Origin of the sequence: Streptomyces barringtoniae (assembly GCF_020819595.1) — a bacterium.
Taxonomy (GTDB): domain Bacteria; phylum Actinomycetota; class Actinomycetes; order Streptomycetales; family Streptomycetaceae; genus Streptomyces; species Streptomyces barringtoniae.
This window is the reverse complement of sequence record NZ_JAJHNP010000008.1, coordinates 1-57671: the sequence shown is the minus strand read 5'-3', so window position 1 is coordinate 57671 and position 57671 is coordinate 1. Positions and strand designations below refer to the sequence as shown.

Genomic DNA, 57671 nt, shown 5'->3' with positions numbered 1-57671 from the left:
TAGCCGCGCTCGGCCGCGATGTAGGGGTTGAGGAGGGTGTCCTCGTACTCCTGGATCAGCCGCGCCCGCGTGGCCTCGCCGTTTCCGGAGGACTCCGCCTCGGCGATGGTGCGGCGGTGCAGGATGTTGACCGCGCCCTGGGCGCCCATGACGGCGATCTGGGCGGTCGGCCAGGCCAGGTTGAGGTCGGCGCCCAGGTGCTTGGAGCCCATGACGTCGTAGGCGCCGCCGAAGGCCTTGCGGGTGATGACCGTGATGAGCGGGACGGTGGCCTCGGCGTAGGCGTAGATCAGCTTGGCGCCGCGCCGGATGATGCCGGTGTGCTCCTGGTCGACGCCCGGCAGGAAGCCGGGGACATCCACGAAGGTCAGCACCGGGACGTTGAACGCGTCGCAGGTGCGCACGAACCGGGCGGCCTTCTCGGAGGCGTCGATGTCCAGGCAGCCGGCGAACTGCATGGGCTGGTTGGCGACGATGCCGACGGGGTAGCCCTCGACACGCCCGAAGCCGGTGACCATGTTCGGCGCGAACAGCGCCTGGGTCTCGAAGAACTCGCCGTCGTCCAGGACGTGTTCGACCACCGTGCGGATGTCGTACGGCTGGTTCGCGCTGTCCGGGACGACGGTGTCCAGCTCGCGGTCCTCGTCGGTGACGGTGAGGTCCGCCTCCTCCGGGAAGACCGGGGCCTCGCTGAGGTTGTTGGACGGCAGGTACGACAGCAGCTGCTTGATGTACTCGATGGCGTCCTTCTCGTCGCCCGCCATGTGGTGGGCCACACCGGAGACGGCGTTGTGGGTGCGGGCGCCGCCGAGCTCCTCGAAACCGACGTCCTCGCCGGTGACGGTCTTGATGACGTCGGGGCCGGTGATGAACATGTGCGAGGTCTGGTCGACCATGACCGTGAAGTCGGTGATGGCCGGGGAGTACACCGCGCCGCCCGCGCAGGGCCCGACGACCAGCGAGATCTGCGGGATGACGCCGCTGGCGTGGGTGTTGCGGCGGAAGATCTCGCCGTAGGCGCCCAGGGAGGCGACGCCCTCCTGGATCCGTGCCCCGCCGGAGTCGTTGATGCCGATGACCGGGCAGCCGGTCTTCAGCGCGAAGTCCATCACCTTGACGATCTTCTGGCCGTAGACCTCGCCGAGGGCGCCGCCGAAGACGGTGAAGTCCTGGGAGAAGACGGCGACGGGACGGCCGTCGACGGTGCCGTACCCGGTGACGACACCGTCCCCGTACGGCCGGTTCTTCTCCAGGCCGAAGTTCGTGGACCGGTGCCGGGCGAACTCGTCGAGCTCGACGAAGGAGTCCTCGTCGAGCAGCAGCTCGATCCGCTCACGGGCCGTCAGCTTGCCCTTGGCGTGCTGCTTTTCGACGGCGCGTTCCGAGCCGGCGTGCGTCGCCTCGTCGATGCGGCGCTGGAGATCCGCGAGCTTGCCCGCGGTGGTGTGGATATCGATCCCTTGAGTCTCGTGGATCTCTTGACGCTCTTCCGGCTCGGACATCGGGATGCGGCTCCCTGCCTGCTCAAAAGGGGGGACGGTTACTCATCCGTAGAGTAGTGCTGGGCATGTGGGTCGGCAGTGCGGCGTTTCCCACACCTAGGGTGACTTGCATGACGCCGCACAATGCATCAGATGACAGCCGCTGGTCCGACCTGGACCGTCCGCCGCTGAACGCCGCGGCACTGCGGCGCGCGCTGGTCCGGGAGGGGAGCCTGTACAGCGGGGTGGACGTGGTGCAGCGCACCGGCTCCACCAACTCCGACCTGGTCGCCCGGGCCGCCGCGGGGAAGGCGGACGAGGGGGCGGTGCTGGTGGCGGAGGAGCAGACGGCGGGCAAGGGGCGCCTGGACCGCCGGTGGACGGCGCCGGCGCGCTCGGGCCTGTTCTTCTCCGTGTTCCTGCGGCCCGCCGAGGTGCCGGTGGCCCGGTGGGGCTGGCTGCCGCTGCTCACGGGCGTCGCCGTGGCGACCGGGCTGTCCCGGGCGGCGGGCGTGGACACGGCCCTGAAGTGGCCGAACGACCTGCTGGTGACCGTGGGGGGTGAGGAACGCAAGGCGGGGGGCATCCTCGCCGAGCGGGCCGGTGAGGACGGTGTGGTCATCGGCGTCGGCATCAACGTCACCCTGCGGGCGGAGGAACTGCCGGTCCCGCAGGCGGGGTCGCTTGCGCTGGCGGACGCGGTGAGCACGGACCGCGATCCGCTGCTGCGGGCGGTGCTGCGGGCGCTGGAGGACTGGTACGGGCGGTGGCGGGGCGCCGGGGGTGATCCCGCGGTGAGCGGTCTTCAGGAGGCCTACGCGGCGGGCTGCGCGACGCTGGGACGCACCGTGCGGGCCGAGCTGCCGGGGGAGCGGTCGGTCGTCGGCGAGGCGGTGGCGATCGACGGGGACGGCCGCCTTGTCATCGCGACGCAGGCGGGGGTGCAGGAGCCGGTGGGGGCGGGGGACATCGTGCACTTGCGTCCCGCCTAGGGGAAGGCGGCGCCTGGCGGCGCGGCCGCCCGCAGCGCCCCGCAAGGGGCGCGGGCGGTCTCGACATGCGGCTCCGGGCATGGGCGCGACCAGCCACGACGGACCCGCACCCGGCGACGGCGGTGGCCCCCGGACCTCCCCGGCGCAGCCACCGAAGCATGCAGCACGTACCCGGCACCGAGCACATACCCCCGGCCGAACCCGACGGAGTGAGCTGGCGCACACCTGCCGTAGAGTTGAGGCCGGTCGATACCTGACCGCGGCAGATCGGAAGGGCAGCAGGCGTGACCGTCGACGACACGGGCTCCGGCGCGGACGCGGACGGCCGGGTGGACCCTCCCCAGGAACGGGGGGACGCCCACGCCGCCGACCCGGGCGAGGACCCGCTGGCCCTGCGCCTCGAACAGCTCATCCTGGGCGCCGAGCGCCGCTACACGCCGTTCCAGGCGGCCCGTAGCGCCGGTGTCTCCATGGAGCTGGCGTCCCGGTTCTGGCGGGCCATGGGCTTCGCCGACATCGGGCAGGCCAAGGCGCTCACCGAGGCCGACGTGCTCGCTCTGCGCCGCCTCGCCGGTCTCGTCGAGGCGGGGCTGCTCAGCGAGGCCATGGCGGTGCAGGTGGCCCGGTCCACCGGGCAGACCACCGCCCGTTTGGCCGAGTGGCAGATGGATTCCTTCCTGGAGGGCCTGACCGAGCCGCCCGAGCCCGGGATGACCCGCACCGAGGTGACGTACCCGATCGTCGAGCTGCTCCTGCCCGAGCTGGAGGAGTTCCTGGTCTACGTCTGGCGGCGCCAGCTCGCCGCCTCCGCCGGGCGGGTCGTGCAGTCGGCGGACGACGAGGAGATGGTCGACCGGCGGCTCGCCGTCGGCTTCGCCGATCTGGTCGGGTTCACCCGGCTGACCCGCCGGATGGAGGAGGAGGAGCTCGGCGAGCTGGTCGAGGCGTTCGAGACCACCGCCGCCGACCTGGTGGCCGCGCGCGGCGGACGGCTCATCAAGACCCTCGGCGACGAGGTGCTGTACGCGGCGGACGACTCCGGTACGGCCGCGGACATCGCGCTGCGCCTGGTGGAGACGCTGGCGAACGACGAGACGATGCCCGAGCTGCGGGTCGGCATGGCGTTCGGCACGGTCACCACGCGCATGGGTGACGTGTTCGGCACGACGGTGAACCTGGCCTCCCGGCTGACGTCGATAGCCCCCCGGGACGCCGTGCTGGTGGACAGCGCCTTCGCCGAGGAGCTGATCCGCACCGGCGAGGCCCCCGCCTCCGAGGCGGAGGCGGCCGAGGCCGCGGCGGCCGCCGAGAAGGAGGGCGAGGAGCCGCCGAAGTACCGTTTCGCGCTCCAGCCGATGTGGCAACGTCCGGTGCGTGGGCTCGGCGTGGTCGAGCCCTGGCTGCTGGCACGCCGCGACAGCCAGCCGTAGACACCCTGTGGTGCGCCGGGCAGGGCCTAGCGCCCGGTGCCGTCGGCTGCGTCCACGCACAGGCCCAGCACCGGTACGCACAGCCCGCCGGGGCCCTCCGGGTCCGTCGTGCTCCCCGTGGGCGCGGGGGTGGTCGGCGCGGGCCGGGTCGTCGTCGGGGCCGGGCGCGGGGCGGACGTCGTCGCCGGGGGCCGCGGTGTGGTGCCCGGGGTGGAGGCCGGAGCGGTCGGGAGGCCGGTCGCGGCCGGGACGGCCGTGCCTCCCGCCGATGTCGTGGGCGCGGCCGGACCGGTGGGTGTGGCCGAGGGTGTCGGCGCGAGGCTTCTGCCGCCCATGGCGGACGTCGCCGAGGGCAGGGCGGTGGGACCGGCGAGGACCGTGGCGTCGGTGTTCGCCGCATGGCCCGTGGCGCTCCCGCCCGCGCCGCCGCGCGGCTCGGCCTCCGCCGTGCCCGGGGCGCCGACTCCCGGCTCCGACGCGACCCGGACCAGGCTGAGCACACCCGCCGCCAGGGCGAGACCGCCGGCGGCGAGCAGCACCTTGCGGGGGCGTGGTTTGCGGTGCCGTCCGCGCCGTACGGGCTCTTCTGCCCCGTCTTCGGTGCGGGCCTGTGCACGTATCGGTGCCATGGTTCCCCTCCCCGGTTCCCCTCCCGGCCGCGCCGCGGGCGTGCCGTGGCGGACGCACGCTATGCGCTCCTGTGGGCGATGTGGGGTGAGACGGCCGGGATGTCACTCGAACGGGCGTAGCCCCCTGGACTTTCCCGGAATCGGGTACGGCTGCGATGATCGGGCCGTCAGTGCGTTAACCCGCGTTAACAGATCGGCGGAGGGTGTCATGGGCGAGGAGCGGTTCGGGGAGTTCGTGCTGGTGCGGCGGCACGGTCACGTCGCGGAGCTGGTCATGGACCGGCCCAAGGCCATGAATGCCGTCTCCACGGAGATGGCCCGCTCCCTCTCCACCGCGTGCTCGGCGCTGGCCGGGGACCGGGACGCGCGGGTGGTGGTCCTGACCTCGTCCCACGAGCGGGCGTTCTGCGTCGGCGCGGACCTGAAGGAGCGCAACTCCTTCAGCGACGCGGACCTGCGCCGCCAGCGGCCGGTGACACGCGGTGCGTACACCGGGGTGCTGGAGCTGCCGATGCCGACGATCGCGGCCGTACACGGCTTCGCGCTCGGCGGCGGTTTCGAACTGGCCCTGTCCTGCGACCTGATCGTGGCCGACCGTACGGCGGTGGTGGGGCTGCCGGAGGTGTCCGTGGGCGTGATTCCCGGCGGTGGCGGTACGCAGCTGCTGCCGCGCCGGGTCGGGGCGGCGCGCGCGGCCGAGCTGATCTTCTCCGCGCGGCGGGTGGAGGCGGCGGAGGCGGCCGAGCTGGGGCTGGTCGACCGGGTGGTGGACGAGGGCCGGGACCGCGAGGAGGCTTTGTCCATGGCCACCGGTATCGCCGGCAACTCGCCGGTCGGGCTGCGCGCCGCCAAGCGGGCGCTGCGGCTGGGGCAGGGACTCGATCTGCGGGCGGGTCTGGAGGTCGAGGACGCCGCGTGGCGGACCGTGGCGTTCTCTGCAGACCGCGCGGAGGGCGTGGCGGCCTTCAACGAGAAGCGCAAGCCGGAGTGGCCGGGCGAGTAGCACGCCGTGTGCGGCAGCGCCCCGAGAGGCGCTGCCGCACAGGCATCCACCTGATCGCCCCGCCAATGTCCCGAATCCCTCAAACTCTCCCTAACCTGGAGTAATGGGTGAGGACAAGCGGCTGGCCGCAGTCGTGGCGCTGGCGCAGGGCATGGCGGCGGCGCACACCCCGGCAGGGGCCTGGCAGGCCGCCGCGCTCGGCGCCTGCCGAGCACTGGACGGCAGCTTCGCCGCGCTGTCGGTGTGGGAGCGGGAGCTCGGCCGGCTGCGCGTCCTGGTGAACGTGGGGGACCGGCGCCCGGACGAGGAGGAGTTCCCCGAGTCCGAGGCCTACCCGGTGCACCAGTTCCCGGAGATCACCGAGTTCCTGCACGAGCGGTGGGCCGGAGGGGGCGGAGCGAACGCGTGGGTGGAGACCGCCGAGGGGACCGCCGCCGGCACACCCGGCTACTTCCATCACCGGGTCGCCGCCCTGCGCCGCCGCGGCCGGGGCTGTTGTGTGGTCGCGCCGGTCGTGCTGCACGGCAGGGCCTGGGGCGAGTTGTACGTCGCCCGGGCGGTCCGGGCCCCCGTGTTCGACCGGGCCGACGCCGACTTCGCGACCGTGCTGGCCGCCGTCGTCGCCGCGGGGCTCGCGCAGACCGAGCGGCTGGAGGAGGCCCGCCGGCTCGCGTACACCGACCCGCTCACGGGGCTCGCCAACCGCCGGGCCGTGGACGTGCGTCTGGAGGAGGCGGTCGAGCGGCACCGCGCGGAGGGCGTGGTCGTCAGCCTCGTGGTCTGCGACCTGAACGGGCTGAAGCGCGTGAACGACACGCTCGGGCACGCCGTCGGCGACCGGCTGCTGGAACGCTTCGGCTCGGTGCTGTCGCTGTGCGGCGCCATGGTGCCGGGCGCGCTGGTCGCGCGGCTCGGCGGGGACGAGTTCTGTCTGCTGGCCGTCGGGCCGGCCGCCGACGACGTGGTCAAGGCCGCCGATGAACTGTGCCGCAGGGCGGGGGAGTTGGAGCTCGGCGAGGGAGTGGCGTGCGGGGTCGCCTCGACCCAGGATCCGATCGGGGAGGTGCGGGACGCGCGGCGGCTGTTCCGGCTCGCCGACGCCGCCCAGTACCGGGCCAAGGCCCTGGGTGCCGACCGGCCGGTGGTGGCCGGGCGGGAGGGGCCGGAGGATCCGGTCGTACGGCTGGCCGACGAGCCGCCGCACATGGCGCCTTCCGAGCGGCGCCGGTTCCGTGGGCGCCGGCCATAGGCCGAGGTGCCCGCGGTTGAGGCGAAGCCCACACGGATGGGTAAGGGTCGCTGCCGTACTCCACTAGTGACATCTCTGCATTCAATGCGTACGCTCCTGAATATGGATATGCACACTGTGGTGGTGGGGACGTCGGGTGTCACGGCGTCCGACGTGCTCGCCGTGGCGCGAGGCGGTGCCCGCGTCGAGCTGTCGGCCGAGGCGGTGGCCGCCCTCGCGGCGGCCCGCGAGATCGTGGACGCGCTGGCGGCCAAGCCGGACCCGGTCTACGGCGTGTCGACCGGCTTCGGCGCCCTGGCGACCCGGCACATCAGCCAGGAACTGCGCGCCCAGCTGCAGCGCAACATCGTGCGCTCGCACGCCGCCGGCATGGGCCCGCGGGTGGAGCGCGAGGTCGTACGGGCCCTGATGTTCCTGCGGCTGAAGACCGTCTGCTCCGGACACACCGGCGTACGGCCCGAGGTCGCGCAGACCATGGCGGACGTGCTCAACGCCGGGATCACCCCGGTCGTGCACGAGTACGGCTCCCTCGGCTGCTCCGGCGACCTGGCCCCGCTGTCCCACTGCGCCCTGACCCTCATGGGCGAGGGAGACGCCGAAGGGCCCGACGGGGTCGTACGGCCCGCCGGTGAGCTGCTCGCCGAGCACGGGATCAAGCCGGTCGAGCTGCGCGAGAAGGAGGGCCTGGCCCTCCTCAACGGCACCGACGGCATGCTCGGCATGCTGGTCATGGCCCTCGCCGACCTCGACACCCTCTACAAGTCCGCCGACGTCACCGCCGCCCTCAGCCTGGAGGCGCTGCTCGGCACCGACAAGGTGCTGGCGCCCGAGCTGCACGCGATCCGCCCGCACCCGGGGCAGGGCGCCTCCGCCGCCAACATGCTGGCGGTGCTGCAGGGTTCGCAGCTCACCGGGCACCACCAGGACGACGCCCCGCGCGTCCAGGACGCCTACTCCGTGCGCTGTGCCCCGCAGGTCGCCGGTGCCGGGCGCGACACCATGGCGCACGCGCGGCTGGTCGCCGAGCGGGAGCTGGCCTCCGCCGTCGACAACCCGGTCGTGCTGCCCGACGGCCGCGTGGAGTCCAACGGCAACTTCCACGGCGCGCCCGTGGCCTACGTCCTGGACTTCCTCGCCATCGCGGCGGCCGACCTCGGCTCCATCGCCGAGCGCCGCACCGACCGGCTGCTGGACAAGAACCGCAGCCACGGCCTGCCGCCGTTCCTCGCCGACGACGCCGGTGTCGACTCCGGGCTGATGATCGCCCAGTACACGCAGGCCGCGCTGGTCAGCGAGATGAAGCGGCTCGCCGTACCGGCCTCCGCGGACTCCATCCCGTCCTCCGCCATGCAGGAGGACCACGTGTCCATGGGCTGGTCGGCCGCGCGCAAGCTGCGCACCGCCGTCGGCAACCTCACCCGGATCATCGCCGTCGAGCTGTACGCGGCCACCCGCGCCATCGAGCTGCGCGAGGGCCTCACCCCGGCGCCCGCCTCCCAGGCCGTGATCGAGGCCGTGCGCGCCGCCGGTGTGCAAGGGCCGGGCCCGGACCGGTTCCTGGCGCCCGACCTGGCCGCCGCCGACGCGTTCGTGCGCGGCGGCCACCTCGTCGCGGCGGCGGAGTCGGTCACCGGCCCGCTGCGGTGACGCCTCCGCAGTAACGTCTCAGCACGAGAACAGGGGCCCTGCCGGTGCAGGGCCCCTGTTGTCGTGTCACTTCAGCTTGGCCTGCTGGGCCTTGACGACGGCGGGCGACACCGCGTACGCCTTCTTGGCCATCATCGCGCCGAGGTTCGAGGTGAAGTACACCGACAGGTTGTTCCCCAGCCGGAGCACCTCGGCGTGGACGGGGGCCGCGTCCCCGTCGTCCGAGTCCATGGTCGCGGTGAACGCCACCGCCCCGTCCCCGGTGCCCGTCGCCCTCTCCTCGGCGACCTTGGTGAACCGCACCTTCGTGCCCGCCTGCTGGGCGGGGAAGCCGCTCGCGCAGTCCTTCACCGCGGCGGAGACCGACGCGAGGGCCTTCTCGGCGCCGTCCCCGTCGTACGAGGCCAGGGTCACCGTGGTGAGGTCCCGGTCCAGGGACCTGTGCATCGCCTCCTCGAACTTCCCCTCGTCGAGGTCGTCCAGGGAGGTCGGCTTGGCGCTGGGGTCCTTCTTCTGCTTCTCCGTGGCCAGGCGGTCGGTCCTGGCCGGCGCCTCGACCGGCGGGAGCCCGCTCAGCACGCGGACCAGGGGCCGGCACGGCGCGCTGTCGGTGGTGATCGCCTTGGCGCGGGCGGCGGGCACGGCTCCCACCGTGAACCCGGGCACCTCGCCCTCGGTGATGATCAGCTTCTTCAACTCCGTGGCGCTCAGCGCTTTTGCGGCCGTAGCGGAGTGCTTCGCGTCCCCGCCGGACGAATCCCCGCCGGAACAGCCCGTGACAAGGGCGAACGACAGCGCACCGACGACTGCTGCGGCGCACGGCCGTACGCCCGATGATCTCTTCATGGCCGAACTATGTGGGAACCGTCAAAGGACCGTCAAGGGCAATTAAAAGCCCATGCGTTCGCGGCGCACCGAATAGACCACGAAGCCGGCGCCCACGCCGAGGAAGAGGGTGCCGCCGACGACGTACGGCGTGGTGTCGATGCTTCCGGTGTCGGCGAGTTCGGTGTCGTCCGCCGCCTCCCGCGCGGTCTCGGCGGTCGCCTGCGACACCGCCCTGGCCTGCTGGGTCAGGTGCGCGGCGGAGGTTTCCGTGCCCGCTCTCGCCGTCGAGTCCGCCGAGGAGCCCTGCGACGCGTGCGCGGACGGGACGAACCACAGCGCGCACAGCAGAGTGCCCGCGGCGGTGGCGGTCAGCAGCGGACGGCGAGCGGATGACACGGAATATCGATCCCCTTGTGACGCTGGCGAATTGGCCGTGGGCAGCGATGTTAGTGAAAGTGGCGGGTCACAGGAAAGTCACAGGAGGTTTCGGTCGTACGCTCGCGCCATGAACGCTGAAGACACATCACGTTTTGTACGGCTTCGGGTGGAGCTGGTCCTCGAGGTGCACGACGAGGGCGAGGTCACCAAGGCCGCGCTGCGCCGGCTCGCCGCCGACCCGGAGCTGCCGGCGGCGGAGCGGACCCAGGCCGAGGGCGCTGTGACGGAAGACACCGCGGAGGCCCTGGCGTATCTCGTGGACCCCTTCGACCTGGTCAGCGAGGTGCCCGGGGTGGAGCTCCAGCAGGCGTCCTGGTCGAGTGAGCGGATCGACTACGACCCGGACTCGCCCGACTGGGACCTGGACGAGGAAGATGGGGCCGGCGACGAAGAAGAGGACGGCATCGGCTGAGCGTTACGGGGCACTCCTGACCCCGGACGGCAACCGCCGTCCGGGGTTTCGTCGTCCCAGGGGACGCACGGACCGACTCCCGCACCATCCGCGCACCGCGGACGTGGTGTGCCCCACAGATCCACTGGATGTGGAACGGGACGGCACGGCCGTAGCGTTGAAGGTTCCTGCGGGGGACTCTCGGGATTTCTGGCGACTCGGCAACGATGGAGAAGCGTGTGATGACGGACAGTAAGCGGCGCAAGGGCCTGATGGCCGCGTCCGCACTGCTCGGCGGTGTCCTGGCCCTCACCGGCTGTTCCGGCGGCGGCAAGGCCAAGTCGTCCGACAAGGGCGAGTCCTCCCAGGCCCAGGCCGACGCGGCGGCGGCGAAGAAGTCCTCTCAGGCGCAGATCACGATCACGCCGAAGGACGGCTCGAACAACGCCTCGATCAACAACTCCGCCACCGTCACCGTCAGCAAGGGCACCCTCACCGGCGTCACCATGACCACCGAGGACGGCAAGACCGTCGCCGGTCAGCTCTCCGCCGACAGGACGAGCTGGAAGCCCACCGTCCAGCTGCAGCGCTCCACCACCTACAAGGTCGCCGCGCAGGCCAAGGACGCCCAGGGCCGCATAGCCAACGAGAACGCGTCCTTCACCACCGTCTCCCCGGCCAACAGCTTCATCGGCACCTTCACCCCGGACGACGGCGCCACGGTCGGCGTCGGCATGCCGGTCTCGATCAACTTCGACAAGGCGATCACCAACAAGGCTGCCGTGCAGAAGGGCGTCACGGTCACCTCCAGCAGCGGCCAGGAGGTCGCCTGCCACTGGTTCAACGCCAACCGCATGGACTGCCGCCCGGAGCAGTACTGGAAGGAGGGCTCCACCGTCACCCTGAAGCTCGCCCTCGACGGCGTCCAGGGCGCGCCCGGCATCACCGGCGTCCAGCAGAAGACGGTCACCTTCCACATCGGCCGCAACCAGGTCTCCTACGTCGACGCGAAGACCAAGCAGATGAGGGTCACGCAGGACGGCAAGGTCGTCAAGACCATCCCGATCTCCGCCGGGGCCCCCGGCCACACCACCTACCAGGGTCAGATGGTGATCTCGGAGAAGTTCAAGCAGACCCGCATGAACGGCGCGACGGTCGGCTTCAAGGACTCCGACGGCAAGGGCGAGTACGACATCAAGGACGTGCCGCACGCCATGCGCCTGACCACCTCCGGCACCTTCATCCACGGCAACTACTGGGGCGCGCCGTCCGTCTTCGGCAACGTCAACACCAGCCACGGCTGCGTCGGTCTGCAGGACGTCAAGGGCGCCGGTGACGCGAACACCCCGGCCGCCTGGTTCTACGGCCACTCCCTGATCGGTGACGTGGTCGTCGTCCAGAACACCGGCGACAGGACGGTCTCCCCGGACAACGGCCTCAACGGCTGGAACATGGACTGGGCCCAGTGGAAGGCCGGTTCCGCCGTCTGACGGTTCTGCCCTGCGACGGTTCGTCGGCCCGACGACCCGTCGCACAGCTCCCGGTGCCGCCCTTCGAGGGCGGCACCGGCGTTTTTAGGACCCGCTATATGCCGGGACGCAGCCTTCTCATGCATCTCTTATGCCGGCCTTAGGGTGCGGTCACGGTCCGCCCCTAGCTTGCGGGCCATGTTCTTCACCTACCTGAGGCGCGAACTGCGCCGCCGCAGAAAGGCGGCCCTCGTCGTCGCCTCCGGCCTCGCGCTGGGCATCGCGCTGGTCATCGTGGTCAACTCCGTGTCCAGCGGCATGGGGAAGGCCCAGGACAAGGTCCTGCAGTCGCTGTACGGCCTGGGTACGGACATGACCGTCACCAAGGCGGCCACCCCGACCGCGGACGGCTCCGGGCAGCCCCGCTTCCGCTTCGACGCCCGGAACAACGACGACAAGTCCTCCCAGAGCAGTGACCGGGTCCGGGTGCAGGGCTTCACCACCCTGGCCTCCACCACCGTCGACAAGGTGGCGGGCCAGAAGGGCGTCTCGCAGGCCGTCGGCGGGCTGAGCCTCAACGTCTTCCGGGTCGACGGCTCCTTCACCCGCGGCCAGTTCCAGCAGAGCGGCGGCGGTGGTGGCTTCCAGCGCGGCGGCGAGGGCGGGCAGCCGCAGGGCGAGGTCAAGGGCGGCGGCGCCGACTTCAATATCAACCAGTACACGGTCTACGGCACCGACGTCACCCACATCGGGCTCGGCCCGCTGACCTCCTCGAAGATCACCGGCGGCCGTACCTTCAAGTCCACCGAGACCGACGCCAAGGTGGCCGTGGCGGACTCGGCGTACGCGAAGACGAAGAAGTACAAGGTCGGCTCCACCGTCACCATCAGCGGCACCGAGTTCACGGTCATCGGCATCGCCACCGCGAACAGCGGCGACTCGGCGGCCAACCTGTACATCCCGCTGAAGCAGGCGCAGACCCTCGCCGGCGAGAAGGACAAGGTCACCACGATCTACGTCAAGGCGACCGACTCCCAGAAGATCGACTCGGTCAAGAGCGCCATCCAGAAGAACGTCTCCGGTACGACGGTCACCACCTCCTCCGACCTCGCCAAGACGGTCTCGGGCTCTCTCTCCACCGCCTCCTCCCTCGCCACCAAGGTCGGCAAGTGGCTGTCCATCGCGGTGCTGGTGGCCGCGTTCCTGGTCGCGGGCCTGCTGACGTCCTCCGCGGTCTCCCGCCGCGTCCGCGAGTTCGGCACGCTGAAGGCGCTCGGCTGGAAGTCGGGCCGGGTGACCCGGCAGGTGGTCGGCGAGGCCGTCGTCAACGGCCTGGTCGGCGGCGCCCTCGGCATCGCCCTGGGCCTCGCGGGCGCGTACGCGGTCACGGCCGTCAGCCCGACGTTGCAGGCCCAGTTGGGTGGTGGCGGCGGTGGGGGCGGCTTCGGCGGCGGTCCCGGTGGCGGCGGTTTCGGGGGCCCCGGCCGCCAGGCGGCGAAGTCCCTGGAGGTCGCCCTGACGGCCCCGGTCAGCGTCACGACGATCGCGCTGGCGGTGGCCCTGGCGGTGGCCGGTGGTCTCATCGCCGGTGCCTTCGGCGGCTGGCGCGCGTCCAGGCTCCGCCCGGCGGACGCGCTGCGCCGAGTCGAGTAGCCGAGGCCGGCTGCGCAGCGCCCCCGAAGGCCCACCACCCTCCCCAGGAGCCACCGTGTACGAACTGACCAACGTGACCAAGCGCTATGCAAGGGGCAAGGACACCGTCCACGCCCTCGACGGAGTCGACCTCACCATCGCCGACGGCGACCGGCTCGTCATCCAAGGCCCCACCGGTGGCGGAAAATCCACCCTCCTGCAGATGCTCGGCGCCCTCGACCGCCCCACCTCCGGCGAAGTCGTCCTGGACGGCACCGACCTGGCCAAGCTCAGTGAAGCGCGGCTGACAAGGGTCCGCAGCGAGAACATCGGCTTCGTCTTCCAGTCCTTCAACCTCATCCCCACGCTCACCGCCCAGGAGAACGTCGAGACGGCCCTCGTCCCGCTCGGCATCAAGGTCAAGGAACGCCGCGAACTCGCCGCCGACGCACTGAAGTCCGTCGGCCTCGGCGAGCGCCTCTCCCACCTCCCCGGCGAGATGTCCGGAGGACAGCAGCAGCGCGTCGCCATCGCCCGGGCCGTGGTGAAGAAGCCCAAGGTGCTGCTCGCCGACGAACCGACCGGCAACCTCGACGAGGGCATGCGCGACGAGATCATGGACGTGCTCGAACGCCTGTGGGAGGAGCACGGGTTGACCTTCGTCATGGTCACCCACGACTCCGCGATCGCGAAGAAGGCCCCGCGGCTGGCCACCATCCGCAAGGGAAAGATCACGGTAAGGGAGAACGCCGGCGCCTGACGCTTTGTAACAGCGGTCCGCCCGCGGCGTAACAGTTTTCCGTCGCTCTTTCTTACCGTCCTCTCATCCATTGAGACGTCTGATCACCCCCCGGCATACTGCGTGATCCGGGGGGTTCGACGTGCCTGCGACGTGTGCACGTACGAGGCCGGCCCGGCCGGTGCGAACGGGGAATTCGCCCGGCACTCCATCTCCAGGGGGAGAACTTGCGCAGACAAGTGAAAAGAGCTGCTGCGGCCGGTGTCGCCACGGCTGCAGCCGTCGCCCTCGCAGCGGGTATGACCAGCCCGGCGTCGGCGAAGCCCGCGGAGCGCGCGCCGACCGCCGCCTCCGCGCTCACCGCGAAGACCCATGTCACGCTCATCACCGGAGACCGCGTCGCGCTCGACGCCAAGGGCCGCATCGTCGGCCTGCAGCGCGCCAGGGGCCGCGAGCACATACCCTTCCAGGTCCGCAGGACCGAGGGCCACACCCTGGTCGTCCCGGTCGACGCGGCCCACCTGGTGGCCTCCGGCAAGCTGGACCAGCGCCTGTTCGACATCACCGAGTTGAACAAGACGGCCACCCGCCGGGCCCAGAAGGACGGCCTGAAGGTCATCGTCGCCTACACCGGCTCCGCCCGGGCCGCCCAGGCCGCCAGGGCGGACGTCCGGGACGCGGGCCGTCTGCGCCGCAGCCTGAGCGCCCTCGACGCCGACGCCGTACAGGCGCCGGTCAAGGACACCGCCGGGCTGTGGCACGCCGTCACCCACGGGAACGACACCGCCTCCGGCATCGCGCACGTCTGGCTCGACGGTGTCCGCAAGGCCTCCCTCGACAAGTCCGTGCCGCAGATCGGCGCCCCGGTCGCCTGGAGGGCCGGCTACACCGGCAAGGGCGTGAAGGTCGCCGTCCTGGACACCGGTGTGGACACCCGCCACCCGGACCTCAAGAACCAGGTGATCGCGGCCAAGAACTTCTCCGGCGCCGCCGATGCCACCGACCACTACGGGCACGGCACCCACGTCGCCTCCATCGTGGCGGGCACCGGCGCCAAGTCGGGCGGCAAGTACAAGGGGGTCGCCCCGGACGCCAAGATCCTCAACGGCAAGGTCCTCGACGACACCGGCTCCGGTGACGACTCCGGCATCCTCGCCGGCATGGAGTGGGCGGCCCAGCAGGGCGCCTCCGTCGTCAACCTCAGCCTCGGCGGCTACGACAGCCCCGGCACCGACCCGCTCGAGGCCGAGGTCGACAAGCTGTCCGCCACCAAGGGCGTCCTGTTCGCGATCGCCGCCGGCAACGACGGCCCGCACTCGATCAGTTCGCCGGGCAGCGCGGACGCCGCGCTCACCGTCGGCGCCGTCGACAAGAAGGACAGGCTCGCCGACTTCTCCTCCACCGGCCCGCGCCTCGGCGACTACGCCATCAAGCCCGACGTCACCGCGCCCGGCGTGGACATCACCGCCGCCGCGGCCAAGGGCAGCGTCGTCGACCAGGAGGTCGGCGAGAAGCCCGAGGGCTACCTGACCCTCTCCGGCACCTCCATGGCCACCCCGCACGTCGCGGGCGCCGCCGCGATCCTGAAGCAGGAGCACCCCGACTGGGGCTACGCCGAGCTGAAGGGCGCGCTCACCGGCTCCGCCAAGGGCGGCGACTACACGCCGTACCAGCAGGGTTCGGGCCGTATCGCGGTGGACAGGGCCATCGGCCAGTCGGTGATCGCCGACCCGGTCTCGGTGAACTTCGGGCTGCAGCAGTGGCCGCACACCGACGACAAGCCCGTCACCAGGAAGGTGACCTACCGCAACCTCGGCGGCAAGGACGTCACGCTCACCCTGAGCAGCACCGCCCTCGACCCCAAGGGCCACGCGGCCCCCTCGGGCTTCTTCCGGCTCGGCGCGACCAGGCTGACGGTCCCCGCGCACGGCAGGGCCTCCGTCGACCTCACCGCCGACACCAGGCTGGGCGGCACCCTCGACGGCGCCTACTCCGCCTACGTGACCGCGACCGGCGCCGGCCAGACGGTCCGCACGGCCGCCGCGGTGCAGCGCGAGGTGGAGTCGTACGACATCACGCTGAAGGTCATCGGCCGTGACGGCAAGCCGGCCAGGTTCTACAACGCCGGCCTCAGCGGTGTGACCGGACTGGCGAGCGGCACGGAGCTGAGCCCGTACGACCCCTCCGGCACGGTGAAGGTGCGCGCGCCCAAGGGCACGTACATCCTGAACGCCGCCGTCTTCGTGGACAAGGACGGCACCAAGGGCACCGACTGGATCGCCCAGCCGAAGCTGACCGTCTCCAAGAAGCAGACCGTCACGATCGACGCGCGCAGGGCCAGGCCGGTGGACATCACCGTCCCGGCCACGGGGGTGAAGTCGCAGTTCGCCGCGCCGGGGTACTCCCTGACGATCGGCGACGGCGAGTTCAGCTACAACTGGTTCCTTGACTCGTACAAGAACTTCCGCACCGCCCACCTGGGCCCGCGGCTGCCCGCCGGCCGACTGTTCCAGCAGTGGGACGGCCACTGGACCAAGGGCGCGGGCGAGGAGTACGACGTCACCACCGGCGGCCCGGTCAAGCAGCTCGCCACCGGCTACACCAAGCACTACAAGGCGAGTGAGCTGGCCACCGTCAAGGCCCGGCTCGGCGCCGCCGCGCGCGGCAGGACCGGCTCGATCAGCCCCATCGGCTGGCTGCCCGGCAGCTCCGGTGCCTCCTCCATCGACATCCCGCAGAAGCTGCCCGGCACCCGCACCCTGCACGTGTCCGCGGGCGGCGGGGTCCTGTGGGACCTGGACTTCAGCCAGTACGGCGGGCGCGACCAGGACGGCTTCCCGATCCAGGAGGCGAGTTACACGCTCGGCCAGTCCACCTTCAAGGCCGGCCACAGCTACACCAGGACGGTCAACACCGCGGTCTTCGGCCCGCACGTCGACAAGGACCTCGGGCTGTTCCGCAGCGGCAACGAGATCTACGGCTCGCTGCCCCTGTTCGCCGACTCCGGCAGGCACGCCGGGTACTCGGAGTTCACCTCGGTGAACACGACCCTGTACCGCGACGGCACCAAGGTCGGCTCGAACGCGGACCCGCTGTTCGGCAACGAGGCCTTCAAGGTCCCGGCCGGTGACGCCGCGTACAGGCTGACCACCTCGGTCAGGCGCTCGGCGAGCGTCGCCCCGGCCTCCTCGCGGATCGACGCGGCCTGGACCTTCCGCTCCAAGAACGTGTCCGGCACCGCGGTGAAGCTCCCGGCCTCCGTCCTGCACTACGGCGTCACGACCGGCCTGGACAGCCGGGTCCCGGCCGGCCGGACGGTCGGCTTCCCGGTCACCGTCGAGGGCTCGGCCGCGGGCGGGAACCTGAAGTCCCTGGCGGTGTACGTCTCCTACGACGGCAAGACCTTCACGAAGGTCGACGTCCGAGGCGGCAGGATCACCGTGAGGAGCCCGGCGAAGGGCAAGTCCGTCTCCTTCCGCTCCGTGATCACCGACAAGCAGGGCAACACGTCGCAGATCACGGTCTACGACGCGTACTTCGGCAAGTGAGCCGTAGCGCCAGCTGAACGGGCGAGGGGCATCCGGAGCACAGGCTCCGGGTGCCCCTCCGTCGTACGAGGAGCGTCTGACGAAGGCGTCGTACGAAGGCGTCGTACGAATGCGTTGCAAGAAGGGCTACGCCGACGGCACCGCGCGGGTCGCGTCCGTGCCCCAGCTGGCCAGCAGGCGCAGGCAGTCGGCGGACGGGGAGCCCGGTTCGGCGTGGTAGGTGACCAGGGACTGGTCCGCGTCGCCCGTCAGACGGAAGGACTCGAAGTTCAGGGCGAGGTCGCCGACCAGCGGGTGGTGCAGGTGCTTGACGCCATGGCTCTTCTCCTTGACGTCGTGCGTCGCCCACAGACGGCGGAACTCCTCGCTCTTGACGGAGAGTTCACCCACGAGTGCCGACAGCCTCGGGTCGTCCGGGTGGCAGCCCGCGTCCATGCGCAGGGCGCAGACGATGTCGATCGCCTTCTGCTCCCAGTCGACGAACAGCTCGCGGTAGTCCGGGCGCAGGAACACCAGACGGGCCCAGTTGCGCTCGGCCGCCGGCAGTTCCGCCCAGTCACCGAAGACCGCCGCCGCCATCCGGTTCCAGGCGAGGATCTCCGAGCGGCGCCCGACGACGTACGCCGGTACGCCGTCCATCGTGTCCAGCAGCTGCCGCAGCGCGACGCGGACCTGCTGCTGCCGCGCCGCCGGCTTCTTCTTGTGCGACTTCGGCTTGGCCAGATGCGTCAGATGCGCGTGCTCGGCGTCCGACAGCCTGAGCGCCCGGGCGATCGAGCCCAGGACCTCCGCCGAGACGTTCTGCCCGTTGCCCTGTTCCAGCCGGGTGTAGTACGCCACCGACACCCCGGCCAGCTGCGCCAGCTCCTCGCGGCGCAGCCCCGGCACCCGCCGGTGCCGGCCGAAGTCGGGCAGCCCCACGTCCTGCGGCTTCAGCCGGGCCCGCCGGCTGCGCAGGAACTCGCTCAGCTCGGCACGCCGGTCCAGCGGCGGGGTAGAGGGCAGGGGCTGGTTGTCCATACATCCAGTATTCATGGTCGGACGCACAGGAACCTGCCCCCGCCAGTGGTAGGCACAGCGGTCGTACGCAAAGGCGTGGTCTGGGTGGCCGGACCGGATCGCGGCAGGCTGGGGCCGTGCCCGGTCGGAAGGCAACCGGGCACGGAACACCTGCTAGGAGAACCCCGGCATGACCACTGTTGCTGCGTACGCCGCGCCCGCCGCGAAGGCCCCGCTGGAGCGGACGACCATCGAGCGGCGCGAGGTCGGCGAGTTCGACGTCCTGATCGACATCAAGTTCGCCGGCATCTGCCATTCCGACATCCACCAGGCCCGCGAGGGCTGGGGCGAGGCCATCTTCCCGATGGTGCCCGGCCACGAGATCGCGGGCGTGGTCTCCGAGGTCGGCCCCGGTGTCACCAGGTTCGCCGTCGGCGACCGGGTGGGCGTCGGCTGCATGGTCGACTCCTGCCGTGAGTGCGAGAACTGCCTCAAGGGCCTGGAGCAGTTCTGCCTCAAGGGCATGGTCGGCACGTACAACGCCGTCGGCAAGGACGGCAAGCCCACCTACGGCGGCTACTCCGAGAAGATCGTCGTCGACGAGAACTACGTCGTGCGCATCCCCGACGGCTTGTCGCTGGACGTGGCCGCCCCGCTGCTCTGCGCCGGCATCACCACCTACTCGCCGCTCAAGCACTGGAACGCGGGCCCCGGCAAGAAGGTCGCCGTGGTCGGACTGGGCGGCCTGGGCCACATGGCCGTCAAGATCGCGCACGCGATGGGCGCCGAGGTGACCGTCCTCTCGCAGTCCCTGCGCAAGAAGGACGACGGCCTGAAGCTGGGCGCCGACCACTACTACGCCACCGGCGACCCGAAGACCTTCGAGCAGCTGGCCGGCACCTTCGACCTGATCGTCTCCACCGTCTCGGCACCGATGGACTTCGGCGCGTTGCTGTCGCTGCTGAAGGTGGACGGCGCGCTGGTCAACGTGGGTGCGCCCGAGGAGCCCATCGCCCTGAACCTGTTCTCGGTGATCGGCGGCCGCAAGACCCTCGCCGGGTCGATGATCGGCGGCATCGCCGAGACCCAGGAGATGCTCGACTTCTGCGCCGCGCACGGACTGGGCGCCGAGATCGAGCTGATCGGCGCCGGGGAGATCAACGAGGCGTACGAGCGGGTGCTGGCGAGCGACGTCCGCTACCGCTTCGTGATCGACACGACGACGATCTGACCGGTCCGGTCCGGTCCGGTCCGGTCGGGGGCGGGGGCGGGGGCGGGGGCGGGGGCCGGCTGGGGTGTGGCGATTCGGGCCTGATGTGGCGATGGGGCCCGGTGCGGCGGCTGTCCGTCGCCGGGTGCGGGACGTCGTGGTCGCTCGCGCCCACGCGTCGGGGCCGCATATCGACAGCCCCGTGCCCTTCGGTGCCCCGCCGCCGGCGCCGGGGCGGACCCGGCCCTAGCCGATCGAGAACGCCTCCCCGGCGCGGTAGGCCCGCACGAGCACACCCCCGTCCCCGCCCGGCCGTACGACATGGGCGCGCCCCAGCCCGGCCACCCGGACCTCGCCGCCCACCACGTGGAGCAGGGTGCTCTCGTCCACTGCGACCCCGTACGGCGCCGCGCCCCGCCCGACCACCGCGATCAGCCGCGCGAGCGTGCCCCACTGGGCGGCGTGGACGTCGACCGCGAACGGCACCAGCCCGAGCCCCGCACGCACCTCGACCTCCGCCAGGTCCTCCCCGGTCTCCTCCGGGCACACCGGCACCCCGTCCACCAGCCACCCGCCGACCACGGCCCGCCGCGCGGCGACGGCGGCACCGGCGGAGAACCCGGCGTACGGCATCCCCCGCCCGGCGAGCAGCGCCGGCAGCCGCTCCAGACACCCCTCGAGTGCCTCCTGGTACGCGGGCGTCAGCCCACCGCACACCAGCAGCCCGTCGACCCCGTCCAGCGCCGCCTCCGGCTCGAAGCGGCCACCGAGCGGTACGAGCAAGGGCACGGGCGTGGCCGGGCCCGCCTTCCGCAGTACTTCGGCATACCGCTCGAACTGGGCCGCCCCGTCCCCCTCGTCGACGATCAGGCACCCGATGCGCCGGTCTCCCCCGACCGTACGGACGAACGGCTCGTACACCTCGGCCGTGTCCCAGCCACCACCGATCAGAAATGTGCTCACCGGAAGGAATGTACGGGGCAGGCCCCGCCCCCGTCGCCGGAATTACCCGGCCTGCCCACCCGGCCTGCGCCACGGACCCGAGCAGTTCGGCCGCGTTGCCGCCGAGGACACCCTCTCGGACCTCCGCGGAGTCCGTCACTCCGGGGACTGCCGGCATGGGCCGTGTCCGCCGTGTCCGTCTCGCGCGCGGCGCAGGCGTCGTACCGTCGCGGTGAAGGCCGTACCGGCCGGCGGCGACGGAAGCAGGGGCCGCGTGTCATGCGGGCGGCAGGGGCTGCTCCGTCCAGACGGTCTTGCCGTCGTGGGTGTAGCGGGTGCCCCACCGCTCGGTGAGCTGCGCGACCAGGAAGAGCCCGCGTCCGCCCTCGTCCGTGCTGAGGGCCCGTCGCAGGTGGGGGGAGGTGTGGCTGGTGTCGGACACCTCGCAGGTCAGGCTGTGCGTACGGATGAGGCGCAGGGTGATGGGACCGGCCGCGTAGCGGTAGGTGTTCGTGACGAGCTCGCTGGCGACCAGCTCGGTGGTGAAGGCCAGCTCGGTCAGCCCCCATTCGGCGAGTTTCGCCGTGGTCAGCTCCCTGGCGCGGGCGGCTGAGGTAGCTTCCAGCGGCAGCTGCCACGAGGCGACGTTCTCCGGCCGCAGCCCGCGGGTACGGGCGATGAGCAGCGCGACGTCGTCGGTGGGGAGGTGGCCCTTGGGCAGCAGCGCTTCGACCACGGCGTGGCAGACGTGGTCCAGAGGTTCCGTGGTGCTGGTGAGGCGTGCGCGCAGGTTCTCCAGCGCGGTGTCCACGTCGCCGCTCCCGGCTTCCAGGAGGCCGTTGGTGTAGAGCGCGAGCAGGCTCCCCTCGGGGAGGTCCAGGTCGTACGTTTCGAAGGGCAGTCCGCCCAGGCCCAGTGGCGGACCCGCGGGCGGATCGAGCACGGTCACCTCGCCGTCGGGGGTGGACACGACCGGCGCCGGGTGACCGGCCCGTGCCAGGGAGCAGCGCTGGGAGACCGGATCGTAGACGGCGTAGAGGCAGGTGGCCCCGAGCACCTGCTCGATCGCCCACGGGTTGTCGTCGGCGGTCGCCTCCAGCTCGGCGGCCAGCAGACTGACCAGATCGTCCAGCCGCGCCACCACCTCGTCCGGTTCCAGGTCGAGGCTGGCCAGGGTGCGCGCGGCGGCGCGCAGCCGGCCCATCGAGGCCGCGGCGTGGATCCCGTGACCGACCACGTCTCCGACGACGAGGGCGACCCGGGCCCCTGACAACGGGATCACGTCGAACCAGTCACCCCCGAGCCCCGGTTCACCGCTTGCCGGGAGGTATCGGCAGGCCACCTCCACCGCCGGCAGGTCGGACAGCGTGCTCGGCAGCAGACTGCGCTGAAGAGTCAGAGCGGTGTTCTGCTGCTGGGTGAAGCGGCGCGCGTTGTCGATACAGACGGCCGCACGCGAGGAGAGCTCCTGAGCCACCGCCGCGTCATCGTCCTCGAAAGGCTCCGAATTGCGCGACCGCCACAGGCTCACCACGCCCAGTACCAGTCCGCGCGCGACCAGGGGCACCGCGATCAGCGAATGGACGCCGAGACCCAGGGCGAGCTCGATCCGCCGCCGGTCCATGGCGTACCACTCGGGGCGGAGGCACAGCCGCCCTTCGAGAACCGGGCGACGCTCGGCCAAGCACCGCGCCTGCGCGGATTCCGGCAGCAGCGGCACCACATCGCCCTCGCGGAACGGGACACGGTGTTCCGGTGGCGAGAGGGCGGTCCTGAGCAACGGGCCTGCAGTGCCGGGAACGGGTTCGTCACCCAGTGTCACGCACTTGAGGAGGTCCACCGAGCAGTGGTCGGCCAAGCCGTGAACGGCCACTTCGGCCAGTTCCCGAGCGGTCTGTGCCACGTCCAGCGAGGTTCCGATCCGGGCGCTCGCCTCGTTCAGCAGAGCGAGTCGGCGTTGCGCCCGGTGGCGGTCGGTCACGTCCTCGATCGTCTCGGCCACGCCGAGCACCCGGCCCGAGGGGTCTTCCATCCGGAACGCCGAGACGGACACGATCCGTTCCCGGCCCGGATCGTGGCGTGCCCGGGCGGACTGCTCCGTGAAGATCAACGGCTCGCCGGTCTCCAGGACGTGCCGTACCCGTTCATCGGCCGGACCCGCGTCCTCGTCGACCATGAATTCACGGGGCCGGTGGCCTACCGGCGCCTCGGCCGGGACGCCGCTGGCCTTTTCGACCGCACGGTTGACCCTGATCACCCTCCTGTCCGGGTCGTAGGTGACCAGACCGATCGGGGACCGTCGGTACAGGCCGTCCAGCAGCGCACGGTCCCGCTGCCAGGCAATGACCTCGGTGGCAGGAGCACCGACCAGGAACCACTCCTGACCGCCCCCCTCGCGGGTGACCGCACGGGCCCGGAAACCCATCTCCACGCGGCGTCCGTCGCGATGCCGGACGGGCAGGACCCCGAACCATCCCCCCGCCTTCACGGCGTCCACGACGACGGACCGCGCGAGCGGCAGGTCACGGCTGTCGACCAGGAGGTCCTGCCACGCCCGTCCGATCACTTCCTTGGCCGGATATCCGAGCAGCTCCTGTGCGCGTGCACTCCAGCCGACCACGGTGCCCTGATCGTCGAGCACGGCCGCGGCGCCACGCCCGAGGGCGAAGGGATCCTCAGGACTCTCGCAGAAATGCATCGACGGCGTCCCCATAGCCACCACCTTGCCTCCGTGACTCCGATGTTCCTCCCGGTGGTCTCCGTCCGCGACTCTCCCGTTCCTCCCGGGCGCGGAGTTCCGGCGGCAATGCCATGGCCACGCTCGGCGCGCGTACCCCCAGGTGTCAGCCGGCTCATGGGTGAGTGCGTACGGTCACGAGCACAGGTGGGCCAGTAGCGCGTCCTCGGCGGGGTACGGCAGCTCTTCGGGCCGCAGGCGGGTCGCGGAGTCCAGGTCGCCGCTGTCGACGAGTGCGTGGATCTCGTGAGCGAGCGGAGTCACGTCCCTGATGGAGATCGTCCACTCGTCCGCGTAGCGCTCTACGGCCTCTCCGGAGAGCCCGAGTTGCAGCGAGCGGTAGGGCAGGGGCCGCAGATGCAGATCGCGTTCGGGGTCCCACTGGACACGGGCCGGTGAACGCTTCAGCCGGCGTTGCCAGGTGCTGCGGTCGGGATGCAGCCCACGGTCGTAACTCGACAGGCACGCGTTGCGCAGCGCCCACTCGAAGCCGTCACGGGCGATCTCGACAGCGAGCACGGTCTCCTGCCCCGGCTTCGTGCCCCAGCCGCAGCGGTACATCATCCACAGGAACGACGGCTTGATCCACGTCATACGGTCCCGCTTCCACCCGGCGGGGAAGCGGTCGTGGCGAACCGCGGGCAGGCCGATCTCCGGGGCGTATGCCTGATAGACAGTGATCGTGGATGCCGTGTACAGCGCGCGGATCCTGCGTTGTGGTTCGTGCATGGCCTACAGGGTGTGGCCGGTTGATCCCTGCCGGCCATCCATTTTCGAACGCGGCTTCTTCCTTCAGCCGGGGAGGGTGGCCGGGTTGCCGCCGTTGGCCTCGTAACCGGCCACCGCCAGGGCGCGGTAGAGGGCGAACTCGGCGGCCGGGTCGGCGGACAGCGTCCACGGCAGCGCCCCGACGTGTCCGTCGACGTGTATCAGCTGGTGCATGGCCTCCTGCCAGCGCTCGGCGCGGACCAGGAAGAAGACCAGCAGATGGCGTACGTGCGCGAGCACGGGGTCGTCGGGGCGGGCCGAGTGCACCGCGTGCAGGGCACCGTGCATCGCCTTGGTGACGACCTCGCTCTGGTAGAAGCTCGCCACCAGGTTCACCTCGGGGAGGTGCTCGAAGACCGCGAACAGGGGCAGCGCGGCGAGCAGCGAGCCCTGCGGGGCGCGCGTCGCGGCGGCCTCGGCGAAGGCGTACGCCTGCTCGCGCGAGCCGTGCCACTTCTCGCACCAGTGGTGCAGCGCGGCCAGATGGGCGCCCATGTGATGCGGGGCGCGGTCGAGGATCTTCAGCCACAGCTGGTCGAACTCGGCCTGGGAATAGGCCAGCCCACGCGCGATGGACAGCTCGACGATGTACGGCACCGGGTCGCCGGGGGCCAGCAGGGCCGCCTGTGCGCACGCGTCCCGGGCCTCCTCCATGATGATCCGGAAGTCGTCCGTGCCCGGCGTCGACGTCCGCCAGGCCTGCTGCACCAGGAACTCCGCGTAGACGGCGGCGCAGCCCGCGTCCTTGGGCTGCTCGGCCCGCCACACCCGCAGCCACTGGCCGCCCGGCGTCTCGTGCACCCCGCCGGGCCGCTGCTGCAGCTCCAGCGCGGCCGCGCCCGCGAACGCCTGCACCCGCTGCCAGCGCAGCTCGCCCTCGGTCTCGGTGCCGGCCAGCAACTGGGAGGCCGCGCGATAGTCCTGGGTGCGCTGCACCAACTCCAGGACCTCCAGCAGGTCCTGGTCCGTGCCGGGCATGCGCACGTCCAGCTCCTCCTGGCGCACGAAGCCGTAGGCCGCCGGGTCGGCGGCGTCCGGGTGTCCCGGGGGAACCTGCTCGATCATCCCGCGCCTGCGCCGCATGAACGGGAGCAGCACGAAGCTCAGCATGAGCAGCGCCATGACCAGCCAGAGAATCGCCATGCCTCAAGCGAACCAGACGCCGCCGACAATTGGCCAACCCCACCGCGAGGCTGTGGAAAACTCGGGTCCCGTTCATGACAGGTCAGCGTGCCGGGTTGCCCCGCGGGCCTCAGGACCCGGTCAGGAGCATTACGCTCGGTGCACATGAGCGACAGGCATTTCAGTCAGCACTTCGAGACCCTCGCGATCCACGCGGGCAACACCGCGGATCCCCTCACCGGCGCGGTCGTCCCGCCGATCTACCAGGTCTCGACCTACAAGCAGGACGGCGTCGGCGGGCTGCGCGGCGGCTATGAGTACAGCCGCAGCGCCAACCCCACCCGTACCGCCCTCGAGGAGAACCTCGCCGCGCTGGAGGGCGGCCGCCGTGGCCTCGCCTTCGCGTCCGGCCTGGCGGCCGAGGACACCTTGCTGCGCACGCTGCTCAGCCCCGGTGACCACGTGGTGATCCCGAACGACGCCTACGGCGGCACCTTCCGCCTCTTCGCCAAGGTCGTCACCCGCTGGGGCGTGGAGTGGTCGGTCGCGGACACCAGCGACCCGGCCGCCGTACGGGCCGCGATCACCCCGAAGACCAAGGCAGTCTGGGTCGAGACCCCCTCCAACCCGCTGCTCGGCATCACCGACATCGCCGCCGTCGCCCAGGTCGCGCACGACGCGGGCGCGAAGCTGGTCGTCGACAACACCTTCGCCACGCCCTATCTGCAGCAGCCGCTGTCGCTCGGCGCGGACGTCGTCGTCCACTCCCTGACCAAGTACATGGGCGGTCACTCGGACGTCGTGGGCGGCGCGCTGATCGTCTCCGACCCGGGCCTCGGCGAGGAGCTGGCCTACCACCAGAACGCGATGGGCGCCGTCGCCGGCCCCTTCGACTCCTGGCTGGTGCTGCGCGGCACCAAGACCCTCGCGGTGCGGATGGACCGGCACAGCGAGAACGCCACGAAGATCGCCGACATGTTGACCCGGCACGCGCGCGTGACCAGCGTGCTCTACCCGGGCCTGCCCGAGCACCCCGGCCACGAGGTCGCCGCGAAGCAGATGAAGGCGTTCGGCGGCATGGTGTCCTTCCGGGTGGAGGGCGGCGAGGAGGCCGCCGTCGAGGTGTGCAACCGCGCGAAGGTGTTCACCCTCGGCGAGTCCCTCGGCGGTGTCGAGTCCCTCATCGAGCACCCCGGCCGGATGACGCACGCCTCCGCGGCCGGCTCCGCGCTCGAGGTCCCCGGCGACCTGGTACGCCTGTCCGTGGGCATCGAAAACGTCGACGACCTGCTGACCGACCTCCAGCAGGCGCTGGGCTGACGGGAACGCACGCCCGACGCGGGGCGCGGCCGGGCCGGGCCGTAAAGGGGACGCGCGGGGCCGTATCGATCTGCGGCTCCGCCGTTGGCCCCGGTGCCCGCCGCCGTACGGGTGGGCCGTCCCCCCGGCCCTCCCGCGGCCGTACCAGCCGATGCCCCTGACGCCGTCGACGCCCCGGCCGGCGGTTCACCAGCCGGTGATCGGCGGAGTCGTCTGGGAGGGCGGCTCCGTCCACGGGTGCACGCGGGCCGCCCACACGCTGAACGCGACGACGGCGGCGCAGGCCAGCAGCCACAGCACACGGCGGACGAGCTGCCTGCGCCGCAGCAGGCGTTCGCCGCGGCGCACCGCCTGCGCACACAGGTCCGGCGGCACCGGTGCCGGCGTCCGCTCCATGATCTGCCGCGCGGCGGCCTCCCGTTCGGCCCGGTTCACACCGCCCTCCCCACGCGCCGAGTTCCTGCTGTCCGCGCGCTACCGGGGCCGCCCACCCGCACGGCGTTCCCGCCCCCGCGCACGCTTCCCACGCCCCGGGCACTCACCGCGCTGTTCATTTCCCACCAGCTCATGAAGGCGCCACCTCCCTGCCCGCGCTCCGTGGCGTGGGGCGGCTTGCCGGGTGGAGCAGGGTGGCTGTCGCGCGGTCGCAGATCGTGTGGACGCGTTCCCGTGGGAGTCCGAGGAGGGCCGCTGCCTGTTCCTCGGCGACGCCTTCGTAGAGGCGCAGTACCAGGATCAGCCGCTCCTGCGGGGTGAGTGCGGCGAGCGGGCCGTCCGGATCCGGGCGGGTGCGGCCGAAGGCGCCGTACCGGTGCCACGTTGCGCGTGCGAAGCGGGTGGCGAGGTACTGGCGGGCGCAGTCGTACGGGTCCTCGCCGTGCAGCCCGTCCCAGCGCGCGTAGGTGTGGGCGAGCGCGAGCGTCAGCAGGCGTCGCGCGCGCGGGTTGGCGTTCGGCGCCTCCGCGGTCAGCAGCGTGGCGGCATGCAGCAGACGTCCGGCCGCGCCCGCGACGAACGCCTCGAACTCCCGGGCCCGGCGGGCCCCTCGGGACACCTGCCGATCACGCACCGCGCCTCCCCCTAGAGGGGCCCTGTCCGGTACGGGACAGGTGAACCGCGTACTACGCAGGACCCGGTCTCATATGAGGCCAGCGGCGGCCCGGGGTCAAGACTCCGGTACCGACCGGCAGGACTCCGGCACCGACCGGTGCGTGCCGGCGCCGGGCTGCCCGCGGTGGGCGGCCGTCCTCAGGACACCGGCGGCTGGTCCACCGGCGCGGTCCCCACCGTCATCCGCGCGGACAGCGCGCGGTTGAACCGGGTCAGGAGCGTGCAGAACTGCTCGCGCTCCTCCGGTGCCCAGTCCTGCGTCAGCTCGGCCATCAGCTGACGCCTGGAGGAGCGCACCTCCTCCAGCCGGGCGGCCCCGCGCGGGGACAGCTGAAGGACCACCGCCCGACCGTCCTCGGGGTGCGAGGTGCGCTTGACGAGCCCGGTGTCGACCAGCGGAGCCACCTGCCGGGTGACCGTGGAGGAGTCGATGCCCATGCTCGCGGCGAGCGCCTTGACGCCCATCGGGCCTTCCTTGTCGAGGCGGTTGAGCAGCAGATACGCCGCGCGGTCCATGGAGTTGCGCACCTGCCCGACCCCGCCGAGCCGCGTCTGTTCGGCACGGCGGGCGAACACCGCCACCTCGTGCTGAAGGGTGTCGAGAAGACCGGTGTCACCGACGGTCGTCATGTCCATCGACAATTCGGGTGTTGTGGGCATGGCCGGAGGCTCGCTTCATGAAGGGCTGCTGGGTTGGGGGACAGGGTACGCGGCCCGGCGGCGGGCCGTACCGGCGCTGCGCAAACCGGTCTCGGAGCTTGGTCACAACCATCGTGTACGACCGTGAACTGCGATGCTGGAGTCATGAGCTACCGCACGGCTGACTCCTTGCGTTCCGTCACCCTCGACGATGTGCGCGGTGCCCAGAAGATGCTCTCGGGCGTGGCACGAGTCACCGCGATGGAGGGCAGCCGGTACCTGTCCCAGCTGGTCGGCGCGCCGGTGCATCTCAAGTGCGAGAACCTGCAGCGGACCGGCTCGTTCAAGCTGCGCGGCGCCTATGTGCGCATCTCCGGGCTGCTGCCGGAGGAACGGGCGGCCGGTGTGGTCGCCGCGAGCGCCGGGAACCACGCGCAGGGCGTGGCGCTGGCGTCCTCGCTGCTCGGGGTGCACTCCACGGTGTTCATGCCGAAGGGCGCCCCGCTGCCCAAGATCAGCGCGACGCGGGACTACGGCGCCGAGGTGCGCCTGCACGGCCAGGTCGTCGACGAGACGCTGGCCGCCGCCGAGCAGTACGCGGCCGAGACGGGGGCGGTGCTCATCCACCCCTTCGACCACCCGGACATCATCGCCGGTCAGGGCACGGTCGGCCTGGAGATCCTGGAGCAGTGCCCGGAGGTCCGCACGGTCGTCGTCGGCATCGGCGGCGGCGGGCTCGCGGCCGGGATTGCGGTGGCGGTGAAGGCCATCCGGCCGGACGTCAGGATCGTCGGCGTGCAGGCGGAGGGTGCGGCGGCCTACCCGCCCTCGCTGGCCGCCGGGCACCCGGTGTCGGTGCGGAATCCGGCGACGATGGCCGACGGCATCAAGGTCGGCCGGCCGGGCCTGGTGCCGTTCGGGATCGTCAGGGACCTCGTCGACGAGGTGCGCACGGTCAGCGAGGACCAGCTGTCGGCCGCTCTGCTGCTGTGCCTGGAGCGGGCCAAGCTGGTCGTGGAACCGGCCGGGGCGAGCCCGGTCGCGGCGCTGCTGGCCGCGCCGGACACCTTCGAGGGGCCGGTCGTCGCGGTGCTCTCCGGCGGGAACGTGGACCCGGTGCTGATGCAGCGCGTGCTGCGGCACGGCATGGCCGCGCAGGGCCGCTACCTGGCCGTTCGGCTCCGGCTGACCGACCGCCCGGGCGCCCTCGCCACGCTCCTCGGGGTGTTGTCAGTGGTCGACGCTAATGTCCTCGACGTGAGCCACGTTCGAACCGACCCCCGGCTCGGGCTCACGGAGGCGGAGGTGGAGCTGCACCTCGAGACGAAGGGCCCGGTGCACTGCGCCGAGGTCGGCCAGGCCCTGCGGGACGCGGGTTACACCGTCATCGACTGAGGTCCGGCCGCTCTTTCGCACCCGTCGCCATCCGTTCAGGTGAAGTCCATTGAGGAACGCGATACATCGCGTTATGGTGTGTCGTGGCGGCTGCGGGACCACCCCCCTCGACCGGAAAACCGCACGCGCATCCGAACACGCAAACCCCCGCCTTTCCGAGGCATCCCCGACGACGTGGAGACAGACATGCCAGGCGCCATTCATGCCGAAGGCCTGGTGAAGACCTTCGGCGACGTAAGGGCTCTCGACGGCGTAGACCTGGACGTGCCCGAGGGCACGGTCCTCGGCCTCCTCGGGCCGAACGGCGCCGGCAAGACGACGACCGTCCGCTGCCTGACCACCCTCCTGCGCCCCGACAGCGGCAAGGCGGTGGTCGCGGGCGTGGACGTACTGAAGGACCCCGACGCCGTACGCCGCTCCATAGGGCTGTCCGGCCAGTTCGCGGCGGTCGACGAGTATCTGACCGGCCGGGAGAACCTGCAGATGGTCGGGCAGCTGTACCAGATGAGGAGCAAGGCGGCGAAGGCGCGCGCGGGGGAGCTGCTGGAGCAGTTCAACCTCGCGGACGCCGCCGACCGCCCTGCCAAGACCTACTCCGGAGGCATGCGCCGCCGGCTCGACCTCGCCGCGGCGCTCGTGGTCTCGCCGCCGGTGATGTTCATGGACGAGCCGACGACCGGCCTGGACCCGCGCAACCGCCAGCAGCTGTGGGAAGTCATCAAACAGCTCGTCTCCGGCGGTACGACCCTGCTGCTCACCACGCAGTACCTGGAGGAGGCCGACCACCTCGCCCACGACATCGCGGTGGTCGACCACGGCCGGGTCATCGCCAAGGGGACCTCCGACCAGCTCAAGGCCCGCACCGGCGGCGAGCGCGTCGAGGTCGTGGTGCACGAGCGCGAGCACATCACGAGCGCCGGCGAGGTGTTGCGCGGCTTCGGCAAGGGCGAGGTCACGGTCGAGGACCACACCCGCAAGCTCACGGTCCCGGTGACCGGCGGCGCCAAGCTGCTCGCCGAGATCATCCGCGAGCTGGACACCCGCGGGATCGAGATAGACGACATCGGGCTGCGCCGCCCCACCCTCGACGACGTCTTCCTGTCGCTGACGGGACACGTGGCCGAGACCGCCGCCCAGGACGAGGCGAACGGCAAGGAGGCCGTCAAATGAGCGCCGTCAACGATTCCCTGGTCGTCGCCCGCCGGAACTTGATCCGCATGGGCCGGATTCCCGAGATGCTCGTTTTCGGGCTGATCCAGCCCATCATGTTCGTGGTGCTGTTCACCTACGTCTTCGGCGGCTCGATCCAGGTCGGCTCGTCCAACTCCACCCAGGCCTACCGCGAGTTCCTGATGGCCGGCATCTTCGCCCAGACCGTCACGTTCGCCACGGCGGGCGCCGGGGCGGGCATCGCCGACGACATGCACAAGGGCCTCATCGACCGCTTCCGCTCCCTGCCCATGGCGCGCGGCGCGGTCCTGACCGGGCGCACTCTCGCCGACCTGGTCCAGACGGCGCTCACCCTCGTCGTCCTGGCAGTCGTCGCCCTGATCGTCGGCTGGCGTACGCATGAGAACTTCGCCAAGGTGCTCGCCGGATTCGGCCTGCTCCTGCTGCTCGGGTACGCGTTCTCGTGGATCGGCGCACTCATCGGCCTGTCCGTCCGGACACCTGAAGCCGCGACCTCGGGCGGCCTGATCTGGCTGTTCCCGCTGACGTTCATCTCGAACGCATTCGTGGACGCGAACCAGATGCCGTCCTTCCTGCGGCACATAGCGGAGTGGAACCCGTTCAGCGCCACCGTTCAGGCGAGCCGCGAACTGTTCGGCAACCTTCCCCCGGGCTTCCAGGCATCCAGCGCCTGGCCCATGCAGCACCCCGTGTGGGCCTCGCTGACCTGGTCGGTCGTGATCATCCTGGTCTTCCGCACGCTCGCGGTCCGCAAGTACCGCTCGACCACCGCCTGACCGCTGCGGGCACGGCTGCGGGCACGACGAAGCCCCCGGCGCCGGGCGGGATCGCCGGGCACCGGGGGCTCGAGGTCACAGGGGAAGGGCGGATCAGCCCGAGTACGGCTCGGCCTTCAGGATCCGCACCGAGGCCTTCTTGCCGTTCGGCAGTTCGTACTCCGCGTCCTCGCCGACCTTGTGGCCGGTGACGCCGGCGCCGAGCGGGGACTGCGGCGAGTACGTCTCGATGTCGGCGCTCGCATACTCGCGGGAGGCGAGCAGGAACGTCAGGGTGTCGTCCTCGTCACCGTCGAAGGCGATCGTGACGACCATGCCGGGCGCGACGGCGCCGTCGGCGGAGACCGGGGCCTCGCCCACCTTGGCGTTCTCGAGAAGCTGGGTCAGCTGCCGCACGCGCAGCTCCTGCTTGCCCTGCTCCTCCTTGGCCGCGTGGTACCCGCCGTTCTCGCGCAGGTCGCCCTCCTCGCGCGCGGCCGCGATCTTGGCGGCGATCTCCGTGCGCGCAGGACCAGTAAGGTACTCAAGCTCGTCCCTGAGCTTGTTGTACGCCTCCTGGGTCAGCCAGGTGACGTTCTCGCTGGTCTGGGTCACAGGGTGCTCCTCGTCGGTACTGGGAATACAAAGCATCGCCCTACCCAGAAGCATGTTCCCTCTTGGATGGGCGAAACCACGAGCCTAACAATTCGAGGCCGGAAGGGGGAGGACATAAGCCATCAGAATCACATTAACGCAGGTCAGCGTGGATGTATTCCGGGTGAAGCCGGGGTGTCCGGTCCCGTTCAGCCGGTATGGCAGCCGAGCAGCTCGGCCGTGGTGCCCTTCGCCGTCGTACGCAGCGTGACGACCTTGTCGATACGCGTGGCCGACCCGGTGAAGCGGAAGTCGGCCCGGCCCACCTCGGAGCCGTCGGCCGCCTGGGAGCGCAGCGTGCAGTAGCCCGAGGTGCCGGAGTCCTTGTGGACCTCCAGGTGCACCTTGACCGCATTGTCCGTGGCGTCGAAGGCGATCACCTGGGCGCTGATCCTGCTCTCGACGACATAGTGGTAGGCGAAGTACCCGACCAGTGCGAGCAGGGCCGCGCCGAGCACCGTGCCCGCGACCTTGAGCCGCCGGTCCGCACGCTCGTCCGAGGAACGGCCGTAGCGGCCCTCGGGCAGCCGCGTGCTCGCCGTACTCATGATCGTCCTCTCGGCAGGAACCGGACCCGGAATTATTCGCCCCCCGTTTCCGTCACTATAGAAGCCGCCGAATGCGCCCGGAGCCACGGGGGCGCCGACTTACCGAGGATTGAGTCTTGACTGACCAGCTGCGACTGATGGCCGTTCACGCGCACCCCGACGACGAGTCGAGCAAGGGCGCGGCCACCATGGCGAAGTACGTGTCCGAGGGGGTGGACGTGCTGGTGGTGACCTGCACCGGCGGAGAGCGCGGGTCCATCCTCAATCCGAAGCTGCAGGGCGACAAGTACATCGAGGAGCACATCCACGAGGTACGCAAGAAGGAGATGGACGAGGCCCGCGAGATCCTCGGGGTCAAGCAGGACTGGCTCGGCTTCGTCGACTCCGGCCTGCCCGAGGGCGACCCGCTGCCGCCGCTGCCCGAGGGCTGCTTCGCCCTGGAGGACGTCGACAAGGCGGCCGGCGAGCTGGTCCGCCGGATCCGCTCCTTCCGCCCGCAGGTGATCACCACCTACGACGAGAACGGCGGTTACCCGCACCCCGACCACATCATGACCCACAAGATCTCCATGGTGGCGTTCGAGGGCGCGGCGGACACCGAGAAGTACCCGGAGTCCGAGTTCGGCCCCGCCTGCCAGCCGCTGAAGCTGTACTACAACCAGGGCTTCAACCGCCCCCGCACCGAGGCCCTGCACAACGCGATGCTGGAGCGCGGGCTGGAGTCCCCGTACGGGGAGTGGCTTAAGCGCTGGAGCGAGATGCAGCGCACCGAGCGCACGCTGACCACGCACATTCCGTGCGCGGACTTCTTCGAGATCCGCGACAAGGCGCTGATCGCGCACGCCACGCAGATCGACCCCGACGGCGGCTGGTTCAGGGTGCCCATGGAGCTGCAGAAGGAGGTCTGGCCGACGGAGGAGTACGAGCTGGCGAAGTCTCTCGTCGACACCTCCCTCCCCGAGGACGACCTCTTCGCGGGCATCCGGGACAATGCCTGACATGAGCGCAAGCGTGAGCCTGGCAGTGACGCATCTGGTCCCCCTCGCCAAGGAGGTCGACCAGAACAAGGTCACCCCCGGCGTCCTCGGCTTCATCGTCTTCGCGGTGATGGCCCTGGCGGTGTGGGGCCTGATGAAGTCGATGAGCAAGCACATGAACAAGGTCGACTTCAAGGAGTCCCCGGACCCCGAGGCCGAGCAGGCAGCGAAGGCCGGGAAGACCGAGAAGGCCGACTCCGCGGCCGAGCGAGGCTGACCCGGGCCTCAGCGCCCTGCCGGGACCGCCACCCCCATCACCTCCCGGGCGTGGCGGTCCGGCGTCATGCGCAGCCGCCAGGCCTGCCAGCCGTCCTCCAGGCTGACCCCGCGTTCCAGCAGCAGGGCGTACGCCGGGACGCAGTCGGCCAGCTTCTCGTCCCGCAGGGGATGGCCGGCGCGGGCCAGCTCGGCCAGCTCCTCCTGGGCGACCGCCGTGCCCACCTCCGCCCCGCCGGGCGCCGCGTAGGGCAGCAGGGTGCAGCGCAGGAAGCGGGCCCAGTCCTCGCCGCGCCGGTCGCCGTAGGACGCGAACAGGTCCAGCGCCTCGTCGCACAGGGCCAGCGCCGCCTGCGTACGGGCGTTGCCCGCGTCGACCACCGCCAGCTCCAGACAGGTCCACGCCTCGCCGTGGGCGACGCCGATCCGCTGGAAGTCGGCGCGGGCGTCCGCCAGGAGCTGCCGGGCGAAGCCCGAGTTGCGCAGCGAGCCGGTCTGCGCGGCCCGCTGGTCGCGGGTGACCCGCGCCGAGTGGTGCCGGGCGCAGGCCAGGCCGTACACGTCCCGCATCCGGGAGAACATCGTGCGGGACCGCTCCAGGTCGCGCACCGCCAGGTCCAGATCGCCGGCCTCCTCCAGCGCCTGGCCCAGGTGGTACAGGGTCCACGCCTCGCCGCGCGCGTCCTCGTTCTCGCGGTGCCGGGCGGCGGCCCGCCGCAGGCCCTCGACCGCCGGTGAGGCGTCGCCGGCCACCAGACGGGCCCGGGCCAGCTGGGTCAGCGCCCACGCCTCGCCGCGCGCGTCGTGCGTCCGGCCGTACCGCTCCAGGGCGGCCCGCAGCTCCGTCTCCGCGCGCGGTACGTCCCCCATCCGCAGCGCCAGCTGGCCGAGCTGGAAGTGCGCCCATGCCTCGCCGTGCACCGAGCCGCCCTCGCGGTGCAGGACCAGGGAGCGGGTGAGCAGCTCCAGCGCCTCCGCCAGCCGGGCCCGGTCGCGCTGGACGGCGGCCAGGGCGTGCATCGTCCAGGCCCGGTCCGTCGCCAGCTCCGGCGCCGCCTGCAGATCCAGCGCCTCCTGCAGCTTCGCCGCGGCCTCGGTGAGGTTGCCCTGGTGGTGCAGGGTGATCCCGAGCGAGGCCAGGGCGCGGGCCGCCCCCGCGTCGTGGTGCGCCTCCCGGTACAGGTCCACCACCGAGGCCAGCGTGGTGCGCGCCTTGTCCAGCTCGCCCAGCTGCCGGGCCGCGATACCGGTGCGCCACTGCACCGAACGCACCAGCAGTCCCTTGTCCACGGCCTGCGCCAGCTCGCTGATCTCGCCGAGCCGGTACAGGTCGCCGCGCAGCAGGCAGTAGTCGCACAGCGCGCCCAGCAGGTTCTGCACCGCCCTCTGGTTCACGCCCTCCGTGTGGCGCAGGGCCGCGGTGATGAAGCTGGACTCGTCGTCCAGCCAGCGCAGCGCCTCGTCCAGCGAGGTGAAGCCGTGCGGGCCGAACTGGTGCGAGCGCGTCGACATGTTCCCGTCGACCAGGCGCAGCACCGAGTCGGCCAGGTCCGCGTAGTTCACGATCAGCCGTTCCTGCGCCGCCGTGCGCTCGGCCGGGTCCTCCTCGTCCAGCAGCCGCGCCTGCGCGAAGGCGCGCACGAGGTCGTGCAGCCGGTAGCGGGTGCCGCGCACATGGTCGAGGAGGCCGGCCCGGGCGAGGGCGACGAGATGGCGGGTGGCTTCGGCCTCGTCCGTGGCGAGCAGCGCGGCGGCCGCCGCGGCGCCCAGCGAGGCCCGGCCCGCCAGCGCGAGCCGCCGCAGCAGCCGGCGCGCGGGCTCCGGCTGGTCGGTGTAGCGCAGCCACAGGGCACGCTCCACCGGCTCCACCGGGCCGTACGCGGCGAGATCCGTGGCCAGCTGCCGGGGCGAGCGCGGCCCGAGCGCGGAGCCCGCGATCCTGAGCGCGAGCGGCAGCCCCCCGGTGAGGTCCCGGATCCGGTCGGTGGAGTCGGCGTCGTACGGCCCCGACGCATCCTCGGCGACGGTGCCGAGCAGTTCCTCGGCACCGGCCGCGTCCAGCGCCTCGACCGGCAGGTGGTGCACCCAGGCCGGCAGGTCCGCGGGCAGGTCCAGGCCGGTGCGGGCGGTGACCAGGACCAGGCTGTCGGAGCGCTCGGGCACCAGCGCCCGCACCTGCTCCGGGTCCGAGGCGTCGTCCAGCACGATCGTCACCGGCAGCCCGGACAGATGCTGGTGGTACAGCTCGCCGAGCCGCTTGACCTGCTGGTCGGGGGAGGAGCGCTCACGGAACAGCAGCTGCTCACGGGGCGCGCCGAGCCGGTTGAGCAGATGCAGCAGGGCGTCCCGGGTCGCAAGCGGCGCATCCTCCCGCCGACCGCCGCGCAGATCCACGACCACCGCGCCGCGGAAGTGGTCCCGCAGCTCGTGCGCCGCGCGCACCGCGAGCGTGGTCCGGCCCGAGCCGGGCTCGCCGTGCAGCACGACCACGGTGGGCCGGGTCTCGGTGGCCGCACGGGCGGCCTGCGCCCACTGCCGGATCCGCGCCAGCTCCGCGCGGCGTCCCGCGAACGGGCCGTCGGGGTCGGGGAGTTGTCCGAACGACTGCTCCAGCACCGTACGCCGGCGGGCCGCCGCGCTCTTGTCCGCGCCGCGCAGCGCCGGGCCGCCCTTCTTCTTCGGGGCCGTGGCGGCGGTCAGCACCCGCTGCTGGTCGAGGAACGGGCGGATGCCGCGCACCTCCAGCGCGGTCAGCCACTGCAGCCGCAGCTGCTCGGGCCCGCCGGGCTGGCCGACCGCGCCGGCGCGGTGGTGCGCGGCGGGCAGATGGGTACCGGCCGCCTTCACCACGGAGGCGGCGGCGCCGACCGCGCCCGCGGCGACACCCGCACCGACGGCGGTGCCGGTGCCGGTGCCGAGCAAGAGGTCGGCCACGGCCGCGGCCACCGCCGCAACGACCGCCACCAGCAGGGCCGTTCCGGCGCCCTCGCGGGCGTACCGCTGCCCGAAGGTCAGCCGGCCAGCCTCGGTCTCGTCCAGCGCGCGGACGTAGGCCTCGTACTCCTCGCCGGCCGCCCCCGCCATCGCGTCGAGCGCACCGCGCGCCCGCGACAGCAGCAGCTGTCCGTCGATCCGCCCGCCCGAGCGCCGCACCTCCTCCTCGACGGCCCGTACCAGCAGCCGTTCGGCTTCCGCCCGATGGCCGTCCCGCATGTCCCGTCCCCCTCCGGCGCCAACTCCCTTGTCCACGAGTGTCCTTCGAGGGAGGCGGGATGGCGAGGGGGTGACGATCAGTGGGTGCGGTGAGGGTTTCGTGCCCGGTCCTTGAGGGGCGGCCGGATGCGCGGCGCCACCAGGGGAGTTCGGCCGCAGGCGTCAGTTCCGGGGATCCCGGGGCATGCGCAGGGCTCAGGGTGTCTGCCGGCGGCCCCGGCCCTTGCCCACCGCCAGGTGCACGCACGCCCCCGCCAGCGCCCCCTCCGCCACCGCGCACAGCAGCGCCTCGGCCAGCGGGGCGCCCGTGCCCGCTGTCGTTATGTCGAACCAGGCGTCCAGGACTGCCACCGACGCCGTCGCCGACGCCGTCAGGCGGGCTCTCGCGTCGCCGCGCAGACCGAGGAAGGCCGTTGCCGCGCAGCCCGTCGCCATCAGGACGTCGAGGCCGATCCAGGCCAGGGGCCAGTTGCCGACCTCCGCGCTGCCCGGCAGGGTCAGGCCCAGCAGCACCGTCCACGGCACCAGCAGGACGGCCGCCGCCCCCAGCAGGACCAAGGGCCACTTCTTCCGTCCGGTCTCGGTCACCCTCACGCTCGCCTTCACGCCCACGCTCACGTCCTCCCCTCTCGTCGCCCGCTCACTGCCTCCACGGTAGGACGCAGAGAAATCTCTGCAAAGAAAATTCGGCAGACATCGGGGACTTCTCAGGGTTCTCAGGGCTACCGTGACCGCATGACCGACGGCCTGCCCGAGATGACCAGCCTGGAGCGCACCGCGCTCTACAAATCCCTCGGCAATCCCCTGCGCCGCCGGATCCTCGAATACCTCGGCCGGCACGGCGGGGCTAACTCCACCGTCCTCGCCCGCGAACTCGGCGAGAGCTCCGGCACCACCAGCTACCACCTGCGCAAACTCGCCGAGCAACGGCTCATCGAGGAGATCCCGGAGAAGTCCGGCGGGCGGGAGAGGTGGTGGCGGGCGCTGCCCTTCCGGCACACCACGCCCGACCCCGCCGCGATGACCCCCGAGGAGTACGCGGCCGCCGCCCAGCTCGCCCATCTCAAGATCGAGTTCGACACCGCCCTGTACCGCCGGGCCCACCAGGAGTACCGCGGCCCCGAGGGCTGGGCCCAGGTCCAGCGCCACGGCACCTGGCTGACCAGGGAGGAACTGCTCGCTTTCATGCGGGAGTACCACGCCCTGCTCGACCGGTACGGCCACCCGCGCGAGGAGGCCCCCGAGGGGGCCCGCCCGATGCTCATGCGTTTCTACGCGGTGCCCGAGCCGGAGAGCCACGCCGTCCCCGGGTCCGTGGGAGAGGCGAACGCTGCCGTGGGAGAGTGGAACGGTGAACCGACTGGCCCATGAGACGTCCCCGTATCTGCTCCAGCACGCCGACAACCCCGTCGACTGGTGGCCCTGGTCGGCCGAGGCGTTCGACGAGGCCCGCAACGCGAACAAACCCGTCCTGCTGAGTGTCGGGTATTCGAGCTGTCACTGGTGTCATGTCATGGCTCACGAGTCCTTCGAGGACCAGGCCACCGCCGACTACCTCAACGAGCACTTCGTCACCATCAAGGTGGACCGCGAAGAGCGCCCCGACGTGGACGCCGTCTACATGGAGGCCGTGCAGGCCGCCACCGGGCAGGGTGGCTGGCCGATGACCGTCTTCCTCACCCCGGACGCCGAACCCTTCTACTTCGGGACCTACTTCCCGCCCGCGCCCCGGCACGGCATGCCGTCCTTCCGGCAGGTGCTGGAGGGTGTGCAGCAGGCCTGGAGCAGCCGTCGTGACGAGGTCGCGGAGGTCGCCGGGAAGATCGTCCGGGATCTCGCCCAGCGGGAGATCGGCCACCAGGGCGGGCAGCCGCCCGGCGAGCAGGAACTCGCCCAGGCGCTTCTCGGGCTCACCCGTGAGTACGACCCGCAGCGCGGCGGGTTCGGCGGGGCACCCAAGTTCCCGCCGTCCATGGTGCTGGAGTTCCTGCTGCGCCACCACGCCCGGACCGGTGCCGAGGGCGCGCTGCAGATGGCCCACGACACCTGCGAGCGCATGGCGCGGGGCGGGATGTACGACCAGTTGGGCGGCGGCTTCGCCCGGTACTCCGTCGACCGCGACTGGGTCGTGCCGCACTTCGAGAAGATGCTCTACGACAACGCGCTGCTCTGCCGTGTGTACGCCCATCTCTGGCGGGCCACCGGATCGGACCTCGCCCGGCGCGTCGCCCTGGAGACCGCCGACTTCCTCGTGCGCGAACTGGGCACCGGCGAGGGCGGGTTCGCCTCGGCCCTCGACGCCGACAGCGACGACGGCACGGGCCGGCACGTCGAGGGCGCGTACTACGTGTGGACGCCCGAGCGGCTGCGTGCCGTCCTCGGGGACGCGGACGGCGACCTCGCCGCCCAGTACTTCGGCGTGACCGACGAGGGCACCTTCGAGCACGGGCAGTCCGTCCTCCAACTGCCGCAGAACAGCACGGTCTTCGACGCCGGGAAGATCGCCTCCATCAGGGATCGGCTCCTCGCCGAGCGCGCCGGACGGCCCGCCCCCGGCCGGGACGACAAGGTCGTCGCCGCCTGGAACGGCCTCGCCATCGCCGCGCTTGCCGAGACCGGCGCCTACTTCGAGCGGCCCGACCTGGTCGAGGCCGCACTCGGCGCCGCCGACCTGCTCGTCCGGGTGCACCTCGACGAGCACGCCCGGCTCGCCCGCACCAGCAAGGACGGCCGCGTCGGCCCCAACGCCGGCGTGCTGGAGGACTACGCCGACGTCGCCGAGGGCTTCCTCGCGCTCGCGTCCGTGACGGGCGAGGGCGTCTGGCTGGATTTCGCCGGACTGCTCCTCGACCATGTGCTCGCCCGCTTCACCGACCCCGGGACCGGCGCTCTCTACGACACCGCCGCCGACGCCGAGCGGCTGATCCGCCGGCCGCAGGACCCCACCGACAACGCCACCCCGTCCGGCTGGACCGCCGCTGCCGGTGCCCTGCTGAGCTATGCCGCGCACACCGGGTCCGAGCCGCACCGGAGCGCCGCCGAGCGCGCGCTGGGGGTCGTGAAGGCCCTCGGGCCGCGCGTGCCCCGGTTCATCGGCTGGGGGCTCGCCGTCGCCGAGGCCCTGCTCGACGGGCCGAAGGAGGTCGCCGTCGTCGGGCCAGGACCCGGATCCGGCCTCGCGGACGAGAAGACGGCGGTCCTGTACCGTACGGCGCTTCTGGGCACCGCCCCCGGTGCCGTCGTGGCCGTCGGTGCTGCGGAGAGTGACGAGTTCCCGCTCCTCGCCGGCCGGCCCCTGCAGCAGGGCGAGCCGACCGCGTACGTCTGCCGTAACTTCACCTGTGACGCGCCGACGACCGATCCGGAACGGCTCGGGGCGTCCCTGAACAGGCGCTGAGCATCCGGAACCCAGGGCGGTAGATGGTGTGAACTGTCCGAAACGGAGCACGTGTTCGGATAGATCCCACTAGTCGCACCACCGTTCCGAAACAAGCTATTTATCGGAAGAGCTCCCGCATTTCACAGATCCCTCCTACGCTCTCCACAGCGGGTCGACGGGTGGTGACTCAACGTCGCCCGCACAGGGGGTAATTGGGGATCTGGGGGGATCTTTTTGCTCACGTCTGTCTTCATCGCCGCTGTCTCACTGGCCTTGTTCTGGATGGCGGCGTTCACCCTGTGGTGGCAGATGCACGCGTGGCGTACGCCCGAGGTGCTGGCCTCCACCCGGTTCGGCAGGCCGGACGGCGACGAACACCTGTCGTTCTCACTGCTGCTGCCCGCCCGGCACGAGCAGGCGGTGCTGGACCACACCATCCAGCGGCTGCTGGAATCCACGCACACCGACTTCGAGATCATCGTGATCGTCGGGCACGACGACCCCGAGACCACGGAGGTGGCCGAGCAGGCCGCCGCACGGGACCCGCGCGTCCGGGTCGTCGTCGACACCCACGAGAAGAAGAACAAGCCGAAGGCCATGAACACGGCGCTGCCGCACTGCCGCGGTGACGTCGTCGGGGTCTTCGACGCCGAGGACCAGGTCCATCCGGAGCTGCTCGCCCACGTCGACCACGCGTTCCGCACCACCGGGGCGGACGTCGTCCAGGGCGGGGTCCAGCTGATCAACTTCCACTCCAGCTGGTACAGCCTGCGCAACTGCCTGGAGTACTTCTTCTGGTTCCGCTCCCGGCTGCACCTGCACGCGCAGAAGGGCTTCATCCCGCTCGGCGGCAACACCGTGTTCGTGCGGACCGGCGTCCTCAGGGAAGCGGACGGCTGGGACCCCGACTGCCTCGCGGAGGACTGCGACCTGGGCGTCCGGCTGTCCAGCGTCGGCAAGAAGGTCGTCGTCGCCTACGACTCCGACATGGTGACCAGGGAGGAGACCCCGGGTTCCCTGATGTCGCTGCTCAAGCAGCGCACCCGCTGGAACCAGGGCTTCCTGCAGGTGTACCGGAAGCGGGACTGGCGGCAACTGCCGGGATTCGGGCAGCGGTTGCTCGCCCGGTACACCCTGATGACCCCGTTCATGCAGGCCTTCTCCGGCGTGGTCATCCCGCTCAACGCGGCCGTCGCGCTCTTCCTCGACGTGCCCGTCGGGGTCGCCTTCCTCACCTTCCTGCCGCTGGTCACCGCCGCCGTCACCTTCGTCTTCGAGGTGGTCGGACTGCACGACTTCGGCAAGCAGTACGGCCTGAAGGTCCGCCTCGTCCACTACGTGAAGCTCATCGTGGGCGGCCCCTTCTACCAGGTCCTCCTCGCCGGTGCCGCGATCCGTGCCGTCTGGCGCGAGCAACGCGGTCGCAACGACTGGGAGTTGACCACACACGTCGGCGCACACCTCACCGCGGCCGAGCCCATCCGAGAGGACGTTCCTGCGTGACCTCCACACTTCCCGCGGTGACCGCAGCGAAGGTCCCCGCGCAGCGCCCACCTGTGCCGGAGGGCCGTTCGACGGGCCGGACAAGCCCGCCGGTACGACTCCGCTCCTCCCGCCCCGACCTCCTGCTGTGCGGGGTCCTGCTCGCGGCGATCCTCGTCGTCCAGGGCTGGAACATCGCCGACTACCCCACCCTCAGCGACGACGAGGGCACCTACCTCGCCCAGGCCTGGGCCGTCCAGCAGGGCCGGGGCCTCGCCCACTACACCTACTGGTACGACCACCCGCCGCTCGGCTGGATCCAGATAGCCCTGCTCAGCCGGCTCCCCGCGGCGATCAGCCCCGGCTCGATGACCGTCGGCACCATGCGGTTCACCATGCTGCTGGTCAGCGGCGTCAGCGCGGTCCTCGTCTACGTCCTCGGCCGCCGGCTCTCCCTGCCCCGCTGGGCCGCCGGACTCGGCACGGCCCTGTTCGGGCTGTCCCCGCTCGCGGTCGTCCTCAGCCGGGAGATCTTCCTCGACAACATCGCCGTGATGTGGCTGCTGCTGGCGTTCTGCCTCGCCGCCTCGCCCAGCCGCCACCTCTGGCACCACTTCGGGGCGGGCCTCGCCGCCGCCGCGGGCGTGCTCACCAAGGAGACGATGCTCGTCGTCCTGCCCGCCCTGCTGGTCACCATGTGGCGGCACAGCCACCGCGACACCCGCAAGTTCGCCCTCACCGGAGCCGTCACCGCCTGCGCCCTGACCGGCTTCTCCTACCCGCTGTTCGCCCTGCTCAAGGGCGAGCTGCTGCCGGGCCCCGGGCACGTCTCCCTCTGGGACGGCATCACCTACCAGATGTCCAGGCCGGGCTCCGGTTTCGTCCTCGACCCGAACAGCGGCTCCTACGGCGTCCTGCACTCCTGGCTGTACTACGACCGCGTCCTGCCCCTCGGCGGCCTGGCCGGAGCCCTGCTCCTGCTGCTCACCTGGCGCTGGTCGGTCACCGCCCGCGCCCTGGCCGGACCGGCCCTCACGGTCGCCGTCCTGGCCGCGGTGGCCCTGCGCCCGAACGGCTACCTGCCCGCCATGTACGTCATCGGCGCGCTGCCCTTCCTCGCCCTGGTCCTCGCGGGCGGTGCCGCCTCCGTCGCCCACGCGGTCATGACCAGGTGGCGCACGGAGGGCGAGAAGCGGTATGTCACCGGCGGCCGGTACGCGCTCGCCGCCGTCCTCGCCCTCGCCGCCGGCGCCTACGTCGTACCGCACTGGTACGACGGCGACCGCACCGCCGTCACCGCCGACGCCAACCGGCCCTACCGGCAGGCCTCCCACTGGCTCAGCACCGAGGTGGCGGACCCGAAGGACACCCGTGTCCTCGTCGACGACGCCCTCTGGCTGGACCTCGTGCACGCCGGATACCGGCCCGGGCTCGGTGCCATCTGGTTCTACAAGGCCGACCTCGACCCGGCCGTCGCCAAGACCATGCCGCACGGCTGGCGGGACGTCGACTACGTCGTCGCCTCGCCGACCGTCCGCCGGGACGCCAAGGACCTGCCCAATGTGCGGGCCGCGATCCGGCACTCCACGCCGGTCGCCACCTTCGGCAACGGACCCGACCGCATCGAGATCCGGCGGGTCCGGGCCGTGGAAGGGGCGCGATGAGCGAGTACACCGCCCCGGCGCAGGGCCTCGACGCCGTAGAGGTCCCCGAGCCCGGCGCCGTCACCATCGTCGTACCGACCTTCAACGAGTCCGCGAACGTCCGGCGGTTGCTGCACCAGATCACCGAGTCGGTGCCCGCGCGGCTGCCCTGCGAGGTCCTCTTCGTGGACGACTCCACCGACGACACACCCGAGGTCGTCCGCGAGGCCGCCCGGGACTGCCCGTTCCCGGTGGCCGTACTGCACCGCGAGGAGCCCGTCGGCGGGCTCGGCGGGGCGGTCGTCGAGGGGCTGAGGGCGGCGACCTCCGAGTGGATCGTCGTCATGGACGGCGACTGCCAGCATCCGCCGTCCCTCGTACCGGAGTTGGTGGCCACCGGCGAACGGGCGAACGCCGGGCTCGTCGTCGCCTCCCGGTACGTCGAGGGCGGCAGCCGGGCCGGGCTCGCCGGGGGCTACCGGGTGGCCGTCTCGCGCGGCGCGACCTGGCTCGCCAAGGCGCTCTTCCCGCGCAGACTGCACGGCATCAGCGACCCGATGAGCGGCTTCTTCGCCGTCCGCCGCAGCGCGGTCACGGCGGACGTACTCAAACCGCTCGGCTACAAGATCCTGCTGGAACTGGCCGTACGCAGCCGCCCCCGGCAGGTCGCCGAGGTGCCGTTCGTCTTCCGGGACCGGTTCGCCGGCGAGTCCAAGTCCACCGCCCGCGAGGGCTTCCGCTTCCTGCGCCACCTGGCGGGCCTGCGCACCGCGTCACCGGTCGCCCGCATGGTCGGCTTCGGGCTGATCGGCGCGAGCGGGTTCGTGCCGAACCTGGTCGGGCTCTGGGCGCTGACCGTCCTCGGGATGCACTACCTGCCCGCCGAGATCCTCGCCAACCAGTTCGGGGTCGCCTGGAACTTCCTGCTCATCGAGCAGCTGCTGTTCCGCGACCGGCGTGCGCACCGCCGCTGGTGGGACCGGCTCGGCCGGTTCGCGCTGCTGGCCAACGCCGACCTGCTGCTGCGCATCCCGCTGATCGCCCTGCTCGTCGGCAGGTTCGGCATGGGCGCCCTGCCCGCCACCGCGCTCGCGCTGGTCATGACGTTCGTCCTGCGCTTCGTCGGTACCGAGGCGCTGGTATACCTCCCCCGGCGCCGGGGGAGCCGAGCAAGGAGAGCCGTGTGAGTACGACGACGTATCGCAGACGCCGCAGACGGACCGCGCTGGCCGGGGTGGGCGCCCTGGCCGCCGGGCTGCTCCTCGCCGCGCCGCAGCCGGCGGAGGCCGCCAACCTGATCAAGAACCCCGGCTTCGAGACGGCCGGCAGCGGCGACATGCCGTACTGCTGGGAGAAGTCGGGCTGGGGCGACAACGACTTCACCTTCGAGACGACCTCCGACGCGCACTCCGGCACCAAGGCCATGAAGGTGACGCTGACCCGCCGGGTCGACGGCGACCGCAAGGCGATGATCACGGAGTCCGCCGACTGCGCGCCGGCCGTGACCGTGGGCAAGCAGTACGACCTCGGGCTCTGGTACAAGACCACGACCCCGGACGCCAACGTCACCCTCTTCCGGCACGACACCACCGCCGGCTGGCAGTACTGGACCGACCTCAAGACCCTGGACATGGCGTCGGCCTGGACGCAGGCCACGGTCCGCACGCCCGAGGTCCCGGCCGGCACGGACCGCATCACCTGGGGTGTCTCCGTCTACGGCACCGGCTCGGCGACCACCGACGACTACACCATGGACCAGGTGGCCGACCCGCTCCCGCCGGCCCAGTGCACCGGCACGAACGACCAGTGCGCGAACGGGAGTTGGTCAGTCCTGCCGACGCAGAACCCGGTCCGCTCCATGCACTCCGTCGTGCTCGACAACGGCAAGGTGCTGCTGATCGCCGGGTCCGGCAACAGCCAGGAGAACTTCAACGCGGGCACGTTCACGAGCGCGGTCTACGACCCGGTGACCGGCGACTACAAGGTCATCCCCACCCCGAAGGACATGTTCTGCGCGGGCCACGTCCAGCTCCAGGACGGACGGGTGCTGGTCCTGAGCGGCAACAAGGCGTACCCGGTGGCGGGCGGGCACGGCTACGAGGGGTTCAGGGACTCGTACATCTTCGACCCGGCGACCGAGACCTACACCAAGACCAACGACCTCAACGACGGCCACTGGTACCCGTCGGCGACCGAGCTCGGCAACGGTGACGTCATCTCCTTCGGCGGGCTCCGCGAGGACTCCACCGGCTCGGTGACCGCCGAGAAGTTCAGTTATGCGCAGAACCAGTGGCTGCCGCTGTCCCAGGTCAACCAGACCTGGTCGTACTGGGGCCTGTACCCGGCGATGATCCTGATGCAGGACGGCCGCCTCTTCTACACGGGCAGCCATGTCTTCGGCAACAACATCCCCGGCACGGGCTCGGCGATCTACGACTACACCGCCAACACGATCACGCAGATCCCGGGGCTGCAGCACAAGGACGAGCGGGACCAGTCGGCGTCCGTGCTGCTGCCTCCGGCGCAGGACCAGCGGGTGCTGACGATCGGCGGCGGCAACATCGACTCCAACCCGGACGCGAACCGCCTCACCGACCTGATCGACCTCAAGCAGGCCAACCCGTCGTACGTGGCCGGGCCGCCGGTCCCGCAGGGCACGGTCGACCTGGGGGGCGGGCCGCAGCCGGAGACCGGCAACCAGGGCAAGATGTACGTCTCCGCGGTCCTGCTGCCCGACGGCAAGGTGCTGGAGACCGGCGGCGCCCTGCACAACCGCGCCAACCCGGTGTACGAGTCCTCGCTCTACGACCCGTCCGCCAACACCTTCGACCCGGTCGCGGCCGACCCCGAGTCCCGCGGCTACCACTCCTCGGCGTTCCTGCTGCCCGACGGCAGGGTGATGGCCACCGGCGACAACCCGGGCAACGGCAGCTGGAACCACAACGTGTCGATCTACACCCCGCCGTACCTCTACAAGGGCACCCGCCCGGCGATCACCTCGGTGATCAACCAGGAGTGGAAGTACGGCGACACCCAGCGGATCACGGTCGACCGCCCGATCGCCAAGGCGGAGCTGATCCGTCCCGCGGCGGTCACCCACTCCTCCGACCCGAACCAGCGGTTCGTGGACCTGCCCCTGTCGGTGGACGGCAACAACGTCGACCTGAACGTCACGAACAACCCGAACGTCGCCCCGCCCGGCTGGTACATGCTCTTCGCGGTGGACGCGAACGGGGTGCCGTCGGTGGCCAAGTGGGTCCACCTGACGGGCCCGGCGGCCCTGACCGCCGCGTCGCCGCACGTCCACGCCTTCGCCGACTCCCTGTCCGGCACGGTGTCGGGCCCCGGCAGGAAGAGGACCGCGCAGCAGGTCAGCCCGACCCTCTCCGGCTGCGACCGGCACTACGGCTCGGCCAACGTGTGCGTGCCGACGGCGTTCCCGCCCGAGGTGAAGAAGACGGCGGCGGCTCGCTGCGCCTGGCTTCAGCAGAACGACTATGGCCGGCTGAAGGTCAACGGCGCCGACGACCCACTGGGCCTGGACCGGAACCGGGACGGGGTGGCGTGCGGAAAGGGTGACGTCAGGCGCCGTTGAGGATCATTGCCCCGAGGGCGAGCTGAGCGGCCCACTGCACGAACACGGCCCAGAGCCTGGCGTACGTCCACCGGGCTCTGGGCCACACCAGTGCCACCAGACCGGCGAACACCGCCAGCCCGAAGGCGTCGTAGAGGGCGTAGCCGGGGATCGTCGAACACTGCTCGCCGTACTCCAGGCACCTCGAGCCGCGCTCACCGGAGAGCACGACGATCCAGGACAGGGCGACGATCGGCAGGAGCGAGAGCAGTCCGGCGACGGCCCAGCCGGTGATGAAACGGTCCTTCTGCTGCGGGGTCGGCGTCACGTGCTGCTCGGTCGTGGTGTTCATGAAGCCATCCCACCGCGCCGGCCGGTTGCGGAGATCGGCTGCCGTACTCAATCCGCCTGGGTACGCATGCTCAACGCCCGCTCCACGACCGCCTCCAGCTTGTCGTGGTGTGCGCCCTTCCAGTACGCGCGGCCGCAGTCCGTGCACTGGGCGAACACGTCGTACGAGCGCTGGGTGCCGTGCTTGAGCTGGTCGGCGACCTCGGCCTTCGTGGCCTGTTTGAGCAGGCCGTTGCAGGCGGTGCAGCGGGTCCAGGGGTGCAGGTCGGGGGCGAAGCGGTCGAGGACGTCGTGCAGCTGGTCGTCGGGGCGGGTGCTGTAGACGAATGCGCCGGCCCACAGTTCGCGGCGGCGCAGCAGCCCCCGGTCGCGGCTGAGCATGACCCGCTTCTCGGCCGCCGAGCGGGTGGCGAGGGCCGGGTCGCCGATGTCCGTCGACTCGTACGCCGTGTCCACGCCGAGCAGGCGCAGGCGGCGGGCGAGCGTGCCGAGGTGCACGTCGAGGAGGAACCGCAGGGGCGCGCCGGGGATCCGCTGGGGGCGGTCCACGGGGCGTACGTGCACCGTCTCGCCGGCCTTCGGGATGTGCGAGGCCGGTACCTCGCGGCCGTCCACGACCAGCGCGCCGACCTCGGTCAGCGGGACGCCGAGGGACTCGATGACATGGCCGAGCGTCGAGACGCCGTCCGTGGCCAGGAGCGTGGCTCCGGCACGCCGGGCGTGCGGCACGAACAGGTGCAGTGCGGGGGCGACTTCGACGTGGATCTCGGGTCGGTTCACCCCGTCAGCATCGCACGGGCCGGCGCCCGCACCTCAGCGGTTTTCGCCGGGCAGGCCGTGCTCCATGACGTCCAGGGCGCGGTCGATCAGGGCCGTGAAGTCGTCCCGGTGGTCGTTCTCCGCCCAGTACATGGAGGTCTCCATCAGGCCGCCGATCAGGGACATGGCGTAGACGCGGACCTCCAGGCCGTCGGGGTCGCGGCCGGTGCGCTCGCCGATGGCCTGGCAGAGCATGCGGCCGGTGGCCGACATGCTCTCCATCATCCGCGAGCGCACCGCGGGGACCTGGACCATGAGGTGGGTGCGCAGCCGGGCGAGGTCGTCGGTCATGCCGAGCTCGACGGCCCGGTGCAGGACGTACCGGATGGTCTCGGACCAGGGTTCGTCGGCGGGCCGTACCTCGATCTCCTCCAGGATGACCGGGTCGTACTCGTCCGTGAGGACGATGTCCTCCTTGGTCGGGAAGTACCGGAAGACGGTCGACGGCGACACCTCGGCCCGCTCGGCGATCTGGTCGATCGTGGTGGCGTCGTAGCCCTGCTCCCGGACGAGGGCGTACGTCGCCGCGCGGATCGCCTCCCGGGTCTTGATCTTCTTGCGTTCGCGCAGCCCCGGCTGCGGGCGGTCGGCGGAGGGGAGGGGGGAACGTGCGGCCGTCATGCCGGTCATTGTCCGGCATCCGTGACGGGGGCGGCCACGGCCGGGGTCTCCTTCCCCTCGGTTCCCCGTACGAGCGGGGTGTTCGGCAGCAGCAGTGCCGCGAGCAGGGCCGCCACGAGGGAGGCGAGCCCGCACACCAGCAGTACCACCGTCATCCCGTGGACGTACGCGCTGTTCGCGGAGGCCGCCAGGTGGGCGGGGCCGGTGTGCGCGGGCACCACATGCGCGGCGACCACGGACTCCCTGGCGGTGTGGGCGGCCTGTCCCGGCGGCCCGGTCACGTCGAGCCGGTCCCGGAAGGCGCTCGCGAGGAGGCTGCCGAGCAGGGCGATGCCGACGGCGCCGCCGACCTGGCGGAGCGTCATGAGCAGCCCGGAGCCTCCCCCACTGCCCGAAAGGCGTGGGGGACCCCCAGCCGGCGCGGTCGGCGGGCAGGGTGCCGAGCGCGCCGTCCATCGCCGGGACGACCGCGAAGCCGAAGCCGAGTCCGGTGATCGACAGCCACACGGCGGTGAAGCCGAAACCGGAGTCGGTGGTGGTACGGCTGCCCGGCAGGGCGGCGAAGGCGAGCACGACCAGGCCCGCGCTGACCACCGCGCGCGACCCGAACCGGGCGACGGCCCCCTGGGCACCCTTCGCGGCGATCATCAGCCCGCCGGTCATCGGCAGCAGCCCAAGACCGGTGCCGAAGGCGTCGTGGCCGAGCACCGCCTGGAGATGGGTCGGCACGGTGAACATCAGGCCCGAGAGCACGAACATCACCGGGGTCGCGGCGATGGCGTTGAGCAGGAAGCCGCGGTGGGCCAGCAGGCCCATGTCGAGCATGGGCCGGGTCATCCGGCGTTCGCGCAGGACGAGGACGGTGAGCAGGACGGCGGCCGCCGTGAACATCGCCGGCACCGGACCGTCGCCCCAGCCATGGTCGGGGGCATCGATGATTGCGTAGACGAGGGCGCCGAGGCCGGTCGCGGTGAGCGCGGTGGAGGCGGTGTCGACCTTCGGGCTCGCGGGGTCGCGTGTCTCGGGCAGCAGGAACACGCAGGCGGCGATGCCGAGCGCGGCTATCGGGATGTTGATCAGGAAGACCGAGCCCCACCAGAAGTGGCCCAGCAGCCAGCCGCCGACCAGCGGCCCGAGCGGCATGCCGAGCGCCGAGGCGGTGGTGATCAGGGTGACGGCCTTGCCGCGCTCGTCCGGGGCGAACATCGCGGGCAGCACGGACAGTGACAGCGGCATGATCAGCGCGGCGCCGACGCCCATCACCGCGCGGGCGGCGATCACGGCGTTCACCTCGCCGGCCAGGGCGCCCAGCACCGAGCCGCCCAGGAAGACGGCGAGTCCGGCGATGAGCATCCGGCGCCGGCCGAACCGGTCGCCGAGCAGGCCCGCCGGGAGCATCAGCGCGGCGAACACGGCGATGTACGTGTCCGCCGTCCACTGCTGCTGCCCGGTCGTGGCGCCGAGCTGTGCGGCCATGGTCGGCAGGGCCACATGAAATGACAGTAGCTCTCAAAATCCTTCGACTGTCAATGGACAGCTGACCTCAGTTGCCTTCGGGTATACGAAAACGGCCACGGCTGGTGAGCCGTGGCCGTGAGGGGAGGGGTCGGGCCTATGCGTGCTGGTAGGCCACCAGCGAGATGCCGACGTAGTGGACGACGAACGCCGCGAGGGTGAAGGAGTGGAAGACCTCGTGGAAGCCGAACCAGCGCGGTGACGGGTTGGGGCGCTTGATGCCGTAGACCACGCCGCCCGCGCTGTAGAGCAGGCCGCCGACGACGACCAGGACCAGGACCGCGATGCCGCCGGTGCGCAGGAAGTCGGGCAGGAAGAACACGGCCGCCCAGCCCATCGCGATGTAGCAGGGCGTGTAGAGCCAGCGCGGGGCGCCCACCCAGAAGACGCGGAAGACGATGCCGGCCGCGGCGGCGGCCCAGATGCCCCACAGCAGCCACTGGCCCTTGGCTCCGGGCAGGAGCAGCATGGTCAGCGGGGTGTACGTGCCCGCGATGATCAGGAAGATGTTGGCGTGATCCAGGCGGCGCAGGACGCCGTCCATCCGGGGGCTCCAGTTGCCCCGGTGGTACAGCGCGCTGACGCCGAAGAGCAGGCAGGCCGTCAGGACGTAGATCCCGCAGGCGACGCGGCCTCTGGTGGAGTCGGCGAGGGCGGTGAGCACGAGGCCCGCTATGAGCACGGCCGGAAACATACCGAGGTGCAGCCAGCCGCGGAGTTTCGGCTTGACCTGTTGCGGCAGCGAGAGCGCGGGACCGCGGCCGTGGGCCGGCGTGTCCGTGGGCGCGTCGGGGACGGACGCAGTCATGCGGGGCATGGTACCTACGGCACCGTAAGTCGGGTGTCAGCGCGGGTCTTGGTCGATCGAACGCAAAAAGACCTTCAGGTGACACAAACCTGGACGTAAAGGGAACGTAAACAGGCCTGGAAACCGTGGCCTTCCTCACTCCGCTCACCTGTGAGGCCCCCTGGACAGATGCGCAGTCACGACGGATGATCAAATGAGTGCGGTCGGCACCGGATGAGCACCATGAAGCATCCGGGTCGCAGCCCCCACGGGGCCACAAGGACAAAATCCCTCACTTAGGAGCAACCGTGGCGCGCGACAACTCGGCTTCCAGCGTTCCCACCAACCACCAGGAACTGATCTCCTGGGTCAACGAGATCGCCGAACTGACGCAGCCGGACAGTGTGGTCTGGTGCGACGGCTCCGAGGCGGAGTACGAGCGGCTCTGCGAGGAGCTCGTGGCCAGGGGCACCTTCAAGAAGCTCGACCCGATCAAGCGCCCGAACTCCTACTACGCGGCCTCCGACCCGACCGACGTCGCGCGCGTGGAGGACCGCACCTTCATCTGCTCCGAGAAGGAGGAGGACGCGGGCCCGACCAACCACTGGAAGGCCCCCGCCGAGATGCGGGAGATCTTCAGCGGCGAGAAAGGCCTGTTCCGGGGCTCCATGCGGGGCCGCACCATGTACGTCGTCCCGTTCTGCATGGGCCCGCTCGGCTCCCCGCTGTCCGCGATCGGCGTGGAGATCACCGACTCCGCCTACGTCGCCGTCTCCATGCGCACGATGACGCGCATGGGCCAGGCCGTCCTGGACGAACTGGGCGACAACGGCTTCTTCGTGAAGGCCGTCCACTCCCTCGGCGCCCCGCTGGAGGAGGACCAGGAGGACGTTGCGTGGCCGTGCAACTCCACCAAGTACATCTCGCACTTCCCCGAGTCGCGCGAGATCTGGTCCTACGGCTCCGGCTACGGCGGCAACGCCCTGCTCGGCAAGAAGTGCTACGCGCTGCGTATCGCCTCGGTCATGGCGCGTGACGAGGGCTGGCTGGCCGAGCACATGCTGATCCTCAAGCTCACCCCGCCGCAGGGCGAGTCCAAGTACGTCGCCGCCGCCTTCCCGAGCGCCTGCGGCAAGACCAACCTCGCCATGCTGGAGCCCACGGTCTCCGGCTGGACCGTGGAGACCATCGGCGACGACATCGCCTGGATGCGCTTCGGCGAGGACGGCCGCCTGTACGCGATCAACCCCGAGGCCGGCTTCTTCGGCGTCGCGCCCGGCACCGGCGAGCACACCAACGCCAACGCGATGAAGACCCTGTGGGGCAACTCCGTCTTCACCAACGTCGCCCTCACCGACGACGGCGACGTGTGGTGGGAGGGCATGACGGAGGAGACCCCGGCCCACCTGACGGACTGGAAGGGCAACGACTGGACGCCGGCGTCCGAGACCCCGGCCGCCCACCCCAACGCCCGCTTCACCACCCCCGCCTCCCAGTGCCCGATCATCGCGCCCGAGTGGGAGGACCCCAAGGGCGTGCCGATCTCGGCGATCCTCTTCGGCGGCCGCCGCGCCAGTGCGGTCCCGCTCGTGACCGAGTCCTTCGACTGGAACCACGGCGTCTTCCTCGGCGCCAACGTGGCCTCCGAGAAGACCGCCGCCGCCGAGGGCAAGGTCGGCGAGCTGCGCCGCGACCCGTTCGCGATGCTGCCGTTCTGCGGCTACAACATGGGCGACTACATGGCCCACTGGATCGACGTGGCCAAGGACAAGGACCAGTCCAAGCTGCCGAAGATCTACTACGTCAACTGGTTCCGCAAGAACGACGAGGGCAAGTTCGTCTGGCCCGGCTTCGGCGAGAACTCCCGCGTCCTGAAGTGGATCGTGGAGCGCCTGGACGGCAGGGCCGAGGGCGTCGAGACGCCGATCGGCATCCTGCCGGCCAAGGAGGCCCTGGACACACGCGGCCTCGAACTCTCCGAGTCGGACCTCGACTTCCTGCTGACGGTCGACAAGGAGGTCTGGCGCGAGGAGGCGGCACTCGTCCCCGAGCACCTCAACACCTTCGGCGACCACACCCCGAAGGAACTGTGGGACCAGTACCACGCGCTGGTGGAGCGCCTGGGCTGAAACAGTCCGTCGAAGACTCCACGGCCGGTACGGATGCCCTGACCAGCGATCGTCACGACCGGCCGTGGTGACCACCCACCGGGGCCCCGCGGGAAGGCGTGCGGGGCCCCGGTCCCAGTTGTTGCGCTCCTCCAGATACCGCGTGTGCGACTCCTGCCTGCGCGCCTCCCTGTCCCGCAGGGCCGAGGCCAGGTGTTCGGCCTCCTCGCGCAGCAGGGCCAGCTGGCGGTCCAGGTGCGCTTCCGGCGACTCGGTGCCCGGGGTCAGCCGGGTCCACCAGCGAGTGCGGACGTAGGCGTCGACGGCCTCCGGGATGTCCTGCCGTACCGCGCGGGACACCGTGTGCACGCCCTCCGGGTCCTGGGCCAGGGCCCCGGCGACCCAGCCCGGCTCCAGCAGCGCGGTCAGCAGCTCGGTGATCATCCGCGCGCCCGGCGGGCCATCTCGTGCAGCACCTGGGAGGTGGGCACGGGTGCCTGCCGGACGCCCGTGAGCGTCTGGTTCAGGTATGCGGACTTTCCGCCGGTGGCCGTGACGAACTCGGCGGCGTCGCCCTGCGGCCGGAATCCGTGCCGGACGACGAGCTTGCGCAACGCCGGGTCGCTGCTGAGCAGTTCACCCAGCAGCTTGTGCAGCAGGGGCGCGGTGCGGTCGACGTCGGCCCGGCTCGCGACCACCTTGCCGCCGTTGGCGACGTAGGAGGCGGCGGCGAGGTACAGCGCACCGGAGTTGGAGGTCTCGGGATCGGTGCTCGCGATGTAGAGCGTGCCGGTCAACTCCCCGTGCGCATTTGCCCCCTTGAGCTGCTGCCAGGTCCGGTCGTGCCGGGCGGCGTCCAGGTACGCGGCCATCCTGAGCGTGCCGCGGTTCTTGCCGTCGAGTACGGCCAGCGCGTCGGCCGGCGCCTGGCTCCCCGGAAAGGCGAAGTCGTACCCCTTGAGATCCAGCCCTCCATGGCCCAGGACCCGGAGGCCTCGGTCTTCACTGTGTAGCCCTTGGTGGCCAGGGCCTTCACCACATCGGGATCCGCGAAGAAGTCAGCCTTCTCCGACCCGATCACGCCACGCACGGTCTTCGTTGCCGTGCCCTTGTCCTCCCCGTGCCGGCCCGCGACGACAGCGGCCACCACGCCACCGATCAGCAGCACGGCGAGGACGATTCCTGCGATACGTCTCACCCGGGGACCGTGCTCCCGGAAGCCCACGTTCCTGGGCGCCGGGGATGAACAGCGGGTAACGGACCGGCCCCGGCACTGCAACGCGCCCCGAAGGGCGCGGGGCTGGGCTGTGCCGATGTGCGGCTCCGCCGCGTGGGCGCCGGCTCGAGCCGACGCAGTGTATGGCGCCCGGTCCGCGCGTCGCTGCGGGTGCACGCGGACCGGGGCCGATCGTGGGACCCCGGGGGTCAGGCGGTGGTGCTCAGTTCCTTCGGCTCCGACAGCGCGTCGGCGTGCGCGTCCATCCGTTCGGCCGCGAGGATGGCCGCCGCGGTGTCGGCACGCGAGGCGGCGACCACGAGGGCTCGGCCGGCGAGGGCGTGCGCACGCCGGTGCAGCGGCGCGGGATCGCCGGTCGCGGACGGCGTCGCCCGCAGCGGGGCGCGCCCTCCCCGGAGCCGGGCCACCTGCTCGGCGAGCCGCTCGGCAGCGGTCTCCAGGTCGGCCGACGGAGTCAGTCCGCGCAGTTCGTCGGTCACGGCGAGCAGCGCGGCGAGGTGGCCGGCGAGCTGGATGTCCAGCTCCTCCTCGCGCGACCGGTGGGGGAAGTCGGAGGCGGAGTCGGCCCTCGTGCTGTGGACCGACTTGGCGCGGATCGGTTCGTACATGGGGGATGGCCTCCTGTGCGCTGACAGGAAACCATCCTAGCTTGGATTTCGTCTAAAGTTGACCCTTGTCACGGAAAGGAGTCCGCCGGTCACGGCCGGCTGCCCCGTCGGCTAGGGCTGGCTGTATCCGTCCAGGAAGTTCCCGATCCGGGTGATCGCGTCCCGGAGATCACCGACCGACGGCAGGGTCACCACACGGAAGTGATCCGGCTCGGGCCAGTTGAAGCCCGTGCCCTGGACGACCATGATCTTCTCCTGGCGCAGCAGGTCCAGGACCATCTGCCGGTCGTCCCTGATCTTGAAGACCTGGGGGTCGAGGCGCGGGAAGAGGTACAGCGCGCCCTTGGGGCGGACGCAGCTGACGCCCGGGATCTGCGTCAGCAGTTCGTACGCGGTGTCCACCTGCTCCTTCAGCCGCCCGCCCGGCAGTACCAGGTCGTTGATCGACTGCCGTCCGCTGAGCGCGGCGACCACCCCGTGCTGTCCCGGCATGTTGGCGCACAGCCGCATGTTCGCCAGGATCGTCAGGCCCTCGATGTAGGAGTCGGCGTGGGCGCGCGGGCCGGAGACGGACATCCAGCCGACGCGGTAGCCCGCCACCCGGTACGCCTTCGACATGCCGTTGAAGGTGAGGGTGAGCAGGTCCGGGGCGATCTTCGCGGTCGGGGTGTGCGTGGCGCCGTCGTAGAGGATCTTGTCGTAGATCTCGTCGGAACAGACCAGCAGGTTGTGCCGGCGGGCGATGTCGGTCAGGCCCTTCAGCATCGCCTCGTCGTACACCGCGCCCGTGGGGTTGTTGGGGTTGATGATGACGATGGCCTTGGTGCGGTCGGTGACCTTGCGCTCGACGTCGGCGAGGTCGGGCATCCAGTCGGACTGCTCGTCGCAGCGGTAGTGCACGGCCGTGCCGCCGGAGAGGGAGACGGCCGCCGTCCACAGCGGGTAGTCCGGGGCCGGTACGAGGACCTCGTCGCCGTCGTCGAGCAGCCCCTGCATCGCCATCACGATCAGCTCGGAGACGCCGTTGCCGATGAAGACGTGCTCGACGTCCGTCTCGATGCCGATGGTCTGGTTGTGCATGACGACCGCGCGGCGGGCGGCCAGCAGGCCCTTGGCGTCGCCGTAACCGTGGGCCGTCGAGACGTTGCGGAGGATGTCCTCCAGGATCTCCGGCGGGCACTCGAAGCCGAAGGCGGCGGGGTTGCCGGTGTTGAGCTTGAGGATGCGGTGTCCCGCCGCCTCAAGCCGCATGGCCTCCTCGAGAACCGGGCCCCGGATCTCGTAACAGACGTTGGCGAGCTTGGTCGACTGGATCACCTGCATGCCGTGAGCTTACGGCCCACCCACCCGTCTTGAGTCGTGTTTTCCGCCACGTGAGACACGGCGGTTTGTCCGTATATCGCCGATGGCTGTCTCAGGAGCCACTTGCGTCCCTAGAATGCTGTGCCGCTCCGCCGGGTCGGGCCGGCAGGGCGGGGTCGCCAGGGGGCCAGAGTGGGCGGCTTGTGCGCACAGCGAGGCGAGTGGGGCGGGGATGCACGCAGAGACGGGGACGGACGGCAGACGCGGACCGGGTGAAGCGCCCCAGGCGCCGCCGGACGTCCACGACACCGAGCCGGGGCGGGCGGCCCTGCCGGACGCCCCTCACGCGCAGTCGGCCTCGCCGAACGTCTACCTCCCCCGGGCGGTCCCCGCTCCGGCGTACGACGAGTACGCCGACCCGGCCGCCGCCCACGGCTGGACGAGCGCCTACGACGAGACCCGCGAGCTGCCCCCACTGGCCCAGCCGACTGCGCCGACCGAGCCGACCGGGCCGGCCGCGGTGACCGAGCCGGCCGGCCGGTCACGGCCGGGCGAGGGGCGGGCCGCGCGGCGGCGCGCCGAGCGGCGCACGGGCGGCCGCCGCCGGGTCGTGGCCGTCGCCGGGGTGCTGGGAGTGGCCGGCGCGGTCGCGGTGATCGCCGCCATGGCGGGCGGCTCGGGTTCCCCCGCCCCGGACGGTCCGGCCGGTGGCAAACACGCCGTCGTCGGCGACTCCGCCGGCGCGAGCCCCTCTGCGGACGCCGGCGCCTCGGCCGGGGCCACTCCGCCGGCCGCTGACCGCTCGGCCTCGGCCTCGGCGTCGCGCTCGTCCGCCTCCCCGGCCGCGGGCGCGTCCCAGGGGAAGGCGAGCACCGGCCCGACCACCTCGGCCCCCGCCACGGCCTCCGCGACC

Annotated in this window: 47 protein-coding genes and 3 pseudogenes (1 of these 50 running past the window's edge); 25 read left to right on the top strand and 25 right to left on the bottom strand. The window is 71.4% G+C overall.

The annotated features are described in order from the left end of the window. On the bottom strand, nt 1-1502 hold the 5' portion of the coding sequence (locus LMU33_RS15880) for an acyl-CoA carboxylase subunit beta (RefSeq protein ID WP_228621036.1). It extends 118 nt beyond the left edge of the window; 1502 of the gene's 1620 nt are visible here — the first part of the coding sequence; the start codon lies at nt 1500-1502; its stop codon lies off the left edge, out of view. 110 nt (nt 1503-1612) lie between these two features. On the opposite strand from LMU33_RS15880, the gene LMU33_RS15875 reads away from it, so the two are divergent. After that, nucleotides 1613-2473 (top strand): biotin--[acetyl-CoA-carboxylase] ligase, encoded by an 861-nt coding sequence (locus tag LMU33_RS15875; protein WP_228621035.1) that lies wholly within the window; start codon nt 1613-1615, stop codon nt 2471-2473. Between the two features lie 284 nt (nt 2474-2757). Further along, complete coding sequence (locus LMU33_RS15870; protein ID WP_228621034.1) at nt 2758-3903, top strand: adenylate/guanylate cyclase domain-containing protein; 1146 nt, start codon at nt 2758-2760, stop codon at nt 3901-3903. Between the two features lie 26 nt (nt 3904-3929). Here the strand turns inward: LMU33_RS15870 and LMU33_RS15865 are convergent, their stop codons facing one another. Beyond that, nucleotides 3930-4532, bottom strand: a complete 603-nt coding sequence (locus LMU33_RS15865) for a hypothetical protein (RefSeq protein ID WP_228621033.1) — start codon at nt 4530-4532, stop codon at nt 3930-3932. 208 nt (nt 4533-4740) lie between these two features. Between LMU33_RS15865 and LMU33_RS15860 the strand changes: the two genes are divergently transcribed. The 3 genes from LMU33_RS15860 (at nt 4741) to hutH (ending at nt 8431) form a co-directional block, all read left to right on the top strand. After that, the gene (locus LMU33_RS15860) at nt 4741-5535 is read left to right on the top strand and encodes an enoyl-CoA hydratase/isomerase family protein (protein WP_228621032.1); all 795 of its coding nucleotides are present in this window, start codon (nt 4741-4743) and stop codon (nt 5533-5535) included. Between the two features lie 103 nt (nt 5536-5638). Next, nucleotides 5639-6784, top strand: a complete 1146-nt coding sequence (locus tag LMU33_RS15855; RefSeq protein ID WP_228621031.1) for a GGDEF domain-containing protein — start codon at nt 5639-5641, stop codon at nt 6782-6784. Between the two features lie 108 nt (nt 6785-6892). Then, complete coding sequence (gene hutH / locus LMU33_RS15850; RefSeq protein WP_228621296.1) at nt 6893-8431, top strand: histidine ammonia-lyase; 1539 nt, start codon at nt 6893-6895, stop codon at nt 8429-8431. A gap of 66 nt (nt 8432-8497) precedes the next feature. On the opposite strand, the gene LMU33_RS15845 is transcribed toward hutH, so the two are convergent. Then, entirely contained in the window at nt 8498-9277 is a 780-nt protein-coding gene (locus tag LMU33_RS15845) for a hypothetical protein (protein WP_228621030.1), read from the bottom strand. 42 nt (nt 9278-9319) lie between these two features. Next, nucleotides 9320-9655 carry an LPXTG cell wall anchor domain-containing protein gene (locus tag LMU33_RS15840; protein WP_228621029.1) on the bottom strand — a complete coding sequence of 112 codons (336 nt, stop codon included), beginning with the start codon at nt 9653-9655 and terminating at the stop codon, nt 9320-9322. A 109-nt stretch (nt 9656-9764) separates the two neighbouring features. On the opposite strand from LMU33_RS15840, the gene LMU33_RS15835 reads away from it, so the two are divergent. From LMU33_RS15835 to LMU33_RS15815, 5 genes are all read left to right on the top strand, one after another. Further along, nucleotides 9765-10109: a hypothetical protein gene (locus LMU33_RS15835; RefSeq protein ID WP_228621028.1), complete on the top strand. Its 345-nt coding sequence runs from the start codon at nt 9765-9767 to the stop codon at nt 10107-10109. Nucleotides 10110-10330: 221 nt separating this feature from the next. Further along, nucleotides 10331-11578 (top strand): L,D-transpeptidase, encoded by a 1248-nt coding sequence (locus tag LMU33_RS15830; protein WP_228621027.1) that lies wholly within the window; start codon nt 10331-10333, stop codon nt 11576-11578. A gap of 177 nt (nt 11579-11755) precedes the next feature. Next, a complete protein-coding gene (locus LMU33_RS15825; RefSeq protein WP_228621026.1) occupies nt 11756-13210 on the top strand; it encodes an ABC transporter permease in 1455 nt (484 codons plus the stop codon). A gap of 55 nt (nt 13211-13265) precedes the next feature. Further along, nucleotides 13266-13949, top strand: coding sequence for an ABC transporter ATP-binding protein (locus LMU33_RS15820; protein WP_228621025.1), 684 nt, complete (start codon nt 13266-13268; stop codon nt 13947-13949). Nucleotides 13950-14227: 278 nt separating this feature from the next. Continuing rightward, nucleotides 14228-17476, top strand: coding sequence for a S8 family peptidase (locus LMU33_RS15815; protein WP_249813844.1), 3249 nt, complete (start codon nt 14228-14230; stop codon nt 17474-17476). Between the two features lie 126 nt (nt 17477-17602). Here the strand turns inward: LMU33_RS15815 and LMU33_RS15810 are convergent, their stop codons facing one another. Beyond that, nucleotides 17603-18496: a helix-turn-helix transcriptional regulator gene (locus tag LMU33_RS15810; protein WP_228621024.1), complete on the bottom strand. Its 894-nt coding sequence runs from the start codon at nt 18494-18496 to the stop codon at nt 17603-17605. 169 nt (nt 18497-18665) lie between these two features. On the opposite strand from LMU33_RS15810, the gene LMU33_RS15805 reads away from it, so the two are divergent. Then, nucleotides 18666-19706, top strand: coding sequence for an NAD(P)-dependent alcohol dehydrogenase (locus LMU33_RS15805; protein WP_228621023.1), 1041 nt, complete (start codon nt 18666-18668; stop codon nt 19704-19706). Between the two features lie 225 nt (nt 19707-19931). Here the strand turns inward: LMU33_RS15805 and LMU33_RS15800 are convergent, their stop codons facing one another. The 4 genes from LMU33_RS15800 to LMU33_RS15785 form a co-directional block, all read right to left on the bottom strand. Then, the gene (locus LMU33_RS15800; protein ID WP_228621022.1) at nt 19932-20648 is read right to left on the bottom strand and encodes a type 1 glutamine amidotransferase family protein; all 717 of its coding nucleotides are present in this window, start codon (nt 20646-20648) and stop codon (nt 19932-19934) included. A 256-nt stretch (nt 20649-20904) separates the two neighbouring features. Next, entirely contained in the window at nt 20905-23340 is a 2436-nt protein-coding gene (locus LMU33_RS15795) for a SpoIIE family protein phosphatase (RefSeq protein WP_228621021.1), read from the bottom strand. Between the two features lie 159 nt (nt 23341-23499). Then, nucleotides 23500-24093 (bottom strand): DUF4291 domain-containing protein, encoded by a 594-nt coding sequence (locus tag LMU33_RS15790; RefSeq protein WP_228621020.1) that lies wholly within the window; start codon nt 24091-24093, stop codon nt 23500-23502. A gap of 63 nt (nt 24094-24156) precedes the next feature. Further along, a complete protein-coding gene (locus tag LMU33_RS15785; protein WP_228621019.1) occupies nt 24157-25275 on the bottom strand; it encodes a hypothetical protein in 1119 nt (372 codons plus the stop codon). A gap of 144 nt (nt 25276-25419) precedes the next feature. On the opposite strand from LMU33_RS15785, the gene LMU33_RS15780 reads away from it, so the two are divergent. Then, a complete protein-coding gene (locus LMU33_RS15780; protein WP_228621018.1) occupies nt 25420-26574 on the top strand; it encodes a cystathionine gamma-synthase in 1155 nt (384 codons plus the stop codon). A gap of 186 nt (nt 26575-26760) precedes the next feature. Here LMU33_RS15780 and LMU33_RS15775 read toward each other — a convergent pair whose 3' ends face one another. From LMU33_RS15775 to LMU33_RS15765, 3 genes are all read right to left on the bottom strand, one after another. Further along, nucleotides 26761-27009: a hypothetical protein gene (locus LMU33_RS15775; RefSeq protein ID WP_228621017.1), complete on the bottom strand. Its 249-nt coding sequence runs from the start codon at nt 27007-27009 to the stop codon at nt 26761-26763. 130 nt (nt 27010-27139) lie between these two features. After that, nucleotides 27140-27643 (bottom strand): sigma factor-like helix-turn-helix DNA-binding protein, encoded by a 504-nt coding sequence (locus tag LMU33_RS15770; RefSeq protein ID WP_228621016.1) that lies wholly within the window; start codon nt 27641-27643, stop codon nt 27140-27142. Between the two features lie 179 nt (nt 27644-27822). Further along, nucleotides 27823-28344 (bottom strand): MarR family winged helix-turn-helix transcriptional regulator, encoded by a 522-nt coding sequence (locus LMU33_RS15765; protein ID WP_228621015.1) that lies wholly within the window; start codon nt 28342-28344, stop codon nt 27823-27825. 144 nt (nt 28345-28488) lie between these two features. On the opposite strand from LMU33_RS15765, the gene ilvA reads away from it, so the two are divergent. The 3 genes from ilvA (at nt 28489) to LMU33_RS15750 (ending at nt 31685) form a co-directional block, all read left to right on the top strand. Further along, nucleotides 28489-29718, top strand: coding sequence for a threonine ammonia-lyase (gene ilvA, locus LMU33_RS15760; RefSeq protein WP_228621014.1), 1230 nt, complete (start codon nt 28489-28491; stop codon nt 29716-29718). Nucleotides 29719-29904: 186 nt separating this feature from the next. Further along, complete coding sequence (locus LMU33_RS15755) at nt 29905-30888, top strand: ATP-binding cassette domain-containing protein (protein WP_228621013.1); 984 nt, start codon at nt 29905-29907, stop codon at nt 30886-30888. After that, entirely contained in the window at nt 30885-31685 is an 801-nt protein-coding gene (locus LMU33_RS15750) for an ABC transporter permease (RefSeq protein WP_228621012.1), read from the top strand. The genes LMU33_RS15755 and LMU33_RS15750 overlap by 4 nt, the downstream gene beginning before the upstream one ends. A 93-nt stretch (nt 31686-31778) precedes the next feature. On the opposite strand, the gene greA is transcribed toward LMU33_RS15750, so the two are convergent. Beyond that, complete coding sequence (greA, locus tag LMU33_RS15745; protein ID WP_228621011.1) at nt 31779-32279, bottom strand: transcription elongation factor GreA; 501 nt, start codon at nt 32277-32279, stop codon at nt 31779-31781. 188 nt (nt 32280-32467) lie between these two features. Further along, nucleotides 32468-32866 (bottom strand): DUF4307 domain-containing protein, encoded by a 399-nt coding sequence (locus tag LMU33_RS15740; protein WP_228621010.1) that lies wholly within the window; start codon nt 32864-32866, stop codon nt 32468-32470. A 116-nt stretch (nt 32867-32982) separates the two neighbouring features. Here LMU33_RS15740 and mca point away from each other — a divergent pair, with 116 nt between their 5' ends. After that, nucleotides 32983-33864 carry a mycothiol conjugate amidase Mca gene (gene mca, locus LMU33_RS15735; RefSeq protein WP_228621009.1) on the top strand — a complete coding sequence of 294 codons (882 nt, stop codon included), beginning with the start codon at nt 32983-32985 and terminating at the stop codon, nt 33862-33864. After that, nucleotides 33857-34120, top strand: a complete 264-nt coding sequence (locus tag LMU33_RS15730; RefSeq protein WP_228621008.1) for a hypothetical protein — start codon at nt 33857-33859, stop codon at nt 34118-34120. The genes mca and LMU33_RS15730 overlap by 8 nt, the downstream gene beginning before the upstream one ends. 8 nt (nt 34121-34128) lie before the next feature. Here LMU33_RS15730 and LMU33_RS15725 read toward each other — a convergent pair whose 3' ends face one another. Both LMU33_RS15725 and LMU33_RS15720 read right to left on the bottom strand, forming a co-directional pair. Next, complete coding sequence (locus LMU33_RS15725) at nt 34129-37332, bottom strand: tetratricopeptide repeat protein (protein ID WP_228621007.1); 3204 nt, start codon at nt 37330-37332, stop codon at nt 34129-34131. Between the two features lie 195 nt (nt 37333-37527). Next, complete coding sequence (locus tag LMU33_RS15720) at nt 37528-37950, bottom strand: hypothetical protein (RefSeq protein WP_228621006.1); 423 nt, start codon at nt 37948-37950, stop codon at nt 37528-37530. Between the two features lie 117 nt (nt 37951-38067). Here LMU33_RS15720 and LMU33_RS15715 point away from each other — a divergent pair, with 117 nt between their 5' ends. From LMU33_RS15715 to LMU33_RS15690, 6 genes are all read left to right on the top strand, one after another. Beyond that, nucleotides 38068-38703 carry a winged helix-turn-helix domain-containing protein gene (locus tag LMU33_RS15715; RefSeq protein WP_228621005.1) on the top strand — a complete coding sequence of 212 codons (636 nt, stop codon included), beginning with the start codon at nt 38068-38070 and terminating at the stop codon, nt 38701-38703. Beyond that, on the top strand, nt 38684-40729 hold the full coding sequence (locus LMU33_RS15710) for a thioredoxin domain-containing protein (RefSeq protein ID WP_228621004.1): 2046 nt from the start codon (nt 38684-38686) through the stop codon (nt 40727-40729). The genes LMU33_RS15715 and LMU33_RS15710 overlap by 20 nt, the downstream gene beginning before the upstream one ends. 216 nt (nt 40730-40945) lie before the next feature. Beyond that, nucleotides 40946-42214 (top strand): glycosyltransferase, encoded by a 1269-nt coding sequence (locus LMU33_RS15705; RefSeq protein ID WP_228621003.1) that lies wholly within the window; start codon nt 40946-40948, stop codon nt 42212-42214. Continuing rightward, the gene (locus LMU33_RS15700; protein WP_228621002.1) at nt 42211-43857 is read left to right on the top strand and encodes an ArnT family glycosyltransferase; all 1647 of its coding nucleotides are present in this window, start codon (nt 42211-42213) and stop codon (nt 43855-43857) included. Before LMU33_RS15705 ends, LMU33_RS15700 begins: the two co-directional genes overlap by 4 nt. Further along, complete coding sequence (locus tag LMU33_RS15695; RefSeq protein WP_228621001.1) at nt 43854-45023, top strand: glycosyltransferase; 1170 nt, start codon at nt 43854-43856, stop codon at nt 45021-45023. Before LMU33_RS15700 ends, LMU33_RS15695 begins: the two co-directional genes overlap by 4 nt. Then, complete coding sequence (locus LMU33_RS15690; protein ID WP_228621000.1) at nt 45020-47431, top strand: galactose oxidase early set domain-containing protein; 2412 nt, start codon at nt 45020-45022, stop codon at nt 47429-47431. The genes LMU33_RS15695 and LMU33_RS15690 overlap by 4 nt, the downstream gene beginning before the upstream one ends. Here the strand turns inward: LMU33_RS15690 and LMU33_RS15685 are convergent. From LMU33_RS15685 to trhA, 5 genes and pseudogenes are all read right to left on the bottom strand, one after another. Continuing rightward, nucleotides 47418-47762, bottom strand: coding sequence for a hypothetical protein (locus LMU33_RS15685; protein WP_228620999.1), 345 nt, complete (start codon nt 47760-47762; stop codon nt 47418-47420). The two genes, LMU33_RS15690 and LMU33_RS15685, sit on opposite strands and share 14 nt — an antisense overlap. A gap of 47 nt (nt 47763-47809) precedes the next feature. Continuing rightward, nucleotides 47810-48541 carry a Mut7-C RNAse domain-containing protein gene (locus LMU33_RS15680; RefSeq protein ID WP_228620998.1) on the bottom strand — a complete coding sequence of 244 codons (732 nt, stop codon included), beginning with the start codon at nt 48539-48541 and terminating at the stop codon, nt 47810-47812. Between the two features lie 33 nt (nt 48542-48574). Beyond that, nucleotides 48575-49201, bottom strand: coding sequence for a TetR/AcrR family transcriptional regulator (locus LMU33_RS15675; RefSeq protein WP_443728967.1), 627 nt, complete (start codon nt 49199-49201; stop codon nt 48575-48577). Between the two features lie 5 nt (nt 49202-49206). Further along, nucleotides 49207-50677, bottom strand: a pseudogene (locus LMU33_RS15670) (MFS transporter). 136 nt (nt 50678-50813) lie between these two features. Further along, the gene (trhA, locus tag LMU33_RS15665) at nt 50814-51524 is read right to left on the bottom strand and encodes a PAQR family membrane homeostasis protein TrhA (RefSeq protein ID WP_228620996.1); all 711 of its coding nucleotides are present in this window, start codon (nt 51522-51524) and stop codon (nt 50814-50816) included. Between the two features lie 287 nt (nt 51525-51811). Between trhA and LMU33_RS15660 the strand changes: the two genes are divergently transcribed. Further along, nucleotides 51812-53632: a phosphoenolpyruvate carboxykinase (GTP) gene (locus LMU33_RS15660; protein WP_228620995.1), complete on the top strand. Its 1821-nt coding sequence runs from the start codon at nt 51812-51814 to the stop codon at nt 53630-53632. A gap of 120 nt (nt 53633-53752) precedes the next feature. Here the strand turns inward: LMU33_RS15660 and LMU33_RS15655 are convergent. The 4 genes and pseudogenes from LMU33_RS15655 to LMU33_RS15640 all read right to left on the bottom strand — a co-directional run. Then, a pseudogene (locus tag LMU33_RS15655) lies at nt 53753-54052 on the bottom strand (hypothetical protein); the annotation flags it as partial. Continuing rightward, a pseudogene (locus LMU33_RS15650) lies at nt 54052-54809 on the bottom strand (hypothetical protein). The pseudogenes LMU33_RS15650 and LMU33_RS15655, both read right to left, overlap by 1 nt. A 227-nt stretch (nt 54810-55036) precedes the next feature. After that, nucleotides 55037-55456, bottom strand: a complete 420-nt coding sequence (locus tag LMU33_RS15645) for an SCO4983 family protein (protein WP_228620994.1) — start codon at nt 55454-55456, stop codon at nt 55037-55039. A gap of 111 nt (nt 55457-55567) precedes the next feature. Continuing rightward, nucleotides 55568-56779, bottom strand: a complete 1212-nt coding sequence (locus LMU33_RS15640; RefSeq protein WP_228620993.1) for a pyridoxal phosphate-dependent aminotransferase — start codon at nt 56777-56779, stop codon at nt 55568-55570. Between the two features lie 211 nt (nt 56780-56990). Between LMU33_RS15640 and LMU33_RS15635 the strand changes: the two genes are divergently transcribed. After that, nucleotides 56991-57671: hypothetical protein (locus LMU33_RS15635; RefSeq protein WP_228620992.1), on the top strand; the 681-nt coding region annotated here is incomplete at its 3' end.

Bases quoted from the DNA above. Each gene is read 5' to 3' on its own strand.
- LMU33_RS15875 (WP_228621035.1), top strand. From the start codon at position 1,613: ATGACGCCGCACAATGCATCAGATGACAGCCGCTGGTCCGACCTGGAC.
- LMU33_RS15865 (WP_228621033.1), bottom strand. From the start codon at position 4,532: ATGGCACCGATACGTGCACAGGCCCGCACCGAAGACGGGGCAGAAGAG.
- LMU33_RS15860 (WP_228621032.1), top strand. From the start codon at position 4,741: ATGGGCGAGGAGCGGTTCGGGGAGTTCGTGCTGGTGCGGCGGCACGGT.
- LMU33_RS15855 (WP_228621031.1), top strand. From the start codon at position 5,639: ATGGGTGAGGACAAGCGGCTGGCCGCAGTCGTGGCGCTGGCGCAGGGC.
- hutH (WP_228621296.1), top strand. From the start codon at position 6,893: ATGCACACTGTGGTGGTGGGGACGTCGGGTGTCACGGCGTCCGACGTG.
- LMU33_RS15845 (WP_228621030.1), bottom strand. From the start codon at position 9,277: ATGAAGAGATCATCGGGCGTACGGCCGTGCGCCGCAGCAGTCGTCGGT.
- LMU33_RS15835 (WP_228621028.1), top strand. From the start codon at position 9,765: ATGAACGCTGAAGACACATCACGTTTTGTACGGCTTCGGGTGGAGCTG.
- LMU33_RS15830 (WP_228621027.1), top strand. From the start codon at position 10,331: ATGACGGACAGTAAGCGGCGCAAGGGCCTGATGGCCGCGTCCGCACTG.
- LMU33_RS15825 (WP_228621026.1), top strand. From the start codon at position 11,756: ATGTTCTTCACCTACCTGAGGCGCGAACTGCGCCGCCGCAGAAAGGCG.
- LMU33_RS15815 (WP_249813844.1), top strand. From the start codon at position 14,228: ATGACCAGCCCGGCGTCGGCGAAGCCCGCGGAGCGCGCGCCGACCGCC.
- LMU33_RS15810 (WP_228621024.1), bottom strand. From the start codon at position 18,496: ATGGACAACCAGCCCCTGCCCTCTACCCCGCCGCTGGACCGGCGTGCC.
- LMU33_RS15805 (WP_228621023.1), top strand. From the start codon at position 18,666: ATGACCACTGTTGCTGCGTACGCCGCGCCCGCCGCGAAGGCCCCGCTG.
- LMU33_RS15795 (WP_228621021.1), bottom strand. From the start codon at position 23,340: ATGGGGACGCCGTCGATGCATTTCTGCGAGAGTCCTGAGGATCCCTTC.
- LMU33_RS15790 (WP_228621020.1), bottom strand. From the start codon at position 24,093: ATGCACGAACCACAACGCAGGATCCGCGCGCTGTACACGGCATCCACG.
- LMU33_RS15785 (WP_228621019.1), bottom strand. From the start codon at position 25,275: ATGGCGATTCTCTGGCTGGTCATGGCGCTGCTCATGCTGAGCTTCGTG.
- LMU33_RS15780 (WP_228621018.1), top strand. From the start codon at position 25,420: ATGAGCGACAGGCATTTCAGTCAGCACTTCGAGACCCTCGCGATCCAC.
- LMU33_RS15765 (WP_228621015.1), bottom strand. From the start codon at position 28,344: ATGCCCACAACACCCGAATTGTCGATGGACATGACGACCGTCGGTGAC.
- ilvA (WP_228621014.1), top strand. From the start codon at position 28,489: ATGAGCTACCGCACGGCTGACTCCTTGCGTTCCGTCACCCTCGACGAT.
- LMU33_RS15755 (WP_228621013.1), top strand. From the start codon at position 29,905: ATGCCAGGCGCCATTCATGCCGAAGGCCTGGTGAAGACCTTCGGCGAC.
- LMU33_RS15750 (WP_228621012.1), top strand. From the start codon at position 30,885: ATGAGCGCCGTCAACGATTCCCTGGTCGTCGCCCGCCGGAACTTGATC.
- LMU33_RS15740 (WP_228621010.1), bottom strand. From the start codon at position 32,866: ATGAGTACGGCGAGCACGCGGCTGCCCGAGGGCCGCTACGGCCGTTCC.
- LMU33_RS15730 (WP_228621008.1), top strand. From the start codon at position 33,857: ATGCCTGACATGAGCGCAAGCGTGAGCCTGGCAGTGACGCATCTGGTC.
- LMU33_RS15725 (WP_228621007.1), bottom strand. From the start codon at position 37,332: ATGCGGGACGGCCATCGGGCGGAAGCCGAACGGCTGCTGGTACGGGCC.
- LMU33_RS15715 (WP_228621005.1), top strand. From the start codon at position 38,068: ATGACCGACGGCCTGCCCGAGATGACCAGCCTGGAGCGCACCGCGCTC.
- LMU33_RS15695 (WP_228621001.1), top strand. From the start codon at position 43,854: ATGAGCGAGTACACCGCCCCGGCGCAGGGCCTCGACGCCGTAGAGGTC.
- LMU33_RS15685 (WP_228620999.1), bottom strand. From the start codon at position 47,762: ATGAACACCACGACCGAGCAGCACGTGACGCCGACCCCGCAGCAGAAG.
- LMU33_RS15675 (WP_443728967.1), bottom strand. From the start codon at position 49,201: ATGACGGCCGCACGTTCCCCCCTCCCCTCCGCCGACCGCCCGCAGCCG.
- trhA (WP_228620996.1), bottom strand. From the start codon at position 51,524: ATGACTGCGTCCGTCCCCGACGCGCCCACGGACACGCCGGCCCACGGC.
- LMU33_RS15645 (WP_228620994.1), bottom strand. From the start codon at position 55,456: ATGTACGAACCGATCCGCGCCAAGTCGGTCCACAGCACGAGGGCCGAC.
- LMU33_RS15640 (WP_228620993.1), bottom strand. From the start codon at position 56,779: ATGCAGGTGATCCAGTCGACCAAGCTCGCCAACGTCTGTTACGAGATC.